We start from the raw sequence: 57,671 nt of genomic DNA, 5'->3' as shown, positions 1-57,671 counted from the left end.
AAAACTACCGGTTTTTTGTTTAAAAATGTAACCCTCTTCAGGCATTGATGTTCACTTTAACTGCTAACTGCTAACTGCTAACTGCTAACTGCCAACTGCTAACTGCCAAAGCCTACCGCTCCACTTCCTTCAAATTTTCTATCTTCTTATTTCGCAGGAAGCCATTGATGTCTTCAAAGTGCTCTTTTACCCGCTTATTACCAAATTCAAATACTTTGGTCACTAAGCCATCCAAGAAATCCCTATCGTGAGAAACAATAATGAGTGTACCATCAAATGCTTTCAAAGCATCTTTGATAATGTCTTTGGTCTTCATGTCTAAGTGGTTGGTAGGCTCATCGAGAATTAAAAGGTTGACTGGCTCGAGTAATAATTTAATCATCGCCAGCCTAGTCTTTTCTCCACCGGAAAGTACTTTCACTTTCTTGTTGATATCATCTCCCTTGAACATAAATGCTCCGAGGATATCTTTCACCTTAGTACGAATTTCACCTACTGCGATATGATCTATGGTTTCAAAAATGGTTAGGCTCTCATCCAAAAGGGAAGCTTGATTCTGCGCAAAATAGCCGATCATTGCATTATGACCCAATTCACATTTACCTTCGAATTCGATCTCATTCATGATCGCTTTGATCATCGTTGATTTTCCTTCTCCGTTTTTCCCGACAAAAGAAACTTTCTGTCCTCTTTCGATTGTCATAGCGGCGTTTTTAAAAACCACATGATCACCATAGCTTTTACTCATATCATCCACGATCACTGGATAATTTCCAGATCTTGGAGAAGGAGGAAAACGGAGTTTCAAAGCGGAAGTATCCACCTCGTCCACCTCAATGATTTCCATCTTTTCGAGCATTTTCACTCGGGATTGAACCTGAAGTGTCTTAGAATAGGTGCCTTTGAAGCGATCGATAAAACCCTGAATATCCGCAATGACCGCCTGCTGCTCCTCGTATTGCTTTTGCTGCTGCTCCCGACGCTCTCTTCGGAGTTCCAAGTAATGACTGTATTTGGCTTTGTAATCATACATTCGGCCCATAGTCAACTCAATGGTCCGAGTTGTGATATTGTCTACGAAGGCTCTATCGTGGGAGATGACCACCACGGCTTTTGCCTTGTTGAGTAAAAAATCCTCCAGCCACTGAATCGACTCGATATCGAGGTGGTTCGTTGGCTCATCGAGAAGGATCAAATCAGGCTTCTGTAAAAGGATCTTTGCCAACTCAATTCGCATTCTCCAACCTCCTGAGAATTCCGAGGTAGAACGAGTCAAGTCAGCTCTTTCAAAGCCCAAACCAAGCAATACTTTCTCTACTTCAGCTTCATAGTTCACTTCCTCGATGGCGTAGAACTTCTCGCTCAATTCGGAAACCTGCTCGATCAGTTTGTAATAGCCATCTGATTCGTAATCCGTCCGCACGGTCAATTCCTCATTGATTCGCTCGATCTCCGTCTTCATGTAGAGGTAGCTGGCGAAAGCTTTGGAAGTCTCCTCCATCACTGTGCAATCATCTGATGTCAGTAAATGCTGCGGTAGGTAAGCTACTACAAAACCTTTTGGAGCAGAAACTGAACCTGAGCTTGGCTTGGTCTGTCCTGCAATAATCTTCAAAAGGGTTGACTTGCCAGCACCATTTTTACCCATTAAGGCAATTTTATCGGTTTCATTAATGGCAAAGGAAATATTACTAAAGAGTGTGGAACCGCTGTGAATGACGGCGACATTATCTACTGAAATCATTGGCTTGGAATTGAAGGTGCAAAGGTAATGGATTGAAGATTGAAATAACCTGTTCGCCGGGGCGAATTGTAAGATTTGAAAATTGTAAAACCGAAAAACCAATTCCTGGAATGTGGGTAGACTAGTTTGAAGTTATGTTTCTTGAATTTAGACTGTTTCAGTAAAAAAGATTCGGTAAATGAAAACTCCAAAAACCAACAATCAGCATTTTGACCTTAAAGTATGGCGAAATTGTAAAGTCATCAGAAATTCTGATCCAATGAGCTGATTACAATAAAAAAACCGCCCCGAACTAAATCGAAGCGGTTTCCTAACATCCGACATCAAACATCGGACATCAAACAAATATTAAACATTCACGCCCAAGACTTTCGCCATGGTAGCTCCGATCTCTGCCGGAGAATCAACTACGTGAATTCCATTTTCTCTCATGATTCTCATTTTGGCAGCAGCAGTATCGTCAGCTCCACCGATGATAGCACCAGCATGACCCATTCTACGTCCTGCAGGAGCAGTTTGGCCAGCGATGAATCCAACTACTGGCTTTTTGTTGCCAGTTTCTCTGATCCACTTTGCAGCATCTGCTTCATAGTTACCTCCGATTTCTCCAATCATTACGATTGCGTCAGTCTCAGGATCGTCCATTAGCAATTGTACTGCTTGCTTGGTAGAAGTACCGATGATAGGATCTCCTCCGATACCAATGGCAGTGGATACACCAAGACCAGCTTTTGCCACTTGATCAGCTGCTTCATAGGTCAATGTTCCAGACTTAGACACGATTCCGATTCTACCTGATTTGAATACGAAGCCTGGCATGATGCCTACTTTTGCTTCACCTGGAGTGATTACGCCAGGACAGTTAGGGCCGATAAGAGTTGCTCCTCTTTCCTGAATATAAGGCTTTGCCTTCATCATATCTGCTACAGGAATTCCTTCAGTAATAGCGATGATTACCTTGATTCCAGCGTCAGCGGCTTCCATAATTGCATCGGCAGCAAATGCCGGTGGAACAAAAATGATAGAAGTGTCTGCACCAGTTTTTTGAACGGCTTCTTCTACAGAGTTGAAAACAGGTTTTTCCAAATGGGTAGACCCACCTTTACCAGGAGTCACGCCTCCGACTACGTTTGTGCCGTATTCGATCATTTGCTGTGCGTGAAAAGAGCCCTCTGACCCGGTGAATCCTTGTACGATTACCTTGGAATTTTTATTTACTAGTACACTCATGATGCGATTTCTAAAGTTTGCACAAAAATAGGAGAATCATCCCGGCTTCAAAAGAAAAGTCTAACTATCTCTGTTTAAATTAACTTGAAAAATCTTTTTTATCTTGCTTCGATGGTTTATCAAATCCGCTACATCAGCATCTTTATTCTGATACTTCTTGCAAGTAATTCCACTGCTTTTTCACAGGATTTTAATTTCAACACAAATCCCAAAGGAGTTAATCTACCGGTACAAAATGTGCTTCAGGTAGCACAGGATACCTTGGGAAGGATGTGGTTTTCTACAGTAAGGGGTATTTATTATTCCGATGGGATACAGACTCATTCTTTGGAAGAATCTGTTGCTTCGGAATTTGATTTTAGAATTTCCCTGCACATCGATGAAGATGGTATTATCTGGCTTTTTAATCAGAATGGCCTTCCAAAACTATTTAAAGGAGGTTATGGGAAATGGGAAGAGGAGAAATTGCCCATAGATTTTGGGACTAAGCAAAGTAATCGTATCCTATTTTTTTCGAATGGAAAAGGAAAGGAGAAACAGTTTTTTCTGGATAACGAAATCACCTTGGTAACCTGGAATTCTGGCTTAAAAGATTTCAAGCAACTTTCTCGGCCAGATTTCAAAGAATCAGGCCGTTTAATTTCAGTGACCAAAATTGAAGGCAAGGAATATTTTTTCTTTGAGCAGCTAACTGCCATATTAACAGGAGATCAACTTGAGCCTTTTCTTTTTCAAGGAATTGATCTACCCGGAGTTCCGGTTGTAGTCAAGCCTTCTCCGTTTTCTGATGAGTTTTATTTCTTAGGGAAAAACTTTTTAGCCAAGGGTTCTGAATTTAATAAACCTGCCAGTTTAGTGGATTCAAATATTTCTGAAACAGATTTCATTAGTGAAACACACTACGGACTTTTCTTTAATGCAGAAAATGTGTTTTACTTTTTCAATTCCCAACTTAGGAAAATTGCCAGTTACAATCGTTTCCCATTGATTTTAGAGCTAAATGATCTCTTGAATGCGTTCTACATTCACGATGCAATTACTGACAGAGAGGGGATTCTTTGGATCGCGACTTCCCGAGGTGTTGTCAATTTGAATAGTTTAAAATTTCAGAATTATGGGCGATTTCGACTAGAACTGATGTCTGAGGAGATCTCAGCTATTTTAGAGCTTGGCCGTGGGGATTTTCTTTTTGGATTCAACAATGGGATACAGAAATTTTCTGGAATGAAGATGACCACTGTCTATAGAGATTCATTCGCTTTGGGGAAACCGCAGGAGAGAGTTATTAATTTCAGTCAGGATCCTGAATCAGGTGAAGTTTGGTTTTCAGCAAATCAAGGGGGAGTAGGGAAGTATTTTCCCAAAACTGATAAAACGATTCATTTTGCCCCTCCTTCAGGTGTTTCGATTTCTTCAGTAATAGTAATTGGTGATAGTGTCTTAATGGCTGGTCCCAAGTCAGTGTACATTGCTCCAAAATCAGCTCAAGGAGCCCAGTTATATAAACGAAATCTTATTGGGGAAATTCAAGAACTAATTGATCAGCCAATTTATTTTTTTCGAAAAGCTTCCAAATTAAAAGATGGAAGAATAGTGGTCATGGCAGGTAAAAAATACATTGATCAACCTCCGCTGCAGCAGAATGATAGGTTTGTAATCGTCCAAGGGTTTGATGTTTTGGAGACAGATGAGGGTCTGCTAATTGCTTCCGATGAAGGCCTTAAAATCTTTAAAGACGATCAAGTACTTCCCTACACGTCCAAAGGCGAACAAATAGATAATCCTGTTTATTGTTTGATGAAGGACTCGAAAGGGCAAATATGGATAGGTACCGATCAGGGGATTGTGAGGATAAATCCAGAAGGGATTTTGAGATATGATGAAAGTAATGGGTTGATAGGGAATGAAATCAATCGAGGAGCATTGCTTGAAAGCAAATCTGGAAAAATCATCATTGGCACTTTAAAGGGCTTTTCTGTTTTCTTTCCCGAGGAGAAGTTTGAAGCCAATGGAGGGCCAAAGATCTATCTTAATTCCTATAAAGTAGGTTTAAATGTTGATCAGAATTCTGAAGACCTGAGTGTCCCGTTTTCCGAAAATACTTTTGAGGTAGAATACCTTGTTACAGGATTTAATGAAGAAAAGGAACTCTGGATTCACTACCGTTTAAATGGACCGGAAGAGGATGAGTGGGTAATTGTCAAAGATCCAAAAGCGAATCAGCTTTTTTTCACAAACCTTCCTCCAGGGGACTATCAACTTGAAATTAAAGCATCGTATGAAGGTGAGAGTTTTTCTGAGACGGTTTCTTCAAAACCATTTCAAATTGCTAAGCCGATTTACCTGCAAATTTGGTTTTTATTCTTAGTTATCTCATTCTTGATAGGTTTGGGAATACTGATAAACATCTTATTTCAGCAACTTCGGAAATTGGGATTGCTGAAAGTTGCTTTTGACAATAAAGAAAAAGAAAAAATCGCATCGGAGCAGCAATTCAAAAATGTTTGGGATAGCTCCAAAGATTGCCTGATTTTAACCTTGGATTCTGAAGAGATCGTTGCTGTAAACCCATCATTCGCAAAATTGATTGGTGAAAAAGCAACTGCCTTACCGGGTAAATTTTTGCATGAGCTTTTTAGTGAGCCGAGTTTTTGTCAAAATAAAATGCAGATGTTCGGACCCGAAAACATCTCCAAATTAGAGCAGGGAATTTCCTTGGAAGGTGTATTTCCTTGGAAAAGTAATTCTGTGGAGATGATGCTCTATACAAAATTGATTCAAAGAGATTACCGAGGCCAAAACTTGATTATGTGTATTTTCAGGGATATCTCTTTGGAAAAAGCAATTGAAAATAGTCTTCGGGATGCGAAAGAAAAAGCAGAAGAGGCGAATCGTTTTAAATCCAGCTTACTGTCTAATATCAGTCATGAAATACGAACTCCACTAAATGGGATTTTGGGAGGTACGGAACATATCATGATGAATCATGAGGAAGATAAAGTTTTGATTTCTCAATTGGATATCATTTTGCAAAGTGGTGAACGCTTGCTAAGTACAATCAACTCCATATTGGATATGGCGAAAATTGAGGCCAATAAAATGGATGTGCATTTCGAACCAATTGAAATCAATAATTTTATTACTACAGTCGTAAAACCCTTAAAAAACCTCGCAAATCGAAAAGGAATCGTACTTCGCGAAACTTACCTTAGCCCCTCTATTCTGGGAAATACCGATAAGAGATTTTTAGAAATGATCTTAAACAATATCATCAGTAATGCCATTAAATACACTGAAGAAGGTGAAATTCACCTACAGGTAGATCGGGAGGATGAAAAACTTTTGTTGAAAATAGAGGATACAGGAGTAGGGATGTCAGAGGAGTTTATGACAAAAATTTTTCAACCATTCGAGCAAGAAAGTACTGGAAACGATCGCCTTTTTGATGGTACTGGCATAGGTCTAAGTATCACCAAGAATCTAATCGATTTGCTGGGAGGTACCATTGATGTCCAAAGCATGAAGAACACTGGAACTATGATCACCATCAAAATCCCTATCTAAGCATATATTTTTTGTATTTTCAGCGCATATTTATAAGATAAAAGAAAAGAACCTGAATGTTTAGCCTCAAAATACTCATCGTAGAAGATGACGCAGTGTCTGCACTTCTACTTCAAAAAGCCCTGGAAAAGAATAAACACGAAATTTTGGGGATTGCTGATTCTGGTGAAAAAGCGTTGGAGCTTCTGACTCAAAATCATGCGGATATCGTAATGATGGATATCAATTTGGCTGGGGAACTTGATGGGATCAAAACCACCGAGATTATCAATGAAAAATATGATATCCCAGTAGTCTACCTCAGTGCTAGCTCAGATGCAGAGACTTTGAATAAAGTAGTGGGTACCAACCCAAGTGCTTATGTAATCAAGCCATTCAATATTAGAGAACTGAATATGGTGATTGAGTTGGCGATTTTTAAGGATAGAAAAGAAAAAGAATTGCAAAAGCTCAATAATGAGCTGGAGGAAAAAGTTAAGCAACGGACTGTAGAACTCTATGATGCGAATAAGGAATTGACAAAAGCACTAGAGAAAGAAAGAGAAATTAATGAGTTAAAATCTCGAATCGTTTTGAACGTATCGCATGGATTTAAAACTCCATTAACATCTATTCTTAGCTCAGCTCAGTTGCTTCAAATTTACGGAGAGAAGGATCACCCTTTTAAGATTAAAATTGCAAAGCATGCAGGCAAAATTGAAAACTCGGTAAGAGCATTGAATAATTTATTGACAAGTGTTCTGTTTTTTGGGAAAGCAGATGCCGATCAGATGAAATTTCGTCCGAAAAAGATGTTCATGGGTGCATTTCTCAAAGAGCTTATGGATACCCTGAATGCAGGCAAAGAAAACGATGTAGAAATTAAAATGGAGACGGGGAATATTCCAAAAACCCTAACTACCGACTCAGAGTTGCTTTACCAAATTTTTGAAAATTTGCTTTCCAATGCAATCAAGTATTCTTCAGATGGTCAGAAGGTTGATTTTAATATTTCATTCGAGAATGGCCAATTGATCAGTACAATCCGGGATCAAGGTATTGGGATACCTAAAAGCGAACAAGATCAGCTATTCGACCGTTTTTTTCGAGCAAAGAATGTAGGTATTATCGAAGGCTCAGGTCTCGGACTTTCCATTGTGAAAAAATGTATCGAAGTCCTTAAAGGAACAATAGAATTTGAAAGCATAGAAGGAAAAGGAACAACATTTAAGGTCACAATTCCAGTAAGTAAATAAAATGCTGCTTTCCTGTCAAAATTTAAGTGTCACTCATGCTGGCCAAAAGAATTTAATCTTTCTTGATTTTAAATTAGAAAAAGGAGAATCTCTTTTGGTATTAGGCAATTCAGGAAGCGGCAAGACCACCTTGCTGAACCTAATTTCAGGATTACTCAAGCCACATACTGGCAGTGTCATCTTGGATGGTGTGGATTTGAATTCACTTTCATCACAAGAAATGGATCGGCTTCGTGGGTCAGAAATAGGAATTGTTTTTCAAAAGCCTCACCTCATTGCGGCATTATCTGTGAAAGAAAATCTTCAGATTGCAAAATCATTTTCCCGCAAGGAAGGTCAAAACATCGATTCATTGCTTGCTGTATTAGGACTAGAGTCAAAGGCTAATTCATCCATAAATACCCTTAGTGAAGGAGAAGCACAACGCGTATCGATCGCAAGAGCCTTGGTGAATTCACCAAAGTTGATCTTGGCAGATGAGCCTACTTCAAGTTTGGATGATGAAAATACCAGTAAAGTGATCCAGCTACTGAAAAGTCAAGCACAAAATATCGGGGCCGGTTTGATTATAGTTACTCATGATCAGCGGGTTAAAGCCCATATTTCCAATTTTATTGAAGTGAAAAGCGCATGAATCTGATCAAGCTAAGTTGGAAATATTTGACGTTCAGACCTCTTTCTACAGGTTTGAATGTTTTGTTGCTAGCTCTTGGACTAGCAATCATGACTGTTTTAATTTTGATTCAGGATCAGTTTGAAAAGAAAGTAACGACGGATGCGAAGGGAATTGATCTGGTAGTAGGGGCTAAAGGAAGTCCACTCCAGTTAGTCTTATCAAGTGTCTATCATGTGGATTTTCCCACAGGAAATATCCCAATGGAGGAGGCTCAAAAACTAGCAAAAAACCGACTGGTGAAAGGCGTCATTCCTTTGGCACTTGGAGATAATTTCAAAGGGTTCAGGATTGTGGGAACCAATTACGATTACTTGAATATCTATGAATCCACCCCAAAATCCGGTTCGCTTTGGGAGTACCCATTCGATGTGGTTTTGGGTTCTGAGGTAGCTTTGCAAACTGGACTTGCCGTCGGAGACTCTTTTGCAGGAAGCCATGGGATAAGTGTAGGTAGCCATGACCATGATCAGCACGATTATAAAGTTGTGGGGATTTTGGAGCAAAAGGGAAATGTTTTAGACAGGTTGGTGCTTACAAGTATCGAGTCAGTTTGGTTGACTCATGAGGAATCAGAAACTGAGACTGATTCACTTAGCAGTGCTTTGCCATCTGAATCTATAAATCATGAAAAATTTCATCAAAAAGTAGCGCAGACAGGCTTCCCAATTTCGGATCAGCCACGGGAAATCACCTCGCTTTTGATCCAATATCGAAATCCTATGGCGGCGATTCAACTGCCAAGAATGATCAATTCAAGAACGACGATGCAAGCTGCTTCGCCCTCATTTGAAATGGCTCGCTTATTTGAGTTGCTTGGAGTAGGAGTGAGTTTATTGCAAGGGCTGGCTATTGTTCTTTTAGGGATTTCAGGGATAGGGATTTTCATCGCACTCTATAATTCCTTGAAAGAAAGAAAATATGACCTAGCTATCCTCAGAGCGATTGGTGCTTCTAGGTTTCAGTTGTTGTTTTTAGTCTTTTTGGAGGGAATCATGCTTACCTTGATTGGCGCACTCATTGGAATTTTACTGGGGCATTTATTCCTGCAAATACTTGTTAGTCAAAATGATAGTGGGGTTGTCGCTGCTTTCGAATCTTGGGTTTTCCTAAAAGAAGAACTTTGGCTAGTGCTCTACGCGTTAAGTGTTGGATTACTTGCATCAATGATTCCTGCATTTTCAGCATACAAAACAGATATTTCAAAGCAACTTACCCGAGGGTAATGAGCAATAATAACAAAAATGTTTCTATGAAAAATTTCAAATTAGTTCTTTTGGTAATTGGGTTCATCATAATAAGTCAGAGCGGAGTACTTGCTCAGACTCAGAATGTGTGGAAAAGCCTTTCCGAAGTTTCTTATAAAATCAGTGAAGATCAGTTTGGCGAGCTATATGTTCCTGTCTTCTCTGCTAACATTACCAAGTTAGAAGGTAAAGTAGTAGAAGCCGATGGTTACATCATTCCTTTTGAAGGTATGTTTAAACCTGAGCATATCATTCTTTCTAGTTTACCGCTTGCGGAGTGCTTCTTTTGTGGCTCTGGAGGTCCGGAAACTGTCATGGAAGTCATGCTTTCCAGTCCGATCAAATACACTTCGAACCGAGTCAAGGTTCGTGGCAAGCTTACCCTGAACAGTAAAGATCCTGAAAAGCTGATGTACATTCTTAAAGATGCCACTTTGGTGAATTGAGAATAAATCATCAAGGATTTTAAATCACAAAAGCCGAAGATATTCTTCGGCTTTTGTGTTAATTCCAGAGTATTTCTCTGTTATTGTTTTTTTAGTAGCAAAGCTCTTTTTCTAAAGCTTTGAATTTTTCCAGAATCTCCAATGATCGTTTTCCAACTTTGCCTGTTCCGATTTTATGATTATCTACTTGAGTCACCGGAAGAAGAACTTTTGTAGTACTGGTAATAAATACTTCGTCAGCTTCTAACATTTCTTCAAAATAAACTGGGCGAACAGCTACATCCCCTACAATATCCATTACATGCTTCCGAGTGATACCTCTTAGCACATGTTTTTCCGGCGTACTAACAAGGCCATCTTTAATGATAAAAATGTTACTTCTTGAACTTTCACTGATTTCTCCATCCATATGGTAAATCACATCCTCAGCACCTGCATCTTTCCATTGTTTGCTGTGCCAGACAGGATAGGCATAATTGGTGGTTTTTATCTCAGCGATCGAGCGTACATATTCAAGAGAAAGTAATTTAATACCTGTTTCATATTTCTCCTGAGCAGGGAAAATCAAGGATTCGGCAAATATGAAAAGTGTTCCTTTAGCCGGCGAAAAATGATTTTCTGAAACCCCACCGCTCAGTACCAACCGAAGTCCACCTTCCTTGAGGTCATTTTTCTCTATGAGATTTTTGATGATTTGTCTTAATTCCTCTCTAGAATACTCCAAAGGAATAAATGTTTTTTCGGCTGAGGCAATAAATCGATCGAGGTAGTGCTCTAAAAAAAGAGGGACATAATTCACTGTTCTTAAGAAATCAAAAATCCCATAACCCCGGATTATAGCCAGATCCATCGGATGGATGGTTGCACTCTCTGTTGGGATGATTTTGCCATTGGCAAAGCAAAATGGTTTCATAGTAATTTGAATAAGTTGACTAAAATTACTGCCTGACTTTGGATTAATTGCAAGGAGTTTTTGCAAATCTTTCAGGGAATAAAAAGTAAATTTGCGCTGTAATCACGTAAAATCTAGCATGACTCTGAACATCAGACGGGGGTATTCTGCTAATGCGAGATTCTCCCGATCCCGATACATATCGGTACGGGACAGGATATATGACCATTAAAAATGAAATTATAAACAGATGAAATCGAGCATGACGATAACGTCACACAGTGGGATGATTATTGGAAATGCGAGATTCCATGTGGCCAAATAGAAAAATTATAAACACATGAAATATTTTAGAATCCTTCCTGCATTCCTTCTATTGTTGTTTTTTACCTCATGCGAACCTAGCCAGGTCGAGCAGAACAAAGAAAAAAGAGCAGAAGTGATAGCTGTCCATGATGAAGTAATGCCAAAAATGGGAGCACTCAAAAACATGGAAAAAGAAGTTCAGGCAAAAATAGAAGAGCTTGAAATGTCTGAGAATCCGGATTCAACTGAGCTTGAAAATCTGAAAGCTTTGGCCTTTGATCTAAATGCGGCATACGAAGGGATGTTTGTATGGATGCGCCAGTATTCGATTGAAGACGATGGGAAATCCCCAGAAGAAATCAAAGTTTACCTAGAAGAGCAGATGGTTAAAGTCAACGAGGTAAATGCTGATATCAAAGCTGCCTTGGAAAAAGCGGAAAAGGTTTTGAAGAATTAATTCAAACCTTCCGGGGCTTTTTTTAAGTAAGTTTCCACCTCAGATGAAAGAATAACACCCTCGTTCATCCCCCATATATTATAGAGATAAGTGCTGATTTGAGAGATTTCCAAAGGAGTTAGATTCGGATTAGCAGGCATTGCTTGGTTGTATGCTTGACCATTTACGATGATTTCTCCTTTTTGCCCATTTCGCATGATCCACGCTGTTCTAGAGATACTTTCTCGGAAATAGTCTGCATTCTTGAGTGGAGGGATTAATTTTCCAAGCCCTTCGCCAGTACTTTGATGACAGTTGGCACAATAATTTTCATACAGTCTTTTCCCTTCAATTGCATATTTCATCACTTCTGGATCTGATATTCCCGCAAGTGTGTTTTCATCATTGGTAGCCTTTGGGGAGCAGGAACTGATGATAAGGAAAATCAAAATTAAGATTCTCATTTTCCGAGAAGTTTTGGAATATCATTGATCAATCGATCAACCTGATCCGATTTGGTTCCGTCGTATACCCCACGAATATGACCTTCCTGATCTACTAAAATAAACGCGCCAGAGTGGAGAAATCCTCCTGGCTCTGCCTGATCTGCCATTGCAGTAGTCAGGTAGCTGGTTTGTCCGATTTCAAAAATCTTTTCTTGATCTCCCGTCAGAAAATTCCAAGTGGAAGCATCTTCGATTCCAAGTTTTTGAGAATAATCCTGTAAGACCTCTTGTGTATCGAAAGTCGGATCAATGGAGTGACTCAGAATCAAGAAATCAGGATTGGAGTCGAACTTTTCATAAACCCGAAGCATCTCTTTTTTCATGATCGGACAAATGGTAGGGCAGGTAGTAAAGAAAAAATCCGCTACATACACTTTTCCTTCCACGGTTTTACTGGAGATAGTGTCACCTAATTGATTTATAAATTGGAATTCAGCGATTTTGTGATATACTGTATCCTGCCCTTCCATATGCCAGTTGCCCAATTTTGGAAGGGGTTTTTCAGCCTCTGAGGTATTGGAAGGGGAGCATTGCCAGCTAGCGATAGCAAGGATTAGAATCAAGAAACTTGATACAGCGTATTTCATGGGTGATTAAGATTTTGTTCTATACTTTTTATAAAGGCGGATAGCGATCATTAGGGTAATGCCTAATCCTAACAGTCCTAGGATTCCCCAGACCATACTCATCGTATTTTTCAAAACGATGAGAAAGACAATGGCAAATAGTAGCAGAGTCGAGGCCTCGTTCCAAAGTCTCAACTGCGTAGAAGTCCATCGAGTTCTCCCAGATTGCAATTCTTTGAAGAGTTTGTGACAAAATAGATGGTAGACGTATAGTAAAAGAACGAAACCAAGCTTTGCCTGCATAAAGCCAAGCTCCAAATAGCCCCATCGATAGCTCAGGACAAGCGTTCCAAAGATCAGGGTGAGAATGGCAGAGGGCCAAGTGATGATATACCAGAGGCGATATGCCATCAGGTCAAGTTGAGGTTTGAGGATATCCCGCTCGTTTGCAGGTCGCTCCATCGCTTCGGTCTGATAAATAAATAATCGAACGATATAAAATAGCCCTGCAAACCAGGTGACTACAAAAATGATATGAAGTGCTTTGATGTACTCGAAACCCATTCTCGGAATTTTCGGCTAAATTAAGGCCTAAACTTTACAACCCCACTTAAATTTTGAAAAGCACTAAGTTCATTTATTATATTCTTGCAGCAGTTGTGGTAGCATTGGTCATTATGATTGCTAAAGAATCATTTTTTCAACCCGGTATGGAGCGATTTGAAGGGAAATACAAAACCCTTGGGACTTACCGAAATGAAAATAATACCGGTCCTGTGATCCGAATTTACGCAGTGAAAGCGATTGATTCGGATTTTACTTGGATGGAAGAGTATGGGAACTCACTTCCACATACCAAGTATGGACGTACAATGGTTTTTTTCTTTAAGGATGAAATCGATGAGGAAATAAAACTTTCTCCAAAAGAACCTCACTTTTTGGAGAGTTTGAGACCTTATTTAATCGGCAGCTACGAAAAGACCCCAATGGGAGAAGTTAGATTTAAATCAGAAAATGAGTAAGCGCTTATCACTGGAAGAATATCGAAATGGGATTTTAGAAGGCAATCGTGCGGTCTTGAGTCGTGCGATCACGTTAGTAGAAAGTTCTTTGGAATCTGATGCCGAGCTAGCTTCTCAGTTGGTTCAGGAGATTCTGCCATCAACGGGGAACTCCAAACGTATCGGAATCACTGGTGTGCCAGGGGTTGGGAAAAGCACCTTTATTGAATCCTTCGGAAAATTATTGTTGGAGAAAGGGCACAAAGTCGCCGTGTTAGCGGTCGACCCTTCCAGTCAAAAAACCAAAGGGAGCATTCTTGGAGATAAAACTCGGATGGAAAATTTGGCGGCAGATAAGCGGGCATTTATCCGGCCAAGTCCTACGGGAACAACACTTGGAGGAGTCAGCGCCAAAACCCGGGAAGCCATGCTTCTATGCGAGGCAGCTGGGTTTGATGTGATCTTGATTGAGACGGTTGGGGTTGGCCAATCTGAAACCGCTGTCAAAGGGATGGTGGACTTCTTCTTATTGTTGATGCTGGCAGGCGCTGGAGATGAGCTTCAGGGAATTAAAAAGGGGATTATGGAAATGGCTGATGGACTTTTTATCAATAAGGCAGAAGGCGAAAACTTACTTCTTGCCAAAAAAGCAAAGGCCAACTATTCCAATGCATTGCATCTTTTTCCTCTTGGAGAGAATGGCTGGTCCCCAAAGGTATTGCTGGGTTCTTCGATTGTCGGGACTGGTCTCGAGGAAGTTTGGGAAATGATTTCTGAGTTTGAAGGAATCACGGTGGAGAGAGGCTTTTGGCAGGGAAATCGTGAAAATCAGCGTTTGAACTGGCTCAATGAATATGTTCAGGATTTACTAGGCAAAGCTTTTATAGCTGACACCAGAGTGAAAAATTTAATGGAAGCTTCCAAAGCCCGAATCAAATCAGGCGAATTAAATCCGATTATTTTGGCTAAAAAATTAACACAGCTATTTCTAAAATCTTAAAAATAATAAGTATGAGGTTTTTCCTGACCATTTTTTCAATCCTATTTATCTCTTGCTCCCCAGAAAAGTCAGAAATGAACACTGATTTGAAATCAGTTATCAAAAACTTTTCGAAAGAAATTTGCATAGACGAATCATGTGCTACAGTAAATTTCACCTGGCCTGAGTTTGAAAAAAGTGAAATAGGAGACAGGCTCAATCAGGCTATTCAAGAGCAATTGCAAGCTTATTTTTATTTGGATTCTGTAGGGAGGACCACATTGGAAGAACAAGCTGATAGCTATTTAGAAAGCTTTCGGGAAACCAAAACAGATTTCCCAGATATGCCCGGAGGCTGGGCAATAGAAGTCGAGGCAGCGATTAGCTTTGACTCGCTTAATACCCTAACGGTATTCTTTACGGAGTACAATTATAGCGGAGGCGCTCATCCAAATTCCAGCAATTACTTTATGAATTTTGATCGGAGTACGGGCGAATTTTTATCGATAGATCGTCTTATTCTGAATCAAGATAAAATGAAAGAAATCGCTGAAATGGCATTCCGAGAGTTTCATGAAGTGGATCCTGAGAAAAGTTTGGAAGCGGATGGAAGATTTTTTCTGCCTGAAACTGGTTTTTTCCTTCCCAATGCCATGGGTTTTAAGGATGGGAAATTTCACCTGATTTACATTCCTTATGAGATCGGTTCTTATGCCATGGGATATACCGAGTTGGAGTTTTCCTTGGAAGAATTACAAGGGGTTGTAAGGATGTGAATAAAAAAGGCCCATTGAAATCACTATTCAATTGGCCTTTTTTCTCATTAATTTAATCCTTAAACATAAATCCGGAGGGGCCTCTTCCCACTGAAATTGAAAGAACTTCGGAAAGGGAATCATTGTAGATTTTCAGAGTTCCATTTCCTTGAAAACCGTTTGAAAAAGCGAGGATTAGATTCGAATTTCTTTTATCATAACCCAATCCATAAATCCCTGTTTCGGTAATGTAATCTTGCACAAGAGTACTTTCGAAAAGAGAAAACTTGGTGACCGAATCATTGTAATCTGGCCATCCAGAGCTACTGCTCACGTAAATCAGATCGTCATTTCCGAACGCAATTCTTCCAGTAGCATTAGCCAAAGGTAATCCGGTTTGAATTTTTCTGGTAAAATTATCGAGGTGAAAAGATTGGAAAAATATTTCATTATCCCCGATCGAGTAAAGCCATAGATCTCCTCGCATCTCGAAGAATTGAATCGGTCTTCCTGGGACTTCCAAGGTTTTGAAGATGGTTTCCTTTTCTGCATCTATAATTTCAACTTTTCCTTCTTCCGATCCAGCTACAAATACATATTTCCCGAAAGCAAAAAGGTCCTCCGGCTTATTGGAAACTTTGATTTTCTTTTTGACGGCGCCTCCATTTAGGCCATCGACAACAGCAATAAATGATTCTGGAGTATTGAAATCAGCATCGTAAGGGCCATAATCACTAATGAATAATTTGCTTCCTACTACTGCCAAGGATCTTGGCTGATCCAGTCCGCCGGATACTGTCCCCAGACTTTTAAAATCGGCTGCATTTACGATTTCCACTTTCCCAGTATTTGCTACCAGATAAAGCCGATCATCTACACTTACCATATCCTCCAGTAATCCTGCAAAAGGGCGATTATTTGCAGCCTCAAAAATGTCAGCTTTAAGTTCACCCGTACTAGGGTTCAAATGATATACCTCACCATCATTACTTCCAAAAGCACCTTCATTCATGATCAGTATACCTGTTTCATATTCCCCTAGCGGTCGATCTGGATCGCTTTCGGTACAGGAAATTGAAAGAAAAATCAGGGCAAAAGCCCAAACGAGTTGGTTTAGTTTAAATTTCATAATTGTATTGATAGTGTGAATTGATAAGATCTTCCCGGCATAGGTCGGAGGTAAAGCACTTGGTAATCCTTGTTGAATAAATTGTTGACTTGGAAGCGGAGTGGGATTTTTATTTTTCCTAAACTGAGGTTTCCGTAAGAAACTCCAAGATTAAAAAACTGATAGGAAGGCATCGTTCGTTGGCCATCACTGGTTACTCGTCTCTCGCCTATGAAATAAGTCCCGATAAATGTGGAAAAACCATTGTAACCTGCATTGATTCTTCCATTTGCTTGATGTTCTGGGGTATAGGGGAGTTGTTTTCCGATGGCAGGATCAGTCTCACCTATGCCCTTTGTGGAAATTGCCCTACTCCAGGTATAGGCCCAGTTTGCTGTGATGTTCCAGTTCCCCAATTCCGTACTTGCCTGGCCTTGGTATTCGATTCCTTGATTTTGCACTTCCCGGATATTTTCCGGTGTCCAAAAATTCCCTTTGGGAATCCAAATGATCCAATTATCTACGGTCATTCGGTAATAGGTGAGGCTATTTTCCCAGCTGATTCCTCCGGTTTTCTGCCAAATCAGACCTATTTCGCCACTTTGACTTTTCTCTGGGATCAAATCGGGATTTCCACCCGGTTCCCAAAATCGATCATTCAGCGTTGGTACTTTGATTCCCTTCGCTATGGAAGCTTTAAGAGAAAGTTGATTATTGGAGTTTTTCCAAAAATCCCAATCTGCACCTAAGCTTGGAATAAATGGCTCAAATTGATCCAAGTAGGCCAATTGTCTCAGGTTAAGAGAGATTTTGAGATTTTCATCAGGTTGAAAGCGAAGCGATTGATAGGATTCGACTCGTTGATCGGTGGCTTGATATGTACTGAGTTCTCCTTGGATGAAATTCAGTCGTAGACCAGTTTTCAAGTTCCACTTTGGTGTGAAGGCACTATCCCAGTCACCAGAAAGAAAATATTGGACAGTATTATTCTCACTTTGATTGAAAAGTTGATTATCCTGAACTAGACCACTTTTTAGATTCAAAATCGACTTTTTCCCAAAGTGGAAATAGTCAACCGCCATCCTGAAACTTTGATCACTTTGGATATCATTTGTATTTGAACCCATCACGGGCTGTATCTCCCGATCTGCTTGATTGTACCAAAAACTTGCCTTTAACTGCGTGGTTTTGCTAAGATTCCAAGCCAAATCTTGGACGATTCCCATTTGCTTTACCGCTGAGTTTTGTGCTCGAACAATAGGTGTTTCGGCTTGACCGAGGTCTTTGAAATGAAAATCATTTGTGGCGGATTCCCTGTAAAAACGGGTTTCTGAGCTTAATTTTTCCGAAGAGAATGAGGATTTTAGATAACTGTTGGTTTGTCCAAAACTTCCGAATTGTTGAGAAAAAGAGCCCTGAAAACCCTCCGAAAATGAAAGTTTGGTTCCCAAATGGATCGAACCTCCGATGGCTTCATTTCCAAATAAGGCTCCTCCATTTCCGAAATGAATAGCAACCTGATCCACTGCTGCCACCGGCAAAATGGAGAGGTCTGATTGTCCTAGCGAAGGACTATTAACCGGAATCCCATTCCAAAAAACTGAAGTATGCCCTGCTGAAGTCCCACGAAATGAAGGGGAAGCTAACATTCCAGCTCCATATTGGCGGATGAAAACCGGCGAAGTTTCCTGTAATAAATCCCCGAGAGATCTGCCCTGATAAGTATTTAGCTCAGCTTTCGAATAGGATTTGATCTTTTGACCTTGAGTGAATCGGTCTAATGTAGGAGCATAGACTTCCACAGGAGTCAAAAGCACAGTGTCTTGACTCTGTGGCTGAAAGCCGAAAAACATACCTATCCAAAGCAACAAACTCATCCCTGATCGAATTAAAATTAAATTCGATTCGGGCTTGAAGAGAAATAGGAAGACATGAAACTTAGCCTAACGAGTATACCCGCTGACTTTTGATACAGATCTCCTTCGCTTTTCCTCCGAAAGCACAGAATCATAGAATCAGGCAGGTCTCCTGGCTCACCCCAATTTGCCGCCTTCTCATTCCGAACTCGTTTCGGAGCAATGGCTTTTCGTGACAAATCTTTGTGGATCACTCCACAGGGTTTACAGTTGCGGGGACAGCTTCGGCGTTTACCGAATTCCCTTTTAATCCCAAGCGCTCAGAATATGAGATTGGGAACCTATTTCCGATGCAAACATAGCTTCATTTCCAAGATGAAAAAAGATCATTCCCATACTTTTTTGGAAAGGAGAAGTTCTAATCCGTAATTTACCGACTAATAAATTTCCCCTTTCTCTTGAAAAATCACCTTGATCGATTCCTGATTTTCAGCATGATTCTATCCATTTTTGGATGCAATCAGGAGAAATCGACAGTCACAGTTACTTCTGAAAAATATGAGTTGTCCTATGCAAAAGGTTTTTCGATTTCTAGGGGAGATGGGTTTTGGGAGATCGAAGTAACCCAGCCTTGGACAGGGGCGGAGGAGACTTTTCACTATGTGGTGGTAGAAGAAAATGGAAAAAGGCCTGAAGGGAATTTTGATGGGGTGATTCAGCTACCGATTGCAAATGTGATATTGACATCGACTACACATATTCCGCATTTGGATCTTCTTGGACAAAGTGAAAAGCTGATTGGTTTTCCTCAACCTGATTTGATTTCATCGAAAATCACAAGGAAGCTGATCAAAGAGGGCAAAGTTCAGGATCTTGGTTCCGGTCCTTCAGCAAATCCGGAAATGATCATCGATCTCGATCCGGATTGGATCATGATTTCAACACTTGGCGATGATTTGAGGTATTTGGAACTTCTTAAGATGGCTGGAATTCCGGCAATTATCAATGGGGAATATGTAGAGCAGCATCCTTTGGGAAGAGCCGAATGGATAAAATTTACTGGGGTTCTTTTGGGGAAATACGAAGAATCAAAAGTTGTTTTTGAGCAAGTGGAGTCAGATTATCTTCAGGCCATGGCATTGGCAGATCAAATCCCGGTGATTGGAAAACCAACGGTTTTGAGCGGGGTGATGTATCAGGATATTTGGTATGCACCCGGAAGCGATAGTTGGGGTGCTCAAATTCTCAAAAATGCCTGGGGAAACTATGTTTTCGAAGACCAAGCGGGTACTGGAAGTTTGCAGTTGAATTATGAGTTTGTTCTGGAAAAGGCAATGGAATCTGATTTTTGGATTGGTTCTGCGGATTTTTTTTCCCTTGAAAAAATGGGGCAAATCGAGCCAAGGTATAAAGCCATCAAAGCTTTTAAGGATGGAAAAGTGTTTACTTATACTCAGAAAAAAGGTGAAACAGGTGGATTGGAATATTTTGAATTAGGGTATATGCGTCCCGATTTGATCTTAAAAGATCTTATGAAAATTCTCCATCCAAACTTACTTCCTGACTATGAGTTGTATTTTTACAAACAACTCAATGAAAAATAGTCGAACCACTATTCTCTTTTTTGCAGCAATCCTGGCTTTGATCTTCAGTTTTCTATTGAATATCAGTTTGGGTTCAGTTTCCATTTATCCAGATGAGATTCTGGAAGGTTTACTTATTGGAGACTGGATCAAAACTTCCCATGCGCAAATCATTTTAAACTATCGTTTGCCAAAGGCATTGGTGGCAATGTTAGCTGGAATTGGTTTGAGTTTAAGTGGGCTTCAGATGCAGACTTTTTTCAGAAATCCACTTGCAGGGCCTTTTGTTTTAGGAATTAGTTCTGGTGCTGGTTTGGGTGTGGCTTTACTGATGTTGGCCGGATCTGCCTTTGGTATCGCAGCACTCGGGAGCGGATTGAGTGCTTGGGCAATTGTGGGTGCAGGGACTATAGGAGCAGGTTTGGTGATGATTTTAGTGAGTTTGGTTGCGTGGAGAGTACAAGATAGCATGACTCTTTTGATCGTTGGTTTGATGTTTGGATCAGCAGTTTCTGCTGTGGTTTCGGTTCTTTCATACTTTTCTGGAGCGGATGCGCTGAAGTTGTTTACGGTCTGGTCTATGGGGAGCCTCGGAGGATTGGCCTGGCCTCAGGTTTTGGTCTTAAGTTCTGTAGTGCTGATCGGGATTTTCCCGATTATATTTTCTGTCAAATCTTTCAATGCGATGCTTCTCGGAGAGCGTTATGCAAAAAGCATGGGAGTAAATCCCGTTTACTTACGTTGGATGATGATTCTAAGTACGGGCTTGCTTGCTGGAAGTATTACTTCTTTTTGCGGGCCGATTGCATTCATTGGTATTGCCGTCCCTCATCTTTCCCGAATTATTTGGAAGACAGCAGATCACCGAATTTTATTTCCTGGCACTGCATTGCTTGGAGCAATACTGCTGCTGTTGTGCGATGTAATAGGTCAGCTTCCCGGTTCTGCGCAGACCCTCCCTATCAATGCGGTGACTTCTTTAGTTGGCGCTCCAATAGTGATCGGCTTGGTCTTGAAGAGAAATTTTAGCAAGGAATTCTAGTCATGAAGAAAGCAACAATCATAGCGAAAAACCTGACTTTGGGCTATTCCAATCGGAAGCCGAAGAAAGCGGTGCTTGAAAATTTGAGCTTTCAACTTTTTGAGAATGAATTAACCTGTCTTTTAGGGCCAAATGGTGTTGGTAAATCTACTTTGATCAAAGCAATCCTGGGCCAGCTAAAATCATGGGAAGGTGAATTGATTTTGAATGGTAGGGATGTTCAAAGTTTTTCTAACTCCGAACTTTCTAAAGCTTTGTCTGTGGTGCTTTCAGAACCTGTACTTCCGGGAAATATGACCGTTGGGCAGTTGGTGGCATTAGGGCGAATTCCCCATACTGGTTGGACTGGAAGATTGGATGCTCATGATCGGGATTTGGTCGAGAATGCACTTTATCTCACCAAAATTGAATATCTCAAAGATGAGCGATTGTCCGAAATCAGCGATGGACAGCGTCAGAAAGCAATGATCGCACGTGCTTTGGCCCAAGACGGAAGGGTAATGGTTCTCGATGAACCGACGGCCCATTTGGATTTGGTAAATCGCTATCAAATCATGCATCTTCTTCGAGATATCGCAAAGAAACAACGCAAATCGATTCTAGTGGTAACCCACGATTTGGAAATTGCGCTGGAGACTGCTGATCGACTTTTGCTTTTAGGGACCGATCTTCCTTTGATTTCTGGACTCCCGGAAGATTTGGTAGTGACCGGTCAGCTAGACCGTATCTTGCCTGGGGATGAGTTTCTGTTCAATATCGAAAAAGGAAAAATTGAACAGAAAAAAACTATGTCAAAATTGATTTTTGAAGGTAATCCTACCGTTTCCTTTTGGGTTAAAAAAGCCATCGAAAAAGCAGGAATCAGAGAATTGGAGCATCCTGTTTTTATTTCGGAGGGTGATTTTACCTTGTTTTATTTAGATCAAGAATTTCATCGAATAGGGGAGTTGGTTGATTTTATTTTTGATCAGAAAAGTTCTTAGTCTAAGCTTGTTGTGCAATTCCTGCAAGTGGTTTTTGACATGCAATTTCGGGTAGAATTATAATTCAGATAAAGAAAATTTATATATTTGTCATACTAATTATTGGTATGACACAAGAACAATTTGCACGCTATTCATTTCTTCTCGATCGCACTGCGCGAAAAGTGAAGCAATACGCGCAACAGCAGTTCAAGTCAGGTGACTTTGATGTGACAGTGGACCAATGGTTAGTCTTAAAAAATCTTTCAGAAAATGGTCATTTGAGTCAAACTGAATTAGCCAATTTGGTTTTCAAGGATCATCCTACGCTCACTCGAATCTTGGATTTGCTTTGCAAAAAAGGATATGTGGAGCGAGTTCCCCATCCCATGGATCGGCGAAGTTTTCAATTACATCTTACTGAAACAGGTCTGGCAAAAGTCAGTGCACTTCGTCCTCAAATTCTGGAAATTCGAGAAAAGGCATGGGAGAATCTTTCAGATAGTGATTTTCAAGAATTCAAGCGGATTCTAGACACGATCTACCAAAATCTTGGCGGTCAGGAATTGGAATAATTAAGTTAGTGCACGAATAATATTTATACGAACAATATTGAGTTTTCAGGGGTTTTCCCATAAAGTTTAAAGCGAATGATTCACACAGATCTTTGTATTATCGGAGCCGGCCCAGTTGGCCTATTTGCAGTTTTTGAAGCAGGATTGCTCAAAATGCGTTGTCATTTGATCGATGCCCTGCCACAAATTGGTGGACAGCTTTCAGAGATTTATCCTCAAAAGCCTATTTATGATATCCCTGGCTATCCTGAAGTGAAAGCTCAGGATCTTGTGGATAATTTGATGGAGCAGGCCAAGCCTTTTAAGCCGACGTTTACATTGGGTGAGCGAGTGGATCACTTGGATAAGCAAGCTGACGGTTCATTTATCGTCACTACCAGCGACAAAACACATGTGCATGCTCAGGTGATTATCATCGCCGGTGGTTTGGGTTGTTTTGAACCAAGAAAACCAGCCTTGGAGAACCTTGAAAATTTTGAAGGTAAGGGAATTACTTACATGGTAAAAGATCCTGAGACCTTCCGAGATAAGAAAGTGGTTATCGCAGGTGGAGGAGATTCTGCCTTGGATTGGGCCATTTATCTTTCAAAAGTATCCGAGCGAGTGACTTTGGTACATCGAAATGAAACTTTCCGTGGAGCTCCAGATTCTGCAGCAAAAGTATTTGATCTTGCAAATCAAGGGAAAATTGATTTGATCCTTTCTGCAAACTTGAAAGGAGTCAACGGAAATGGAAAACTGAACTCGGTAACACTGGAAGGTAAAACCAAAGAAGAAATCAAGTTAGAAGCTGATTACCTGATTCCACTTTTCGGTTTAAGTCCAAAATTGGGTCCTATAGCAGATTGGGGTTTGAGTATCGATAAGAATGCGATTGAAGTGGATACGCGTGATTATTCTACCGGAGTGGAGAGAATCTATGCTATAGGTGATATCAATACCTATCCAGGAAAACTGAAATTGATCTTATGTGGATTCCATGAAGCAGCGATTATGATGCATTCGGCGTTCAAATACGTCTACCCAGATCAAAAATTAAGCTTCAAATACACTACGGTAAATGGTGTAAATGCATTTTAATTCTATTTTTGCAGCATGATAAATTTCACCGTAGAAGATCAGGAAGGTAATCGTCAGGAGCATGAAGCACCGGAGGATATGGGCCTAAGTTTGATGGAAATCCTCAAAGCTTACGAATATCCGATATTGGCCACCTGCGGTGGTATGGCACTTTGTGCTACTTGTCATGTGGAGATTTTGGAGGGAAAGGACGGGCTTGGTGATGCAACCGATGTAGAATTGGATCAATTGGAAAACCTGCCCGAATTTTATCCGACTTCTCGTTTGGCTTGCCAAATCCGAATTGGAGAGAATCTGGAGGGAGCTGTAATCAAACTCAGAGGAGAAGACCAGTAATTATTTACTTTATAAAATAAATCGAAAGCCACTCTGAAAAGGGTGGCTTTTGTTATTCTCCCCTGTTTCAAAAATATTTTAGCCAAGAAAATGTAGATTAGGGAAAGAAATTTTAAACTTATGATGATTCGATTGACCATTTTCACCTTCTTTTTATTTTTCTCGATCACTTCCCATGCCCAGACTTCTGCTCATACCAAGGAAGATTCACAAGCAATTATTAACCTGATTAATACCTACACCAAATCCAGAGATACAAAGGATACTGTCTTGCTGAAGCAAATACTCACCAAGGATATTGACCAATTGGTATCATCGGGAGTTTGGCGATCTGGAATTAATGAAGCGATAAAGGGAATGATGGAAAGCTCAGCGAGTAATCCAGGCGAACGAACACTTCATGTGGAAAGAATCAGGTTTTTGGCAGAAACAGTAGCTCTGGTTGATGCTCGCTATGAAATAAAAAACCCGGATGGATCCGTTAGGAAAATGTGGAGCAGCTTCATGGTAGTAGAAAGCGATAAAAAGTGGCGAATCTCTGCCATTCGGAATATGCTTCCCAGTTCTGGGAATTAATTAACTTTACCCATGCGAAAATCACTCTTTCTAATCTTCATTTCACTTCTTTTTTTTCAATGTAAAGAAGCAGTAAAGCCCCCAACCTTGATTCTCTATAACGCAAAAGTTTGGACAGGAGAATCTGAAAATTCTTTCGTTGAAGCAATTGCTGTCCGAGATAGTTTGATTGTAGCTTCAGGCAATTCGGAAGAAATTCTAGCCTTGGCTGGGTCCGAGACGCAGTTATTGGATTTGGATGGGAAACTGGTCACAGCAGGGTTCAATGACGCACATATTCACTTTTTGGGAGGTTCGATGGGTTTGACTCAGGTAGAACTTTCAGGTGCAGAATCCTTTGAAGCAGCAATCAATAGCACTTTAAAATTCATAGCGGAAAATCCAGATAAAGAGTGGATTACTGGAAGAGGCTGGCAATATACCTTCTTTGAATCCGGACTTCCGGATCACCAATCCATGAAAGCGCTGGATATTGACCGACCGGTTTTTATCAAAGCCTATGATGGGCATTCGGCCTATGCGAATCCGAAAGCGCTGGAAATTGCAGGGCTGGATGAGCAAACTGAATTCACTGGATTTGGAGAAATTGTTAAGGATAAAAATGGGAAATTGACTGGCGCATTAAAGGAAAGTGCCATGGGCTTGGTTGGAAAATTTGTACCTGAGGATACTTTCGAGGATCAATTGAACGGACTCCGCAAAGGTCTGGCTTATGCAGCTTCACTTGGAATCACGTCTGCCCAAAATGCTTCTGGTTTGGAAAATGACCTCCGTCTTTTCCAGAAATTGTATGAAAATGGCGAGCTGACACTTCGCTATGCCGCTGCATTTTCAGTTTCTGAGCAAGCTACCGCGAGTGACCTTGATCGATTTATATTCTTGAAGGATAGTGTAGGTACAGCTAACCCTTGGCTAAGAGCCGATGCTATCAAGTTTATGATCGATGGTGTCATCGAAGGACATACAGGAGCCATGTTAGCGCCTTATGCAGATCTTCCGGCAACTGATCCATTGGCTTTAGGTCAGTTGAATTTCACCATCGAGGGTTATCAGAAATTGGTAAAAACTCTTGATTCGAATGGCTTTCGCTTGTATACGCATGCTATCGGAGATCGAGGAGTTCGGGAAGTGTTGAATGCCTATGAGAAAGCGATGTTGGAGAATAATTCCAAGGGAAAACGGCATCGGGTGGAGCATATCGAAACCATCAATCCTGATGATATTCCTCGGTTTGCAAAAGCTGGGATTTTGCCAAGTATGGAACCGATCCATGCCGAACCGGGAACTACGACTGTTTGGTCAAAAGCCGTGGGAGAGGAGCGCCTTCCTTATTCCTTTGCTTGGAGATCACTTTTGGATGCTGATGCCCAGCTTGTTTTTAGCAGTGATTGGCCGGCATGTATCAGCTTGAATCCAATTCGTGGAATTCACGATGCGGTAAACCGCAGAAATCCTTCAGGCTATCCTGAAGGAGGCTGGATCCCTCAGGAGAGAATCAGCATTTTTGAGGCGATGAAAGCCTACACTTATATGGGAGCTTTTTCTTCCTTTGAAGAAGATCGGAAAGGACTTTTGAAAGCTGGATATCTTGCTGATTTGATTATTCTTTCTGACGATGTATTCACCATTGATCCTATGAAAATTCATCAGGTGAAGGTGGAAACTACGATTGTGGATGGGAAAATTATTTATTCGAAAGAATAGAATTTTTCACACAAAGTTGAACCCGATTTCTGCTTAGTCGTACTATTCTTGAAATCAAATTGTCATGAAAAACGCTACGCTTTTTCTTTCCTTCTTTTTAGTAGTAGGTTGTAATCTTTCCGGAAGTGATGGAGCAGGTGATTTTTCACCTATTGCCTTGGATCAATTGTGGACAGATATTAACCAACTCGCAACCTCTCAGAATTGTACGGATGCAAATGATTGGACTTTTACTCCTGTAGGAAGTAAGCCTTGTGGCGGTCCTATGACTTACATTGCTTATTCCAAAAAAATCGATGAGACGAAATTTTTGGAATTGGTACAAAGCTATACTGAGCTACAAGCCGATTATAATAAGCGAACCGGAGCAGGTTCGGATTGCGCTATAGTTCAGCGGCCGAGTGGAGTTATTTGTGAAAATAGTAAGGCTGTTTTGGTTTACTGATTTTAACTAGTAATTCGCCTATTCTTCCATCAACTTCTCCAAAATTTTTATTGCAGCTTCTGATAAGACAGTGCCAGGGCCAAATATGGCTGCAACTCCAGAATCATAGAGGAATTGATAATCTTTCGCAGGAATCACTCCACCCGCGACTACCATAATATCAGGACGTCCTAGTTCTTTCAAAGCTTTGACCAACTGAGGGACTAGAGTTTTATGTCCCGCTGCAAGCGAAGAAGCCCCGACTATATGCACATCGTTTTCTATAGCTTGTTCGGCGACTTCTTGCGGTGTCTGAAAAAGTGGGCCGATGTCTACATCAAATCCTAAATCTGCAAATCCTGTTGCGATGACTTTGGCACCTCGATCATGCCCATCTTGCCCCATTTTTGCAACCATGATTCGTGGTCTTCTACCTTCTAGGTTTGCGAATTTTTCGGATAATTCTGTAGCCTTTTTGAATGAATCTTGATTTTCCATTGCAGATGCATAGACTCCTGAGATAGATTGGGTTTTGGCTTGATGTCTTCCAAATACTTCCTCCAGTGCAAGAGAGATTTCACCTAAAGTAGCTCTTTTTCTTGCTGCTGCGATCGCTAGTTCTAATAAATTACCTTTTCCTGATTTGGCACTTTCTGTAAGCGCAGCGAGACTTTGGGTAACGGCATTTTCATCTCTTTCCAATCTAAGCTGATTCAGTCTGGCGATTTGAATTTCTTTTACAGCTTCATTATCTACGTCACGAACTTCAATTTCTGATTTTTCATCCACTTGGAATCGATTCACTCCGACGATAATATCCTTTCCACTATCTATTCTTGCTTGTTTTTTTGCAGCAGCTTCTTCAATTCTCAGCTTTGGCAAACCGGCCTCTATTGCTTTGGCCATTCCTCCCAATTCTTCTACTTCTTCAATAAGTGTCCAAGCTCGGTTTACTAATTGATCTGTCAGATATTCGACATAGTGCGATCCGCCCCAAGGATCCACGGTAGCTGTCACGCCAGTTTCTTCCTGTAAAATCAATTGGGTATTTCGAGCTATTCTAGCCGAAAAATCAGTTGGCAAAGCAATGGCTTCGTCCAGGGAATTTGTATGAAGGGATTGGGTATGTCCCATTACTGCACCTAAAGCCTCAATCGCAGTTCGGGCTACATTGTTAAATGGATCCTGTTCGGTCAAAGACCAGCCAGAGGTTTGGCAATGGGTGCGAAGTGCTAGAGATTTATCGGATTTCGGATTGAATTGCTTTACGATCTTAGCCCAGAGCAGTCTAGCTGCACGCATTTTGGCTATCTCCATAAAATAATTCATACCGATTCCCCAAAAGAAGGAAAGCCTTGGAGCAAAGTCATCTATATCCAATCCAGCCTTGATTCCAGTTCTCAAATACTCTAATCCGTCGGCAAGTGTATAGGCCAATTCAATGTCTGCCGTCGCTCCAGCTTCCTGCATATGATAGCCAGAAATGGAGATAGAATTGAATTTTGGCATTTTCTGAGCAGTAAATTCAAAGATATCCGCAATGATTCGCATGGAAGGTTGGGGAGGATAGATATAGGTGTTTCGTACCATAAACTCCTTCAGAATATCATTTTGGATAGTTCCGCTCAGTTTTTCTGGTGGGACACCCTGTTCCTCTGCAGCTACAATGTAAAATGCCAAAACAGGAATCACTGCACCATTCATTGTCATCGAGACCGACATTTGATCGAGTGGAATCTGATCAAACAGGATTTTCATGTCTTCTACCGAATCAATTGCAACTCCAGCTTTACCTACGTCTCCGGCTACTCTTGGATGATCCGAATCATAGCCTCTGTGGGTGGCTAAATCAAATGCAACCGAAAGCCCTTTTTGGCCCCCAGCAAGGTTTTTTCTATAAAAAGCATTGGATTCTTCCGCGGTTGAAAATCCTGCATATTGTCGGATGGTCCATGGCCGCATCACGTACATGGTGGAATAAGGGCCTCGTAGGTATGGTGGAATTCCTGCTACAAAATTTAGATGACTGAGCTTATAAATTGCTTTTTCATCCACAACTGGCGGCACGATGATCTGCTCGGCAGTATCCCAATTTTCTTTGTAATCTACTTCTGGAGCCGAACTCGCTATAGTTTTCCAATTTTTAAAGTCTGGTCTCATGAGTTGGCTGATTTTTGGATTTCAAGTAAATAACTTGCTCTTGAAGGCAGTAATTCAAAGTCTTTTTCCTCGATTTTTTCAAAAGAGAAATTTTCAACAGTGCCTGTTTTCCCTTGATACTTATTTACTCCCACCAGATTTTTATCGCCATGAAGCACGCTTTCCTGAATGGAGGTTCTTGTGGATTTGATTTGGGAATGAATGGACCGGGATTTGAAATTTTCAATCCAACCTCCGTTTTCCTCCAAATCAGCTAACTGGGTCAGAACTTTTTCATGTATTTGCTTTTCCAAGTCCTCCAGAAAATAAGCTCCCGCGGATGGGTCCATGATTTTGTCAAGATGACTTTCCTCCTTCAAAATAAATGACAGGTTTCTTGCAATGCGTTTTTCCAGGATTGAGGCAGTTTTTTCAGATACAGGCCTTACCCAAATTGAGTTTGCTCCTCCGATTATTCCAGCCATTGTTTCGTAGGTTTGTCTGATCAGATTCGAGTTTTTATCAATTCGGCTTTTTGTCCAAAGGCTAGTCGATACGATTAAGTGAAATGAATCCGCAGAATTAGATGCTCCAAGATTTATCGCCAATTCGGAAATAAGAATTCGGAGTACTTTGAGTTTTGCTATTTCAGGAAAATGCAATTCACCGGCAGAAGCTAAAAAAGCAAATTGCTGAAGTGCCTGGCTTATGGAAACACCTTGACTCACAAAGGCATCCATTATATCGACAATTTCCCCCAGACCGAAGGTCAATTCTTGAATCCCCGTTCCACCTGCATTTGCATAGCGTGCGAAGTCAATGGTAATGGGGAAGAAATTTTTGAAGGTCTTGAAATAATTCAAAAGCTTAATACCAGTCGAAATCTCTTGATCCCAATGCTCTTTCCCCATAAATAGAGAGGAGGAAGGTGACCATAAAATACCTCCATTGAGCATGTCAGTTCGTAAACTGATCGATCCGATCCAATTTTCGATTTGACTAAACATCGCTGCCGGGTCATCAATTGGATTGAAGTAGATTTGAATATATTCTGTCAGAACTCCTCTTAAAATTTGATTGAGGTTTTCTGTACCTGTAAGGTGCAGGACTAATCCTTCAGCACCATTTTCAAGAACCTCAAGGATTTCTTTATTGGCAGTTTTTTCATCCTCCGGAAAAATGGAAACAATGTTAGAGGAGATTCTGGGGTTTTGCCCTGGATAAGGGGATGGCAGATTAAACAAAATAGGGTGGGAAAATGCGCTTCCTTCCTCTTTTGTATAACAAGGAGAGATTTTTATACTCTCCCAAATTTCAGAAGTTAGTGTAGAATCAAAATCTTTTCCTTTTAGATCCTTTCGAATCTGTTCAATCCAATCATTATTTGAAGAATCCGGAAATGGATAAAAATCTCTTTCGATCATATTTGGGTTTTGCTTAAGGCTTGTTTGGCACTTACTTTCAAAAATAGTGAAATCCAAGAGAAATGATTAAAGCCTCTGGCTTGGATTAGTGTTCCAAGATTTTAATAGTGTCTAAAAAGGATAGAAATTAAAATTAAGGAGCTTATTATTCTAGTGTGATTTCGGCGAGAAAAAAAATGTTATGCAAGTTTATTTTCAGAGACCAAGTTTTTTTTGGGCTTTAGTATGGATTTACAGAATTATGACATTTTTATAAAGAATTTGATTTTTTATTTACCTTAATTTTCTTCAATTTTGACACCCTTGGACCCGCCTTCGGGTCAATGTTTTTCAGAAATCTTCTCTAATGAGTTCAGAAGCTACCGCAGTTTGGAATGAGTGTTTACGTGTTATCGAGCAGCACGTCAATGAGCAGAGCTTTTCAACTTGGTTTAAGCCTATCAATCCTGTTAAATTGGAAGGTACAAACCTTACCATACAGGTACCAAGTCAGTTTTTTTTCGAGTGGTTGGAGGATAATTATGTTCAAGTATTGAAACTTGCTATCAAAACGACACTTGGCCAGGGAGGTAAATTAGAGTATGCTGTGGTAGTGGATAAAGGGAATTCATCGAATCAGCCTTACGTAGTCTCCTATCCCCAGGGTAATTCGGGTTCTAAAAAACCTACTGTGGAGGAGAATCATAAGACTCCTTTTGAGGTGCAATCGCTCAATGCAGAGGCACTCACAAACAGTAATTTAAATCCTACTTATACTTTTACTACCTATATAGAGGGAGATTGTAATCGACTGGCCAGGTCTGCAGGTTTTGCTGTGGCAACCAAGCCGGGCATTACTTCTTTCAACCCACTTATGGTATATGGAGGGGTTGGTTTAGGGAAAACCCACCTTGTGCAGGCGATCGGCAATGAGATTAAAAATGGCCCAGAGGATAAATTTGTACTCTATGTCTCCTCCGAAAAATTCGTGAATCAATTCATGGATTCGATTAAGGATGGCAATGTGAAGAGCTTCACCAATTTCTACATGCAAGTCGATGTATTGATCATTGATGACATTCAGTTTTTGGCAGGAAAAGATCGAACTCAAGAGATGTTTTTCCATATTTTCAACCATTTGCATCAAAGCAAAAAGCAAATCATCATGACCTCAGATTGTCCTCCTAGGGATCTGAAAGGTCTGGAGGAACGATTGCTTTCCAGATTCAAGTGGGGATTGACAGCTGATCTTCAGATGCCGGATTTTGAAACCAGAGTTGCGATTATTCGAAGGAAAATGCAATCAGAAGGAATTATTATCCCGGATGATGTAGTGGAATATCTGGCTTATACGGTAGATACCAACGTCAGAGAATTGGAAGGCATCTTAATTTCTTTGATTGCTCATGCGTCTTTGAATCGTGTCGAAATCAGTTTGGAATTGGGTAAGACCGTGATGAAAAATATCATCAAGGATATTGAAACTGAAGTAGGAATAGATTTTATCCAAAAGTCAGTTGCCGAATATTATGGCATTGCAATCGAAGATCTAAAAGCAAAAACAAGAAAGAAAGAAATCGTAGTAGCTCGTCAGGTTTCTATGTATTTCTGCAAAGAATTCACAAATCATTCGCTTAAGTCGATCGGGTATCATTTTGGTGGAAGAGATCACTCTACGGTGATTCATGCTATCACGACTGTCAACGACATCATGGAGACGGATTCCTCATTTCGAAACGCAGTAAACGAACTGAAGAAGAAATTCAAGATGAGATCTTATTAAATCCAGCAGTAAACTAACTGATTGATTACTAGGCTTCCATTTTTTTCTCCATCGTGTTTTCAAAACGATCCAAAAGTCTCAGATACTTTTTCTGAATATTATCCAAAAACTTCCCTTGCGTATCAATTGCATAAATCGGATTGTATTGAATTCTGTCAATTATCATGTCCAGCCAAGATTTGCCATCATCGATTAGATCTGCATGAAACGCTTCAACTGTCAAATCCCTTGAGCCGGTAAATGGTCCTTTTCCTTCTTTTTTAAAATAAGCGGTTAGAACTTTTAGAGCCAATTCATGAGTGACTTCAAAGTTGATGATTAACTCTCGTGATTGAGCCTCCGTTAAATTTCCGTTTTTGGCACGTTGGATAAATGTCCTTAAGTCATCCAGTGCAGTAGAAAATTCACTGAGACAGTCTTGGCAGCTTTTCGGGAGAGATTTCATAATAATGATCTTTTCAAAAAGGTACTAAAATTCTTTAAAAAGGCATCATTATCTCACATTATAGCTTTGCATAAATGGCTGTCCATTGGGAGCAACTCCTTCTAAAAGTAATTTCCCACTGAATTCCTCCAAATATTTCCCGACTATTTTTGGATCTTTTGCAGGTTCGCGATTGACCTGGGTGATTACAAACCCATCCCGTAGTCCAAGATCTCTCAAATACCCCCGAGTCATAGCTGTGATTTTTATCCCAAAATCAACTCCCAACCGATCTCTTTCGATTGCATTCACAGCCTCCAAGCGTGCTCCAAGGACTGCCGAACTGAAATACTCTCGCTTGAGAATACCTTCGCCACCTTCCAAATTCTGAAGGGTAAGTTGTGTGGTCTTGGTAGAACCATTTCGATTAAAGGATACTGGTAGTTTTTGACCAGGGTAATAATAGGATAGGGCTTCCTCGAAACTTCCCATTCCGGTTATTGCTTGATCTCCCAATTTTGTGATGACATCATTTTTCTGTATTCCTGCTTGGTTGGCAGCTCCATCTTTAAGCACGTGCAATACAATTACTCCATCCAAGGTGTTTAGCTTCATTTCTTCAGCAAGCTCTGGTGTGATTTCTACTGCCTCGATTCCTGGTATTGCCTTTTGAACCTCTCCATATTGGATCAAGTCATTAGCTACTTTCATCGCTATATCTACTGGAACTGCAAATCCATATCCTGTGTAAGAGCCTGTTCTTGAAAGAATAGCAGTATTAATTCCTACCAATTCCCCACTGATATTCACCAAAGCTCCTCCAGAATTACCTGGGTTAATGGGAGCATCTGTTTGAATAAAGCTTTCCAATGGGAAATCACCACCCAGAATATTGATTTGTCGTTCTTTGGCTGAGACTATACCGGCAGTCACAGTAGAGGTTAAGTTAAATGGGTTTCCAACTGCCAAGACCCATTCTCCGATTTTCAAGTCTCGGCTACTTCCTTTTTTGATAGCTGGAAGTTTTACCCCCTCTACTTTCAAAACAGCTATGTCCGTGTTTTTATCCGTACCTACTAATCGAGCCTTATAGGTTCTTTTTTTATGAATCACCTCAATTGTTTCTGCTCGGTCTATTACGTGATTATTTGTTACGATGTAGCCATCCTCTGAGATGATCACTCCTGACCCGGTGCTTACTTGTTGTGAGGGTCCATTTCCAAAGAAATAATCAAACATGCTGTATCTTCTGGGGTCTGTTCCTGAAAAATTTTTAATAAATACGACAGACTCTGTGCTGTTTTCTGAAGCCTCTACAAATGAGATAGGAGGGTCGCTTTGAAAAGTGGACTCATTACCACGAGCAAATTGATTGGTAAAAGTCATCTCCTGAGAATCCTGATTTTCTGGCATGATCCCAGTTTTCGGATCATTTAAAAAGAAATTAGTCCAAATAGCTGCGCCTAAAAGGCCCGTAGTGAAAGAGATTCCGATTGTCTTGATTGAATTATTCATAAGCTTTTCTTTTGACGGGAAGAACTCGTCGTTGATCGAGTGATTCACATTTTTTAAGAAGTATTCCTTCTGAACTTATCCTCTTTTTGACAAAAATCAGCCCATTTCGGAAAAACTGCCGAATTGTATGTAAAAAGTCTAGGCATCTTGTAATTTTGTCAGCCTGATAATAAAACCTTCTGCAAATTGAGAAGGTTTTTATTTGATCAAAATCCAAACGAATGACAGAACCCAAGCGCGTAGCCATTTTAGGTAGTACCGGAAGTATAGGTACTCAGACTCTAGAGGTGATCCGCCAACATGCTTCCGACTTTCAAGTTGAAGTGCTTACAGCTCAAAATAATGCTGACTTATTGATTGAACAAGCCTTGGAGTTTGCTCCAAACGCTGTGGTAATCGGCAATGAGGAGCACTATCTGAAAGTGAAAGAGGCCTTAATTCCAAAAGATATCAAAGTCTTTGCCGGACAAAAGGCAATTGCTCAAGTAGTTGAAATGGAGACCATTGATGTAGTGCTTACTGCATTGGTGGGCTATTCCGGCTTGATTCCGACAGTCCATGCCATTAAATCCGGTAAACAAATTGCACTTGCCAACAAGGAGACCATGGTGGTGGCTGGAGAAATTATCACTGCTTTAGCGAAAGAAAATGCTGTGAATATTTATCCTGTGGATTCGGAGCATTCGGCAATATTCCAATGCTTAGTGGGTGAATTTCATAATCCAATAGAAAAAATAATCCTCACAGCTTCTGGTGGACCTTTTCGGAGCAAAGATCGGGAGTTTCTGAAATCAGTCACTAAAGCTCAAGCGCTCAAACATCCCAATTGGGAGATGGGTGCTAAGATTACCATTGACTCTGCATCTCTGATGAATAAGGGATTGGAAGTGATTGAGGCTAAATGGCTTTTTGGGTTGAAAACCGAACAAATTGATGTGATTGTACACCCGCAGAGTATTGTTCATTCCTTGGTTCAATTTGAAGATGGATCACTGAAAGCACAACTTGGTCTACCGGATATGCGTTTGCCAATTCAGTTTGCTTTAAGTTTCCCAGATCGATTGAAAAGTGATTTTGAGCGATTTGATTTCTTAAATTATCCTAATCTCACCTTTGAGCAACCCGATAAAAAGACTTTTCAAAACCTCCAATTGGCATTTGATGCATTAGCAAAAGGTGGAAACGCTCCTTGTATTTTGAACGCTTCGAATGAAATTGTCGTTGCTGCTTTTCTGAGGGAAGAAGTCGGCTTTCTGGAAATGTCTGATTTGATAGGGGAAACAATAGCAAAAGCTGAGTTTATTGCTCATCCAACTTTGGACGATTACATTGCCACCGATTTGAGAGCTAGAGAAATTACACAAGAACTAATTAAGAAGAATAAATAATGGATACTTTAATAATGGTGGGCCAATTGCTGCTGGGATTATCCATCCTGGTTGGATTGCATGAGTTGGGCCACTTGCTTACCGCCAAAATGTTTGGCATGCGGGTAGAGAAATTCTCGATCGGATTTCCTCCAAAAATTGCGGGATTTCAATGGGGAGAAACAGAATATTCCATAGGTGCGATTCCTTTGGGAGGATTTGTAAAGATTTCGGGGATGATTGATGAATCCATGGATTCAAATCAAATGTCTGCTGAGCCTCAGCCTTGGGAATTTAGATCAAAGCCAGCTTGGCAGCGATTGATAGTTATGCTAGGTGGTATCATTGTCAATGTGATAACCGGTATCATAATTTTTGTGTATCTGGTTTACAATAATGGGGAGACTTATTTTTCAAGAGATCAAGTCGTTCAAAATGGTATTGTATCATATGATATCGGACAATCTATAGGTCTTAAAACAGGAGATAGAATACTGGATATTAGCGGCGAGCCCTACACTTCAATTAATGATCTGAGTAGTGGTTCAGCTTTGTTGAGCGAAAATGGTTTTTATACCATCGAGCGAGATGGTCAGCAAATGAAAATCGATATCCCTCGTGGATTTATCAATTCATTTGACAGCAAAGAAGCGCTAAGTAATTTCGTGGAAATTCGATACCCTTTTGCATTATCAGTTATTGACAAAGGCGGCGCAGCAGATCAAGCTGGGATCACCGTAGAGGACAAGATTTTGGCTGTCAATGGTAATCCAGTCAATTACTTTGACGAGTTGCAATCTGAGCTTTCAAAAGTTAAAAGTCAAGAAGCTGAAATTACCTTGCTGTCTAATGGTGACACCACTTTCACACAAGTAGCGGTGACAGAGCGAGGGACGATTGATATTGCAGTTAGGCCTTTGATTGAGCCTGTTCGCAGGGAATATGGTTTTGCACAAGCTGTCTCTAAAGGAACGGAAAGAGCTTTCAGTGTGGTGATTGTAAATGCTAAAGCACTTGGAAAGATGTTTACGGGAGAAGTTTCGACTCGAAATGTTTCTGGACCAATCGGGATGGCAAAGATCTATGGTGATACTTGGGATTGGACAAAATTCTGGAGCATTACAGGGTTGATTTCTATGATTCTTGCATTTATGAACTTACTTCCAATTCCTGCGCTGGATGGAGGACATGTTATTTTCTTATTGTATGAGATGATTTCAGGTAGGGCTCCTTCGGATAAATTTTTGGAGAATGCTCAGAAAGTCGGGATGGTAGTCTTGCTCGCTTTGATGGTCTTTGCGATAGGAAATGATATTCTAAAAATATTTACTGGTTGATAATCAAAGCCAGATTCTTTTCAAGAAAAAACCGTGCTGAAAGGCTCGGTTTTTTTATTGTTTAGGCGTATTTATCGATTGTAAAACTATTTTCTACTCTTTTGTGCATTAGTTCAATTTTTTTTGATAGTTATGCAGGAAATTTCATTATGTATGATTAGAAAAACTGCAGTTGGGGTAGTAAGTTTTTTACTTTTGATCCTCTCACTTTCCGCTAATGCTCAAAGTGGATTTATTCCAGAAACTATCTGGAGTAATATCAATCCTAGTACTGGAGAATCTGGGGATTTTATTATAACTAAATCCGGAGTAAAGGTATTTGGCAAGGTCATCAGTAAATACGATGAAGCTACTTATCGGACTGTGGTTTTTGCAAATGACGGAGTAGAGACTACCTATAGTCCTAATGATTTACAGGCATTTGGGTTGACTAATTCCAGGTTCTTTTTGACCAAAACTCTTCCGGGTGAATCTGACCCGAAGTTTGTCCAAATACTGCTATCAGGAGAATTGCAGCTTAATTTTTATGATAATCGATATTTTCTTGACAATGGAGACGAAATTCTTGAATTGAGGGCGTTTTACACACAAGGGCAAATCGATGGAAATAAGCTCAAGCGCTATGTGAAGGCTTATATTAGCACACTGAAGATCCAGATGACAGGTGACTGCGGTACCCAACTCAATGACTTGATTGAAAATACAAAAATGGAGGAGTTGGATTTTATCCGCTTATTCAGCAAGTATCATGAGTGTAGTGGATTGCCATATAAAGTCCATGTCAGCAATGTTAAATTCTTAAAAGTTTCACCGGTTGTGATGGCTGGATTGGGCTCAGCCTCAATTTATAACAGATCTGTTGAAACAGGGCAGATCAATGACTTGGACGGTAAATTAACTCAGCGACTTCAAGTCGGAATTCGTTTGCATGATTTCAGAAAGTTGCCAAGGCTTTCAATTGATTTCAGAGTTGGGGTGGAGCTTTTGAATTCTAATTTTGTAAGCAGCTTTGAGAGACCGGGAGTAGTGAGGATTTCTGCTTCAGAAGAATTTTCCGAAACGAATGTGTTCATCCCTTTAAGTTTCAATTACAGTGTGTTTAGGCGACAAAATTTAGATGTCTATGCCGGCTTTATAACTTCTGTTTGGTTTAGCACTATAAAATCAAAAGGGGCAATGATTGAAGAACAGTTTTTAAATAGTGAACGCACGAATTTATACGAAGACTCATTTTTGGTTGGAGTGGATCGACTCTTTGTGCCTGGATTGAAATTAGGAGCAAAATTTCCTGTTGGGAAAATGGTGATTTTCTCTGAGTTGCAGGGGGATTTACAATTGGATTACTATACGACCAATATCTTGGCGAAGCGATCAAGTTTCAGTCGCTCAGGCGTTTCTTTTCAAATTGGAATAGAATTTTAGAATCTATGAAAGCATTTGTATTCCTCATCATTAGTTCATTTTTGTTTTGCTCTTGCAAGGAAGAGGATTTGATACCAATTTCTGGCATGAGTGTATCTGTTCCGACTGTAGGGTTAGTGGATGAAAATGGCGCGGAATTCAGTGCGGAAGTTAGAAGTTTGGGGATAGATCCTGTTTTGGAATATGGGTTTGTCTATGGGGTTTCTGATCGGCCTGATTTAGATTCAGACCCCAAAGTGTCTTTGGTAGGTGTGCCACCTCAGTCATTTACCCTTAAGGCTGATAAGGATCTACTCAATGGTAGAACGTATTATGTGGCTTCTTTTCTTCGGACCTCAAATACGACTTACTATTCTGAAGCAATCGACTTCGTAAGTAAAGGGTCTAAAAACTTCATCCTTCAAAATGTAGTTTCAAATGAAAAGGTGTACTTCGGTGATTCAATTACTATTGAGGCAGCAAATCTTAAAGCGTCCACGGAGTTTTTGTTAAAGGTGAAATTTGAAGATGTAGAAGTGCCGATTTTTGATTATTCGACCAATGGTTTCAAATTCATTATCCCACGGGAATTTACCTATCGACAATCAGCTTTTGAATCAGGTTCTTTTAAGCTTCAAGTTCAGATTGGGGATCTTGTTTATGATCTTACCCTTCCTTTGAAATTTCAGGAGCCTGTATTTGGACCTGTCAAATTGGTTGAATACGAACCCGAGTGGACTTTCACAGGGGATTTCCTTTATTCTTCACGATGCATTCTCTACTATGTAGATGGAGGTTTAGAAAAGCAGTTAGTGGCAGAAGTGGTCGATGATCATACCATCAAGTTTGAGCCAAATGCTTTTTTCTTAAATAAAAACCCGCTATTCAGGATTGAACTGAGAAGTCAATTTTACGATGTCAGACAAATTGAAATTTCAGATACAGATCTAGTACCAGGGCAAGACTTCACAGGTCGAACTCCTGAAAGAGGGCGCATTGTAAAAGTAAAAAATCTAAACCCATTTCTTTCTAATGTACCCAAACTGCTAAGTAGCAACCCAGCGATTAGGATAAATATGACCGAAGAACTGGGCAATGAAATACGGTTTTCATATTTTCCACAAGACGTGTTTCGAGATAGGCAATTTGATATTTATGCAAATAATTTTGGGCAAAAATCAGCTAATTCCGCTCCTGTATTGTATGATCTTCCAATGCTTCCTATTTCCGGATTACCTCAAGAGCTAAGTTCCATCAATGAAGTGTACGGGATTACAACTTTGGGGAAAGGCTACTTTTTTTCTGACAACTCCTTCTATCAATTCGATCCTGAAGGTAATGGCTTGATAAACTTATTGTCCATTGGAGGATCAAGTGAAGAGGAGGGATTCCTTGCCACTTTTTCCAATAAGCTTTATGTATCGACTTTTGAAGCTTTTCCGCAATCAAATTCTAATTCTTTTTATGAATTTGATCCTATTTCAAACCAATTCAAATCCCTCAGTCCTGTTCCTTTTAATGGTGAAGTCCTAGGGCAATTTATTTCCAATGGTAATTTGTATTTAGATTTGAGGTTGATGATTTCGGGTGCATATCAAGTGAGGAGATTGGTTTACAATTTCACAAATGACATTTGGAGCGAAATTCCCATCGATTCTTTGCCACCATTCTTTTCCAAGTATTCGGCTTTTCGGGATGGAGACGAATTATATGCGATAGGAGAAGGGAAAATAGGTGCTGCGCAGTATGATTTTGGAATTTTCCAATGGGATAGTATCAGCAAGGAGTGGGAGTTGTCGCAGCGAATTGCCTCTGCAGCTAAATTGCCGAGAGGAGCAAATGTGGTAGTTCGCGGAGATTTAGCCTATTTTCAACTTGAATCCCAAATTATCCAACTGGACCTTCGGAGTGGAAGTCTGACAAATGAAAATTCCTTTGCCTCTTTGGGAGGTAAAAGCTTGATTGAAATCAATGGGAAGATATACATAGTCGGCTCACCAGACCTGCCCTTTATTTTTGAGTTTGACCCTGAATATATGTGATGGTTTGGAAGTCTATAAAAATAAAACCTGCCAATCTGACGAATTCCCCTTTTGGCATAGCCCTTGACATTTTAGGAAGAACCTTCGTTTTTGGAAGGTTCTTCTTTTATTTTAGCAATAAACCGACAGCGTATCTGTCAATCTGTCTATATGAGCCAATTCGAAAATACTGTATTTCAAAATCTAATGGTAGGGGAATTTTCAGGTGAAGGGGATTTGATCCAACTGATCACCGAAGAAGAAGGTGAAGAGCCTGGAAAGGAAGCCTTCGAAGAGGAAATCCCGATTCTATCTGTTAGAAATACTGTTCTTTTCCCTGGAGTAGTGATTCCAATTACCGTGGGAAGACAGCGATCAATCCGCTTGGTAAAGAAAGCACAAAAGGGAAATAAGCTGATTGGAGTCTGTGCTCAGATCAATGCAAATAATGATGATCCTTCATGGGAAGATATTTACCAAGTTGGGACAATCGCCAAGATCATCAAAATGATCGTCCTACCTGATGGGAATACCACGATAATTATTCAGGGAAAAAAACGATTTAGGATTAAGGAGCAGGTTACTGATGATCCTTATTTCATTGCCAAAGTGGATTATTTGGAGGAGAACTTTCCAAAGAGCTCCAAAAAAATCCAAGCATTGGAGGAGTCCTTAAAAGACTCTGCCACTCGAATTCTTCATTTGAATCCAGAGATTCCTCGCGAGGCACAAGTGGCTTTGGATAATATTGACAATACGGCATTCCTTACCCATTTCCTTTCATCCAACATCAATGCTCCTGTTGAATCGAAGCAGCGTTTGTTAGAAATCAACGATGGAGTGGAGCGAGCTACCCTTTTGCTTGAATTTATGATGAAAGACATCCAGATGCTGGAGTTGAAGTCAGAGATTCAAAAGAAAGTGCATACCGATATTGATCAGCAGCAGCGTGATTATTTTCTACGTCAACAGATGAAGGTACTTCAAACTGAACTTGGCGAAGAAGGGCCTGAGAAAGAGGTGGAAGACCTTCGGGCAAGAGGTGATCTGAAGCTTTGGAATCAAGAGGTTCATAATCACTTCGAAAAAGAACTTAACAAAATACTCCGGATCAATCCTGCTGCGGCAGAATATCCAATCGCACTCAACTATGCTGAGACGATGGTTGAGTTGCCTTGGAATGAATATACACAGGACAATTTTGACCTGAAGCATGCCAAAAAGATTTTGGATAGTGATCACTTTGGCTTGGAGAAAGTCAAAGAGCGAATTATCGAATATCTAGCGGTATTGAAATTAAAGAATGATCTAAAAGGCCCCATTCTTTGCCTCTATGGCCCTCCAGGTGTTGGGAAAACTTCCCTTGGGAAATCCATAGCCAGAGCATTGGGCAGAAAATACATTCGAATGTCGCTTGGTGGACTTCATGATGAAGCTGAGATCAGAGGTCATCGAAAGACCTATGTTGGAGCGATGCCTGGAAAAATCATCCAGAATATGAAGAAGGTGAAAATCTCCAATCCAGTATTTGTATTGGACGAGATTGATAAGCTATCCTCAGATTTTAGAGGGGATCCAAGTTCAGCTTTTCTGGAGGTGCTTGATCCCGAGCAGAACTTCGCATTCTTGGACAATTACCTGGAAGTGGAATATGATCTCAGTAAGGTGTTATTTATCGCTACAGCCAATTCGTTGGATACAATCCAACCTGCACTTCGAGATCGTATGGAGATCATTGAAGTAACAGGTTATACCCAAGAAGAAAAAGTTGAAATTGCTAAAAAGCATCTTGTTCCAAAACAACGAAAGGAGCATGGCTTGAAGGCTACTCAGATTACTTTTGAGAAAAAAGCCTTGGTGAAATTGATAGAAGACTATACTAGAGAATCTGGTGTAAGAAGCCTTGAAAGAGTCATAGGTAAAGTAGTTCGAAATGTGGCTAAATCCATTGCGATGGAGGAGGAATATGATCCTAAAATCACCCCTGAAGCAATTCGGAGAATTCTTGGATCGGAGATTTTCGACAAGGAAATCTACCAAGACAATAGTGTGGCCGGTGTGGTCACAGGATTGGCTTGGACAAGTGTCGGTGGAGAGATTTTATTCATAGAATCAAGTTTGAGCAGAGGAAAAGGGAAACTTACACTTTCTGGTCAACTTGGAGATGTGATGAAGGAATCTGCAATGACTGCGCTATCTTATTTGAAATCAAAGGCTGAAACCTTGGGGATAGATCACCGTGTCTTTGATCAGTATGATCTACACATCCACGTGCCCGCAGGAGCAGTTCCAAAGGACGGTCCTTCAGCAGGTATCACCATGCTTACCGCAATGGCTTCAGTTTATACGCAACGAAAAGTGAAAGCCAGAGTAGCAATGACTGGCGAAATATCATTGATTGGCAAAGTGATGCCAGTTGGTGGGATTAAAGAGAAAATCCTTGCTGCCAAGCGTGCTGGAATCAAAGAGATTATTCTTTGTAAAAAAAATAAGCGGGATATTGAGGAGATAGATGAACAATACATCAAAGGAATCGATTTTCATTTTGTGGATCGAGTAGAAGAGGTGTTGGATATCGCACTTTTGAAATCAAAAGTAGACCGTCCCCTCCATTTTAGTTTTTCTCCAGAACCCAGTGCTAAAAACGATTAAACTTTCGAATCAGGAAGTATAAGCTTTATTCTACTCTGGCAGGATATTCCAGAGTTAAACCAAAAAAAAACATGAGTCAAATTCCATCACTAACTCCAAGACAAATTGTCGCTGAGCTAGATAAATATATTATCGGTCAAAACGATGCAAAGCGGAATGTTGCAATTGCGCTTCGAAATAGGATTCGCCGCCTGATGGTGAAATCAGAAATTCAAAAAGATATCGTTCCCAACAATATCCTGATGATTGGATCAACCGGGGTTGGTAAGACTGAGATAGCCAGAAGATTAGCTAAAGTTGCAAATGCACCTTTCACCAAAGTAGAGGCCTCAAAGTTTACGGAAGTAGGCTATGTTGGACGTGATGTGGAGAGTATGGTTAGAGATCTGGTGGAGCAATCTGTGGCCTTGGTTCGAGAGTCTAAAAACGAGGAAGTCAAAGTCAAAGCTTCGGAAGCCGTGGAAGAGATCATCTTGGACATTCTGATTCCTCCTGTCAAAAGCGCTGGATTTACAAGAAATGCAACGGTGGATCTTAATGAATCTGGGGAACCGTCAAATGATCATGAATTGAATGAGCGAACCCGGGAGAGATTCCGAGAAAAACTCAGAGACGGCGAACTAGATGATCGGAAAATCGAAATCAATGTAAAAGCAGGATCTCCTGTTGGTGTAGGAATGATTGGAAATGGAATGATGGACGATGCTAGCATGGCAGGTCTTCAGGATATGATTTCCAACATGATGCCTAAAAAAGTAAAAAAACGTAAGCTGTCAATCTCTGAGGCTAGAAAAGTATTACTTGAGGAAGAGATGTCTAAGTTGATCGACTTTGATGAAGTAAAAGAGGAGGCGATTAAGCTTGCTGAGAATAACGGTATCATATTCATCGATGAAATTGATAAAATTGCTTCCAAATCAGGTAAAGGCGGAGGTGGACCAGATGTCAGCCGAGAAGGTGTACAGCGTGATTTACTTCCAATTGTGGAGGGTTCAGCTGTGAATACCAAATATGGGGTAGTCAATACAGATCACGTATTGTTTATCGCTGCAGGAGCTTTTCATGTGGCTAAACCTTCCGATTTGATCCCCGAGCTTCAAGGCAGGTTCCCAATTCGAGTGGAGTTGCAAAGCTTGACTCAAGAAGATTTCTCCCGTATCCTGAGAGAGCCAAAAAATGCTTTGACAAAGCAATATCAGGCACTTTTTGAAGCGGAAGAAGTATACTTGGAATTCAATGATGAGTCAATTGAGGAAATTGCACGACTTGCATTTTTGATCAATCAAGAAGTGGAAAATATTGGGGCTAGAAGATTACATACCGTGATGAGTCACTTGTTAAATGACTTTCTGTTTGATGTGCCTGATACTATCGAGGCCAACTCCAAGATAATGGTAACGCGAGAAATGGTCCAAGATCGATTAAGTACCTTGGTCAAAAATCGGGATCTTTCTCAATACATACTTTAATTTAAAGCACCATTTTTGGTGCTTTTTTCATTATGGCTAAATCACTACTAATTCTTACCGGTCATAGTCAAGGACTTGGACGAGCTATTCTGGATACTTATTTACAAAAGAGGAATTTTGAAATCCTTGCTATTTCTAGGACTTGTTTGGGTTTGGACTTTCCTCAATTGAAAGAGATAAGCCTTGACTTAAGCGAGCTCGATAAATTAGAAAAGGTCTTAGAAACACTATTTCCGAAAGGAGATTTTGAGGAAATTCACTTGATAAATAATGCAGGATGGATCGGAGAAATTAAGCCAGTAGGAAAACTCAACCCCTCCAATCTTAAAAAATTGATGAGCATCAACCTATTGGCACCGATCTGTTTGACAAATGCATTTGTAGCGGCTTATCAAAATCAGAATTCTAAGCGTATTGTGTGTAACATAAGTTCAGGAGCAGCTCAAAAGCCCGTTTCAGGTTGGTCGGAGTATTGTAGTAGCAAGGCTGCTTTAGCTATGTTTTCGATGGTTTGCGAAAAGGAAAATGAGCATACCGGAATTCGTTTCTTCAGTTTGGCACCGGGAATAGTGGATACAGGGATGCAGGATCAGATCAGATCCGTAGATGAAAAGGATTTTCCGGATTTGGAACGATTCAAAAGTTATAAATCTCAGGGAGCACTTTCTTCAGCCCAGGCCGTTTCTCAGAAAATAAGTTATTTGTTGAGTAATCCGGAGAAGTTTGAAGGCGTTCTTCAAGATGTAAGAGATTTTGAGTTGACTTAGTTTTCTTTTTTTGGGTAGTCAAAAAACCAAACTTCAGCCTTTTCCGGGGAGATTTCAGACCATTCTCGAATGGCCAACTTGAATCCAAATTGACCAGCCGTAGGTAAATTTTCGATTGAGCCTCCCAAGTATTCAATTAAATCATTGAAGCCAGGGTTATGCCCCACCACAATCAAAGTCCCAATGGATTGATCGGAGATTGTTTTTATCTGATTCAGAATTTCTTTCGGGGAGGCATGATAGAGATTTGATTCGAACTGAATAATCGATTGACTTAACCCCAGATTTTTAGCTGTGATTTCAGCAGTTTGTTTAGCTCTCTTAGCGGTAGAAGAAAGAATAAGATCCGGTAGGATATTTTTATCCTTAAGTCGTTTGGCCATCCTTGGAGCGTCCCGTAATCCCCGCTCGGAAAGTGGTCGATCATGGTCTCTTAGATTTGGATTGTCCCATGAAGATTTTGCATGTCGCACAAAGATAATTTTTCTCATCACCTTAAATTAGAGACGATTATTTTGTTTTTTTTATTTGAATCTTTAATTTTAGCGTAATTATTTATTATTACTAACAAATTATTATGTTTACCGGAACAGTAAAATTTTACAATGAAGCCAAAGGATTCGGATTTATCGTAGACGATGACACGCAAAGCGAAGTTTTCGTACACGCTACCGGATTGGTGGACCAGGTTGCCCAGAACGACAAAGTTACATACGACGTCAAGGATGGCAAAAAAGGACCAAATGCCGTCAACGTCAGAAGAGCCTAATAAAGCATTTTTGAAGTTCTTGTTAATTGATCCTCCGAGATTTAGGTCTCGGAGGATTTTTTATTTTCATCGTTTTCTTTTGGGGGAATAGAACTGATCTCAGACGGTTTGGAGATCTTTTCCTGCCAAGAAGAAGGTAAAGATTTCAAATAAAGATCACGCTTCGGAAAAGGAATTTCGATTTTATTTTCCGCAAAAGTTTTAAAGATTCCACTCATCACTTCAGCACGAATATCAATCCAAAAGTCGAAGCTTTCTACCCAAAATAATAATCGAAAATCAACTGAACTGTCTCCAAAGTTTTGAAGCAGGACTTTCGGTGCTGGTACTTTCATGATCCTTTCATTCTCTAATTCTTTTTCAATCAGAGCTTTGACTTTCTCTATGTCCGAATCATACGCAACTCCTATGAAGAGCTCAACTCTTCTTTTCTTATCTGATAATGTCCAGTTGATTAAACTTTGAGAAAGTAAATCACCGTTGGGTAAAATAATTTCTGATCCATCATATGCCTGAATCTTACTAGCACGAATCCCTACTTCTTTTACAGTTCCGCTTAGCGTTCCCACCTGAATCTCATCTCCTATTTGAATCGGTCGTTCAAAGGCAAGAATAATCCCTGATACTAAGTTGTTTATTATAGTCTGCAAGCCGAAACCAATACCTACTGATAGTGCTCCAAGCACGATAGTAATCTTATCAAGAGGTATTTTTGCAGCAGTCATGGCTAAAAAAAAGCCTAGCGTAATCACTCCCAAACGAATAAGAAGAATAGAACTTCCAAGTCTTTTGGTTCGAGAATGCGCAATTTTTTGATCCTGAATAGAGGCAAAATAGGCGATGTTATTTGCCAGAAAGGAGGAAATAATCAGGATAAGAAAGAAAAGGAGTATCGTTCCAAACTCAAAAGAAGCATTACCTAGTGTTCTTTCCTTTGAAAGAAAGGCAATTACGGAATCATAAACGGGGTCGAAAAATCCTAAGTAATAGATAATACTGTAGGCCCAGATACTAACTGCCAGAATATTGAGGATACTTTGGATTCTTTTTTGAATCTCCTGAAAATCAAAAAATGTAGAGATTACATCAGTCTCTTTTTTTCTCGATTCGATCCATAGATAGATCGCTTTTAGAAAGACCTGGGTGAACAGGAACAGTGCAAGACCTCTATAAAACCCTGTTATTCCAGGGATAACATAAGATTTTGCAATACTAAATCTTCCCAGTGCATTTGCGCCAAAAGAAAAAATTGAAAAGGCTAAAATAAAAATAGATAGAAATTGTAATATCCAGGATCCATTAAATGTTTTTCCTTTCGTCTCTCGATACATTAATATCCCTAATAGTATTCCTCCTATTGCTATTGTATATATTATGGGGCGTTCAGCATATGTCAATTGCCAATGAAGACCTATTGTGGGTCCAACCAAATAAAGAGGGATAAAAAGCAGCCATATAATGAAAACTCGTTTTCCGAAATGATATAGGAGAACAGGTCCGGAGAACAAAACCATTATCAGGGAAAGAATTGAACTGAAGATTATAGGGGGGTTGCTGAAAACTAGAAAAAATATGGGCAGCACAATGATTACGCTTGAAGAGAATAGGTTTTTTTTGAGGTAAGCTACCCGCTCAAGAATCAAATCTGCAAACTCCTTTCGCTTGGCAATGGTATTTAGGATTCGATGGAGTTTGAAATATAAAAGAGTGATAGCAAGAACTAAGGTGCCTATTAATACTTGTTTTTCTTCTAAATATCGTTTCAAAACAAAAGTATTGACCTTGATGGAACTTAAAAATTCAGTCTTTACAGGGACTTGATTTTCATAGTTTTTAGTTTCCCAAATGTAATTAACTTCTTTCTGCCATGATCGCTGCCTAATGGCCAAAGCACTTTGCTTGAAAAATTGAGATAGATCTAGAATTGATAAGGTAATTTCAGAAATTTTTGCTTGGAAGGTTGTTAGAATAATTTCTTGTTGCAAAAGAGTACTGTCTAATTCATTTATTGTGCTCTTGATTTGATTTACCTCTTTTGTGATTAATGGAAACCTCGTAGTATCCCTCAAGGTCATATTTATAGTAGAGTCACCTTGGATTTCTTCAAGTGATCGACCAACTTCAAGTAGCTCATTCATCCGTCGGCTGATCAGTACTTCATAGACTTCCTTTTCCGCTTCAAGAGATTTGATAAAGTTTTCTACCCCTTTCAAGTAACGCTGATTTATTAAATCAGTGTCCCTTGAGGTGAGCTCTTTAAGCGTCTCAGTTGATTGTTTTAAAACAGGTAAACGAGCACTGATTTCTGTAGTATCCGGAAATTCGGATAGAATGAGTTTTAGTTTCCCAAGTTGTACAGCATAATTTTTTGAGAGATTGACTACTTGGCTTAAATAGGAGCTAAGACGGTTATTTTTTTTGCTTTCGTCACCTGCTAGGAAAAGACTGTCGACAATTGTAGAAGGCTCATTTATGGTGGAGTCTGTTACTGTGGTGGATTGACCATAGCCAAAAAATGAAAATTTCAAGAAAAGAATTGACAGTAATAGTAAGGCTCTGGTTGGCATGTTTTTGGGTTTTTCTAATTACCAAATTGCAAGTAAAAGTGAATATTGACAAATGGTTTTTTTATTCTGAGGATTTCCCAATTTAATGAAAGGAAAAGTAATTCAAAAAATCGTGATTTAACTGTCAGATAGGCAGTATATGTGGTGTTTTTCAGGAAAAACAGGTCATAATGGCTTAAAAATTAGCTTGGAACGAATTTTTCTAAAATGATTTCAAAATTGATTTATTCACTAAAACCAACAATTATCATGAAAATCGTAAAGACAAACCAACTTGATCCAATGTATCCATCAAACTTCAGTAGTGTGTTGGATAAGTTCTTCAATGATTCCTTTGGGGCTATAGAAAAGCCTTTTAATCCGGCAGTGGATATTGCCGAAGATGAAAAGAATTTTGAAATCCATGTAGCAGTTCCTGGAGTTCAGAAGAAAGATTTTAGCGTAGAATTTATTGATGGCAAGCTCAATATTTCCGGTGAACGAAAGCTCGAAGAAAAGAAGGAAGGTAAAAATTTCCATAGTATCGAGAGTCAATATGGTTCTTTTAAAAGATCCTTCTTTCTGCCTGAAGACGTGAAAGCAGATGCTATTGAAGCGACCTATGAGGATGGACTTCTTAAAGTACTTATTCCTAAAAAAGAAAAAACTGAAGTAAAAAAGGCTATCGAAGTGAAATAATGTGAGGAGTGGGAAAACCCCACTCCTTATATTTTGTTTAGTTTTAAAAGAGTCTGAAAAAGCGGTTAATTCTTGTTAATTTGGAGATTATGATGCTGAAATAAGCTCGGTTTTTGGAATGTTAATTCCTGTAGTTCGTTTATCAATTATAACAAAAAGAATAAAAAGATATGACCAAAAGACAATTCTTCATAGGAATGTTTCTAGCCTCCTTGATAGGTGGGATGGTGGCATTGGCGGGTGTGAGCTTTTTTATTCAGCCCCAGCCTCAGTCAAATTTCGATGAAAAACAACAAACAAGTTTTGTGAACTTGTTGTCAGACAAAAATTTTACGATTCCCGATGGAATCAATTTCGTGACTTCAGCGGAGATTGTCACCCCTGCAGTAGTCCATGTAAATACCACCATTTCTTATTCTGGAAGGCAGCAGCGTGATCCTCTTCAGGAATTCTTCCAGTTTCCTCAACGAGATGGAGGAAATCAGGAGCGTCCAATGCCTATGAGTTCTGGTTCAGGAGTTATTATTTCGGCTGATGGTTACATTGTTACTAATAATCACGTAGTGGATGGGGCTACCAAAGTGGATATTTCCCTTGAAAACAATAAGCGCTATGTAGCAAAAATTATTGGTACTGATCCCACTACAGATTTAGCGCTCCTGAAAATAGAGGCTACTGGTTTGCCTTTTGTGAAATTTGGCGATTCAGACAAAACTAGAATTGGAGAGTGGGTATTAGCTGTGGGTAACCCTTTTAATCTAAACTCAACTGTTACTGCAGGAATTATTTCTGCCAAAGCACGGAACATCGGAATCCTCACAGAAGTAGAAAATAATCTTCAGGTGGAGTCCTTTTTGCAGACCGATGCGGTAGTCAATCCCGGGAATTCAGGAGGAGCATTAGTCAACCTAGCAGGAGAATTGATCGGTATTAATACAGCAATTGCCACCAAAACAGGCTCTTACAGCGGATATTCCTTTGCTGTACCAAGTACTCTTGTCAAGAAAGTAATGGATGATTTGATGATGTATGGTACTGTGCAGCGAGGTTTATTAGGAGTAAATATCCGGGATATCAGCCCTGAATTGGGAGAGTTCCTAGGTAAAGAGTTCCCAGTGGAGCAAGGTGTATATATCGGAGGAGTAAATGATAATAGTGGAGGAAAAGAAGCAGGATTGAAAGAAGGTGATATCATTATCGGTGTTGATGGAAGAGTAACCAATTCTGTTGCAAATCTTCAGGAAATGGTTGCTAGGAAACGGCCTGGAGATAAAGTCGAAGTAGAATATATCCGGGAAGGTAAAACCTATAAAACAACTGCGACTCTGAAAAATTTTGCTGGAGACACAGAAATCGTGAAAAAAGTGATTCCAAAGACTTTTGAATTTGAAGGAGTAGTTTTCGAGGATATCAAAGCTTCACTAAAAGAGGCCCTGAGAATCCAAGGCGGGGCAGTGATCAGCACAGTTTCCGGAGGAAAATGGAGAAGTGCAGGTGCTAGACCTGGATTTATCATCACCTCGATTATTTCTAGTGATGGAAGAGTGAGGGTGCAAGGTGCGGAAGAACTTATTGAGATTTTAGACGGACTCAACGGAGAAGAAATTGTAGTGCTTGGAATGTTCCAAGATGGAACGGAGTACTACTTTGAAGTAGAAGTTGATTAATCACCCCAAAGTCTAAATGACAGCAGGCTAGAATTTTCTAGCCTGCTTTTTTTATGGCTATTCAAAAGCTTTCTGTAATTTGAATGACAACAAACCCAATCCCTATGAAAAAAATATTTTTAACAGGTTTTGCAATCTTGATGTCAATCGGATTGCATGCTCAAGTATTGATCCCAGCGTCCAGCGCACCAGTAAAAGGGATGTCCCAAGATCGAATTAATCGCATCGATCAAATGCTCGAGGAAAGCGTCCAAGCCAATCATATTCCCGGTTTAGTTGCCATGATCGTCAAAGATGGAAAAGTCGTTTACCATTCTGCCAAAGGCTTAGCAGACCTGCCTTCTCAACGAAAAATGGAGAAGGATCAGATCTTTAGGATTGCTTCACAAACCAAAGCAATAACTTCTACCGCGGTGATGATGCTATGGGAGGAAGGAAAATTCCAATTGAATGATCCGATTTCGAAGTGGATTCCTGAATTCAAAAATCCTCAGGTCATGACAGGATTTCGATTCGGAGACAGTACCTATTCCACTCGTGCTGCCTCAAGAGAAATCACGATTAAAGACTTGATCACCCATACTTCAGGTATCGGCTATGGGATGATTGATGGGGATGAGCGAATGAAAATGATCTACCAAAAGGCAGGAATCATTGATCTATATACTACGGAGCCGATTACCATTGGAGAAAATATCAAGAAGCTGGCAAAACTTCCACTTCATCATGATCCAGGATCCAAGTATACCTATTCTGAGGGATTGGATGTCTTGGGTTATTTTATAGAGATTGTATCGGGCATGCCTTTCGATGAGTTTTTAAGAACTCGGATTTTTCAGCCTTTGACGATGACGAATACTGGATTTTACTTGAATGAAGCCCAAGGTGAGAAATTGGTCACGGTGCATCAATTTGCAAATGGACAATGGCGCCCAATGCCAGTGACTTTTTATGACCCGGATTATCCCAAGAAGGGAGCGAAAGCATTTTTCTCAGGGGGAGCAGGTCTGAGTTCCACTGCCGAGGATTATGCTAAATTCCTTCAGATGTATCTGAATGGAGGGATTTATAATGGGAAAAGAATCTTAAGCCCTACGACCATTGAACTCATCATGTCCAATCAAGTGGGGGATTTGATTGGAGGAGGAACGGGAAGCTATGGGCTAGCATTTGGAATCGTGAATGAAGTTGGTTTTCTAAAAGGGGGAAATGGAAGCGTCGGTACATTTGATTGGGGAGGGTATTTCAATACCCAGTATTTTGCAGATCCAGTGACCAAAACAATTGGAATCCTGATGAAGCAAACTCAAAGTGGAAACGGAGATCAGACCGGTTGGAAATTCCGACAAATGGTTTTTGCTGCCGTGGAATAAGCTTCTTTTTTAAGCACAGCGATCGCTGAGGCGTGACAGAGCAAGCATAAGGATTAAAGGTCCAAGTCTTAAGACTTGGACCTTTAATTTTCCTTCCAAAAGGAATGCTGGATTATAGCAGCTATTTAAAGCTTATCGATCGCCAGTTTGTATTTAGGATCTTCGATCACATTGACATCGACCAATTTGTCTGCATTGGCAATCAACTTGAGGCAGTCCGGACTGAGATGTTTCAGATGTACAGTCTTGCCCACTTTCAAATAGCGTTCAGTAATCCGATTGAGCGCTTCGATCGCTGACATATCCACGATTCTACTTTCCGCAAAATCAATAATTACTTCATTTGGATCGTTTTGGATGTCAAATTTTTCTGCGAAAGCTGCCACAGAACCGAAGAAAAGCGGGCCATACATTTCATAATGTTTGATTCCATTTGCATCAATTGATTTGCGAGCTCGAATTCGCTTGGCATTGTCCCAAGCAAAGAATAGTGCAGCTAGGATCACTCCGACTAAAACTGCCAATGCCAAATTGTGAAGGACTGCGGTAATTAAGGTCACCAAAACCATCAGGAATACATCTGATTTGGGCATCTTGGTGAAGGTTCGTAAGCTCGCCCATTCGAAGGTTCCGATCGAAACCATAATCATCAAACCAGTCAGAGCCGCCATGGGTACTTGCTCTATTAGACTGCTTCCAAACATGATAAATACCAAAAGCATCACGGAAGCTACAATCCCGGAAAGTCTAGCTCGAGCTCCGGAGGAGATGTTGATCAGGGACTGACCAATCATCGCGCAGCCACCCATTCCTGAGAAAACTCCAGAAAGCATATTAGCTATGCCTTGTGCTACGGCTTCTTTATTGCCTCGACCTCTGGTTTCGGTAATTTCGTCTATAATATTTAAGGTTAATAAGCTTTCGATCAAACCCACTCCCGCCACAATTGCTGCATAAGGAAAGATAATCTGAAGGGTTTCAAAAGTTAAAGGAACTGCTGGAAGGTGAAAAGGAGGGAAGCCACCTTGGATACTGGCAATGTCTCCGACGGTTTTTGTGTCTAAATTTAAAAGTGATACTACTCCAAAAACCACCAAAATAGCAGTCAAGGAAGATGGGACTACTTTGGTGAGTTTCGGTAAACCCCAAATTATCAGCATGGTCAAAAGTACCAAGCCCACCAATAGGTAAAGTGAACCTCCAGTCAGCCAAGCGCCAGTACTATCTTTAAACTGATCTAGCTGAGACATGAAAATGATAATCGCCAGTCCATTTACAAATCCAAAAATCACTGGATGAGGCACCAAACGCATGAATTTTCCAAGTTTCAAAGCTCCCGCCGATACTTGAAGAATTCCTGCCAATACTACTGCGGCAAAAACGTATTCTACGCCATGGGTAGCTGCCAGCGAAACGATCACCACTGCCACCGCACCGGTGGCGCCGGAGATCATACCTGGTCGTCCGCCCAAAATAGAAGTTACCAACCCCATCATAAAAGCGGCATAAAGACCAGTAAGCGGAGAAAGTCCTGCGATAAATGCAAAGGCAACTGCCTCAGGAATCAAAGCCATCGCCACGGTGAGCCCTGAAAGCACTTCGGTTTTATAATCGACTCGCTGACTAAAGTCAAAGAGGTTGAGGTAATTCTTCATTGGAATAATAGGTTTTCAGCTTTGAGGAATTTCCTAAATTCCTTTTCTGAGATTAATTAAGTGGGCAAAGGTAAGGAAATTGAGTTAAACCGAATTTTATTTGGCGATGGATTGCCATTGATTTAAGATTTAAAAAAAAACCAAAAAATATTTTTGGAAAAGCGCTTAAATTAATAATTCAGTTTGTATTTTTTGCCATGGAAGATTCTATACATGCCAGTCGGCTTTTTGGAGAGATTGTGTCATTTAATCCTGAAAAACACTTTGGTTTTATCGAGGACCAGAGTGGTACTAAACATTTTTTTTATCAATCAGAGCAGAATTTTATAGTCGATTTAGAAGAAGGATTAATCCTTAAGAGATATTATGCCACGGTTGGAGACACTGTATCCTTTACTTTAAGACCCAATTTTAGGGAAGATGATCCTCCGGTTGCAGCTGGTTTGGTGCGAATGGCAAACTTTCATCGTCTGGATATGATTCGGATGAGTACTCAGCGGGAATTTCTTGTGGGAACTCTGATGAGTTTCGGAAAAAACTTCTGTATTCGACATCGAGAAACCCAAGCTATGGTCAATGTAAACATAAGTGTGTCTTCTAGAAAGCCCGAGGAATGGCTCGCTGAAAAAGTTGGATATTGGGTTCGATTTGTATTAACCAAAAGTGAGGATGAGGAAAAAGTCTGTGCATATGTACTTGATATACCGCAGCGAGAAAGTGTCAAAAAAATCCTCTGTAAAATCGAGTTGGGAGAACAGGTTCAAGGAAAAGTAGTGCACCGCTCTAATGCTGGCATTACTTTGTTCTTAAAGGAGTATTACTTTAATGGCAACTTGTCGATCAAATCCTCCCAATCCCCAGAAGAGATAGACTATTTTGATAGTATCAAAATGGGGCAGTTTGTCTCAGCATACCCGACTGAATTCCTTTATGAAAAAGGTCTCGTGAAAATGAATTTTTTTCGACCTAGAGATGAGTCACAAGACTTGATTCTTGAAAAATCTGAAGGCGATGTCAACAATTCAACATCGCCCTCAGAAGTTTAAATGAATAAAAAAAGTTATAGGTTTCGTGCAATTTTAGAGACAACCTAGGACTCTTTTCCAATTTGAAATAGTTTAATTAGCCAAGAAAAACCTGAATTCTTATTTCCTAAAAAGAACTCCCACCCCACCTTCTTGTGCAGCTTTATTGAACCCAGGGATTTCCTCGTTCAAGAGTTTCTCTCCTTCAGCCTTAAGCGTTTTCCACTCTTCCCAGAGTTCGGCGTATCGATCTTTTGAGCCTTTATTTACTTTAGGGATCGAACTTTCGGTTTGATTGATCATGTAAAGGTAGTTCGCAGTGAACTTATTCGGGAAGTTTTCCACGTCATCATAGGCTGTGGATTTCCGCTGGATCATCTTTTCATCCCAAACTTGAAGGCTCTTCTGCAAGTTATTTCCAGCTTCAGTCAATGCTTTGAGTTCTTCTTTCCCTTTAGTTCGAGACAATAACCCTTTCAGTTGGGTTTGATAGTCCATTGCCTCATTCACCATATTATGCATTTCAGTCAATTCAGCTTCCCTGGCCTTCATAAATACATCATACTCTTCATAATCAGACATTGTGATTTCATACAATGGATTTGCTTTGATGGTGACTGAAGTTTCAGAAGTTTGACTTTCTGTCTTCAGTGTCAATTTATAAGTTCCTGGGATAACTTGATGCCCACTATAGCTCGCTTCAAGATAAGCAGTTGGAATTCCTGGCATAGTGGCATGACGCATATTCCAGACGAAGCGGTTGATTCCTTTTTTCACAGAAAGTGTGGGCTCAGGAGAAGGGCCGCCATCATAAACTTTGAAAGAAGCGTCTTTTTCAGAGCTTATTGTTCGAATCAAGTTTCCAGCAGAATCATGGATTTCCAAGCTTATTTTGGTCGAATCGGTAGTGTTTTCAGGTAAATGATAATAAAGCACCACACCGTTTGCTGGATTAACTCCTTCAAAAGGATCAGTACCGTCAAAATCAGAATTACTTCGACTCAGCTGACTGTACCAATTTCCTAAGTAGGTATTCTCAGGAGTATAGATTTTGGCTGCGGTTACAGATTTTTGCATTTCCCGAACCAAACTCAAATCATCCAAAATCCAGAATGATCTTCCGGAAGTAGCGACTACCAAATCCTCATGTGCGATTTTCAAATCCAGAATAGGAGTAACGGGTAAATTAAGCTGAAATGCTTCCCAGTTTTGACCGCCATTTCGAGAAATGTAAATGCCTTTCTCAGTACCTGCGTAAAGCAGATTTTTATCCTTGGTGTCCTCCCGAACTACCCGTGTGAATGCTCCATAAGGAATTCCAGAACTGATATTGGTCCAGGTTTTTCCATAGTCTGTAGTTTTGTATAGGGCTGGAGTATAATCGTTGAATTTGTAGCGAGTCGTTGCTATGTATGCTGTCGCAGGATCAGAAGGGGAAACTTCAATCGCATTGATCAAAGATTCCTGGAGCCCTTTCGGGGTCACATTTGTCCAGTTTTCTCCGCCGTCCTTGGTCAAGTAAACCAATCCATCATCACTTCCTGTATAGAATACCCCTTTTTCTAGTGGCGATTCAATGATGTAAGAAAGCGTTCCGTAATTCTCTGCACCTACTGCTTCATTGGTGTAGGGTACGCCTCCTTTTCCTTGTTTTTCTTTTTCGTTTCGAGTCAGGTCTGGAGAAATTACTTCCCAGGTGGTGCCATTGTCTCCTGTCCGTTGCACGTATTGTGAGCCATGATAAAATGTCCCCGGCTCATGTTGTGACCAAATGATCGGGGCATTCCAATTGTAGCGATAGCGCATGTCGGATGCATCTCGGCCCAAGTACTGGATCGGTGCAATCATCACATTCGTAGAACCTCCTGACTCCATATCGAGTAAGTCGATAGTCCCGAGATAGCTTCCGCCCATGACATAGCGTGGATCATCTGGGTTGAAAGCCAAAAATGCGGATTCACCGCCAGCGGAGTAATTCCAATGCTCCTGCGAAATACCACCTCTTCCCAATGCCATGCTACTGATGACGACTGAGGTATTGTCTTGCTGACCTCCGTAAATCCGGTAAGGGAATTGATTATCGGTATTGATTCGATAGAACTGAGCCGTAGGCATGTTGGATTGAGTAGACCAGGTTTTGCCACCGTTAAAAGTGATGCTTCCACCACCATCATCAGCTAGGATGATGTTTTTTGAATTCTTGGGATTAATCCAAAGGTCATGGTAATCGCCATGGGCGCCACTGATTTGTTCAAAGCTTTTTCCCCCATCAATGGATTGAAGCATGGGTGCACTTTGTACCCAAACGGTATGCTCATCATTTGGATCGGCGAAAACTTCAATGTAATACCAAGCACGTTGGGTAAGGCGATTGTCTTTATTGACAAGTATCCAGCTTTCTCCGGCATCATCTGAGACAAATAAGCCTCCAAGATCTTTTTCGGAATCACTTTCAATCAAGGCATAAACCTTGTTTGAATTTGCTCTGGAAACTGATATAGCCATTTTCCCTTTTTCCTCGGGAAGCCCTTCGTGGATTTTCTTCCAAGTTTTTCCTGAATCTGTGGTTTTGTAAAGTCCTGATCCCGGTCCACCTGAGATAACTTGCCAAGGCTTGCGCTGATGTTCCCAAAGTGCAGCATAAAGCACTTCCGGCGTATTCATGTCCATGGACAATTCCACCGCGCCGGATTTCTCATCGAGGTAAAGCACTTTTTCCCATGTTTCCCCGCCGTTTATAGACTTGTAAACTCCTCTTTCTGGATTTGGAGCATGAAGTGCGCCTTGTGCCGCGACATAGACGATGTCAGGATTGGTTGGGTGAATTTGGATT

General features: G+C 40.3%; 47 protein-coding genes and 1 riboswitch (1 of these 48 cut by a window edge). Of the genes, 31 read left to right on the top strand and 16 right to left on the bottom strand.

Features of this window, described 5'->3' with window-relative positions; all coding sequences use genetic code 11:
• Positions 1 to 112 precede the first annotated feature (112 nt).
• Positions 113 to 1,744: an ABC-F family ATP-binding cassette domain-containing protein gene (locus BVC88_RS06100; protein WP_075349755.1), complete on the bottom strand. Its 1,632-nt coding sequence runs from the start codon at positions 1,742 to 1,744 to the stop codon at positions 113 to 115.
• Positions 1,745 to 2,092: 348 nt separating this feature from the next.
• Positions 2,093 to 2,974, bottom strand: coding sequence for a succinate--CoA ligase subunit alpha (sucD, locus tag BVC88_RS06090; RefSeq protein WP_075349753.1), 882 nt, complete (start codon positions 2,972 to 2,974; stop codon positions 2,093 to 2,095).
• Between the two features lie 84 nt (positions 2,975 to 3,058).
• On the opposite strand from sucD, the gene BVC88_RS06085 reads away from it, so the two are divergent.
• Genes BVC88_RS06085 through BVC88_RS06065 form a run of 5 tightly spaced genes read left to right on the top strand, consistent with a single transcriptional unit; the run spans position 3,059 to position 10,139 of the window.
• Entirely contained in the window at positions 3,059 to 6,538 is a 3,480-nt protein-coding gene (locus BVC88_RS06085; protein ID WP_139316530.1) for a sensor histidine kinase, read from the top strand.
• A gap of 56 nt (positions 6,539 to 6,594) precedes the next feature.
• The gene (locus tag BVC88_RS06080) at positions 6,595 to 7,773 is read left to right on the top strand and encodes a hybrid sensor histidine kinase/response regulator (protein ID WP_075349751.1); all 1,179 of its coding nucleotides are present in this window, start codon (positions 6,595 to 6,597) and stop codon (positions 7,771 to 7,773) included.
• 1 nt (position 7,774) lies between these two features.
• Positions 7,775 to 8,407, top strand: coding sequence for an ABC transporter ATP-binding protein (locus tag BVC88_RS06075; protein WP_075349750.1), 633 nt, complete (start codon positions 7,775 to 7,777; stop codon positions 8,405 to 8,407).
• Positions 8,404 to 9,672: an ABC transporter permease gene (locus BVC88_RS06070; RefSeq protein ID WP_075349749.1), complete on the top strand. Its 1,269-nt coding sequence runs from the start codon at positions 8,404 to 8,406 to the stop codon at positions 9,670 to 9,672. The genes BVC88_RS06075 and BVC88_RS06070 overlap by 4 nt, the downstream gene beginning before the upstream one ends.
• 26 nt (positions 9,673 to 9,698) lie before the next feature.
• Complete coding sequence (locus tag BVC88_RS06065) at positions 9,699 to 10,139, top strand: hypothetical protein (protein WP_075349907.1); 441 nt, start codon at positions 9,699 to 9,701, stop codon at positions 10,137 to 10,139.
• A gap of 91 nt (positions 10,140 to 10,230) precedes the next feature.
• Here the strand turns inward: BVC88_RS06065 and BVC88_RS06060 are convergent, their stop codons facing one another.
• On the bottom strand, positions 10,231 to 11,052 hold the full coding sequence (locus BVC88_RS06060; protein ID WP_075349748.1) for an aminotransferase class IV: 822 nt from the start codon (positions 11,050 to 11,052) through the stop codon (positions 10,231 to 10,233).
• A 319-nt stretch (positions 11,053 to 11,371) separates the two neighbouring features.
• Between BVC88_RS06060 and BVC88_RS06055 the strand changes: the two genes are divergently transcribed.
• Positions 11,372 to 11,794: a hypothetical protein gene (locus BVC88_RS06055; protein WP_075349747.1), complete on the top strand. Its 423-nt coding sequence runs from the start codon at positions 11,372 to 11,374 to the stop codon at positions 11,792 to 11,794.
• On the opposite strand, the gene BVC88_RS06050 is transcribed toward BVC88_RS06055, so the two are convergent.
• The 3 genes from BVC88_RS06050 to BVC88_RS06040 are packed head-to-tail and all read right to left on the bottom strand — an operon-like array spanning position 11,791 to position 13,409.
• Positions 11,791 to 12,237 carry a c-type cytochrome gene (locus BVC88_RS06050; RefSeq protein ID WP_075349746.1) on the bottom strand — a complete coding sequence of 149 codons (447 nt, stop codon included), beginning with the start codon at positions 12,235 to 12,237 and terminating at the stop codon, positions 11,791 to 11,793. The two genes, BVC88_RS06055 and BVC88_RS06050, sit on opposite strands and share 4 nt — an antisense overlap.
• Positions 12,234 to 12,866 carry an SCO family protein gene (locus BVC88_RS06045; protein WP_075349745.1) on the bottom strand — a complete coding sequence of 211 codons (633 nt, stop codon included), beginning with the start codon at positions 12,864 to 12,866 and terminating at the stop codon, positions 12,234 to 12,236. Before BVC88_RS06045 ends, BVC88_RS06050 begins: the two co-directional genes overlap by 4 nt.
• Before the next feature lie 6 nt (positions 12,867 to 12,872).
• On the bottom strand, positions 12,873 to 13,409 hold the full coding sequence (locus BVC88_RS06040) for a CopD family protein (RefSeq protein WP_075349744.1): 537 nt from the start codon (positions 13,407 to 13,409) through the stop codon (positions 12,873 to 12,875).
• Positions 13,410 to 13,462: 53 nt separating this feature from the next.
• Between BVC88_RS06040 and BVC88_RS06035 the strand changes: the two genes are divergently transcribed.
• From BVC88_RS06035 to BVC88_RS06025, 3 genes are read left to right on the top strand one after another with little or no spacing between them, the layout of a single operon-like run.
• The gene (locus tag BVC88_RS06035; RefSeq protein WP_083639025.1) at positions 13,463 to 13,867 is read left to right on the top strand and encodes a hypothetical protein; all 405 of its coding nucleotides are present in this window, start codon (positions 13,463 to 13,465) and stop codon (positions 13,865 to 13,867) included.
• On the top strand, positions 13,860 to 14,846 hold the full coding sequence (meaB, locus tag BVC88_RS06030; RefSeq protein WP_075349743.1) for a methylmalonyl Co-A mutase-associated GTPase MeaB: 987 nt from the start codon (positions 13,860 to 13,862) through the stop codon (positions 14,844 to 14,846). Before BVC88_RS06035 ends, meaB begins: the two co-directional genes overlap by 8 nt.
• A gap of 11 nt (positions 14,847 to 14,857) precedes the next feature.
• Positions 14,858 to 15,601 carry a PdaC/SigV domain-containing protein gene (locus BVC88_RS06025; protein ID WP_075349742.1) on the top strand — a complete coding sequence of 248 codons (744 nt, stop codon included), beginning with the start codon at positions 14,858 to 14,860 and terminating at the stop codon, positions 15,599 to 15,601.
• A gap of 52 nt (positions 15,602 to 15,653) precedes the next feature.
• Here BVC88_RS06025 and BVC88_RS06020 read toward each other — a convergent pair whose 3' ends face one another.
• Complete coding sequence (locus tag BVC88_RS06020; RefSeq protein ID WP_075349741.1) at positions 15,654 to 16,709, bottom strand: YncE family protein; 1,056 nt, start codon at positions 16,707 to 16,709, stop codon at positions 15,654 to 15,656.
• Positions 16,706 to 18,565, bottom strand: coding sequence for a TonB-dependent receptor (locus tag BVC88_RS06015; protein WP_075349740.1), 1,860 nt, complete (start codon positions 18,563 to 18,565; stop codon positions 16,706 to 16,708). The genes BVC88_RS06020 and BVC88_RS06015 overlap by 4 nt, the downstream gene beginning before the upstream one ends.
• Positions 18,566 to 18,689: 124 nt before the next feature.
• Positions 18,690 to 18,904: riboswitch (cobalamin riboswitch) on the bottom strand.
• 98 nt (positions 18,905 to 19,002) lie between these two features.
• On the opposite strand from BVC88_RS06015, the gene BVC88_RS06010 reads away from it, so the two are divergent.
• From BVC88_RS06010 to BVC88_RS05970, 9 genes are all read left to right on the top strand, one after another.
• The gene (locus BVC88_RS06010) at positions 19,003 to 20,148 is read left to right on the top strand and encodes an ABC transporter substrate-binding protein (RefSeq protein ID WP_245803601.1); all 1,146 of its coding nucleotides are present in this window, start codon (positions 19,003 to 19,005) and stop codon (positions 20,146 to 20,148) included.
• The gene (locus tag BVC88_RS06005; RefSeq protein ID WP_075349738.1) at positions 20,138 to 21,169 is read left to right on the top strand and encodes a FecCD family ABC transporter permease; all 1,032 of its coding nucleotides are present in this window, start codon (positions 20,138 to 20,140) and stop codon (positions 21,167 to 21,169) included. The genes BVC88_RS06010 and BVC88_RS06005 overlap by 11 nt, the downstream gene beginning before the upstream one ends.
• 2 nt (positions 21,170 to 21,171) lie before the next feature.
• Positions 21,172 to 22,152 (top strand): ABC transporter ATP-binding protein, encoded by a 981-nt coding sequence (locus BVC88_RS06000; RefSeq protein WP_075349737.1) that lies wholly within the window; start codon positions 21,172 to 21,174, stop codon positions 22,150 to 22,152.
• A 107-nt stretch (positions 22,153 to 22,259) separates the two neighbouring features.
• Positions 22,260 to 22,706 carry a MarR family winged helix-turn-helix transcriptional regulator gene (locus BVC88_RS05995; protein WP_075349736.1) on the top strand — a complete coding sequence of 149 codons (447 nt, stop codon included), beginning with the start codon at positions 22,260 to 22,262 and terminating at the stop codon, positions 22,704 to 22,706.
• 75 nt (positions 22,707 to 22,781) lie between these two features.
• Entirely contained in the window at positions 22,782 to 23,786 is a 1,005-nt protein-coding gene (locus BVC88_RS05990; RefSeq protein WP_075349735.1) for an NAD(P)/FAD-dependent oxidoreductase, read from the top strand.
• A gap of 15 nt (positions 23,787 to 23,801) precedes the next feature.
• Positions 23,802 to 24,122, top strand: a complete 321-nt coding sequence (locus BVC88_RS05985; RefSeq protein WP_075349734.1) for a 2Fe-2S iron-sulfur cluster-binding protein — start codon at positions 23,802 to 23,804, stop codon at positions 24,120 to 24,122.
• Positions 24,123 to 24,242: 120 nt separating this feature from the next.
• Positions 24,243 to 24,698, top strand: a complete 456-nt coding sequence (locus BVC88_RS05980) for a YybH family protein (RefSeq protein WP_075349733.1) — start codon at positions 24,243 to 24,245, stop codon at positions 24,696 to 24,698.
• A gap of 87 nt (positions 24,699 to 24,785) precedes the next feature.
• Complete coding sequence (locus tag BVC88_RS05975) at positions 24,786 to 26,402, top strand: amidohydrolase (RefSeq protein WP_175574383.1); 1,617 nt, start codon at positions 24,786 to 24,788, stop codon at positions 26,400 to 26,402.
• Positions 26,403 to 26,466: 64 nt separating this feature from the next.
• Positions 26,467 to 26,847 (top strand): hypothetical protein, encoded by a 381-nt coding sequence (locus tag BVC88_RS05970; RefSeq protein ID WP_075349731.1) that lies wholly within the window; start codon positions 26,467 to 26,469, stop codon positions 26,845 to 26,847.
• A gap of 18 nt (positions 26,848 to 26,865) precedes the next feature.
• Here the strand turns inward: BVC88_RS05970 and scpA are convergent, their stop codons facing one another.
• Both scpA and BVC88_RS05960 read right to left on the bottom strand, forming a co-directional pair.
• On the bottom strand, positions 26,866 to 28,986 hold the full coding sequence (gene scpA, locus BVC88_RS05965) for a methylmalonyl-CoA mutase (RefSeq protein WP_075349730.1): 2,121 nt from the start codon (positions 28,984 to 28,986) through the stop codon (positions 26,866 to 26,868).
• Positions 28,983 to 30,389: a methylmalonyl-CoA mutase family protein gene (locus BVC88_RS05960; protein WP_139316529.1), complete on the bottom strand. Its 1,407-nt coding sequence runs from the start codon at positions 30,387 to 30,389 to the stop codon at positions 28,983 to 28,985. Before BVC88_RS05960 ends, scpA begins: the two co-directional genes overlap by 4 nt.
• Before the next feature lie 346 nt (positions 30,390 to 30,735).
• On the opposite strand from BVC88_RS05960, the gene dnaA reads away from it, so the two are divergent.
• A complete protein-coding gene (gene dnaA / locus BVC88_RS05955) occupies positions 30,736 to 32,151 on the top strand; it encodes a chromosomal replication initiator protein DnaA (protein ID WP_075349728.1) in 1,416 nt (471 codons plus the stop codon).
• Positions 32,152 to 32,179: 28 nt separating this feature from the next.
• Here the strand turns inward: dnaA and BVC88_RS05950 are convergent, their stop codons facing one another.
• Together BVC88_RS05950 and BVC88_RS05945 are read right to left on the bottom strand one after the other, a co-directional pair.
• The gene (locus BVC88_RS05950) at positions 32,180 to 32,596 is read right to left on the bottom strand and encodes a nucleotidyltransferase substrate binding protein (protein WP_075349727.1); all 417 of its coding nucleotides are present in this window, start codon (positions 32,594 to 32,596) and stop codon (positions 32,180 to 32,182) included.
• Between the two features lie 48 nt (positions 32,597 to 32,644).
• The gene (locus tag BVC88_RS05945) at positions 32,645 to 34,090 is read right to left on the bottom strand and encodes a S1C family serine protease (protein WP_075349726.1); all 1,446 of its coding nucleotides are present in this window, start codon (positions 34,088 to 34,090) and stop codon (positions 32,645 to 32,647) included.
• Between the two features lie 221 nt (positions 34,091 to 34,311).
• On the opposite strand from BVC88_RS05945, the gene BVC88_RS05940 reads away from it, so the two are divergent.
• The 7 genes from BVC88_RS05940 (at position 34,312) to BVC88_RS05910 (ending at position 45,104) form a co-directional block, all read left to right on the top strand.
• Entirely contained in the window at positions 34,312 to 35,478 is a 1,167-nt protein-coding gene (locus BVC88_RS05940; RefSeq protein ID WP_075349725.1) for a 1-deoxy-D-xylulose-5-phosphate reductoisomerase, read from the top strand.
• Positions 35,478 to 36,794, top strand: a complete 1,317-nt coding sequence (gene rseP, locus BVC88_RS05935) for an RIP metalloprotease RseP (protein WP_075349724.1) — start codon at positions 35,478 to 35,480, stop codon at positions 36,792 to 36,794. The genes BVC88_RS05940 and rseP overlap by 1 nt, the downstream gene beginning before the upstream one ends.
• 153 nt (positions 36,795 to 36,947) lie before the next feature.
• Complete coding sequence (locus BVC88_RS05930) at positions 36,948 to 38,216, top strand: hypothetical protein (RefSeq protein ID WP_075349723.1); 1,269 nt, start codon at positions 36,948 to 36,950, stop codon at positions 38,214 to 38,216.
• Positions 38,217 to 38,221: 5 nt separating this feature from the next.
• Positions 38,222 to 40,237 carry a Kelch repeat-containing protein gene (locus tag BVC88_RS05925; protein WP_075349722.1) on the top strand — a complete coding sequence of 672 codons (2,016 nt, stop codon included), beginning with the start codon at positions 38,222 to 38,224 and terminating at the stop codon, positions 40,235 to 40,237.
• A 150-nt stretch (positions 40,238 to 40,387) separates the two neighbouring features.
• Positions 40,388 to 42,868 carry an endopeptidase La gene (gene lon / locus BVC88_RS05920; protein ID WP_075349905.1) on the top strand — a complete coding sequence of 827 codons (2,481 nt, stop codon included), beginning with the start codon at positions 40,388 to 40,390 and terminating at the stop codon, positions 42,866 to 42,868.
• 71 nt (positions 42,869 to 42,939) lie between these two features.
• Entirely contained in the window at positions 42,940 to 44,337 is a 1,398-nt protein-coding gene (hslU, locus tag BVC88_RS05915) for an ATP-dependent protease ATPase subunit HslU (protein ID WP_075349721.1), read from the top strand.
• A 32-nt stretch (positions 44,338 to 44,369) separates the two neighbouring features.
• Positions 44,370 to 45,104: an SDR family NAD(P)-dependent oxidoreductase gene (locus BVC88_RS05910; protein ID WP_075349720.1), complete on the top strand. Its 735-nt coding sequence runs from the start codon at positions 44,370 to 44,372 to the stop codon at positions 45,102 to 45,104.
• On the opposite strand, the gene BVC88_RS05905 is transcribed toward BVC88_RS05910, so the two are convergent.
• Positions 45,101 to 45,595 (bottom strand): SixA phosphatase family protein, encoded by a 495-nt coding sequence (locus BVC88_RS05905; RefSeq protein WP_075349719.1) that lies wholly within the window; start codon positions 45,593 to 45,595, stop codon positions 45,101 to 45,103. The two genes, BVC88_RS05910 and BVC88_RS05905, sit on opposite strands and share 4 nt — an antisense overlap.
• Before the next feature lie 86 nt (positions 45,596 to 45,681).
• Here BVC88_RS05905 and BVC88_RS05900 point away from each other — a divergent pair, with 86 nt between their 5' ends.
• Positions 45,682 to 45,873, top strand: a complete 192-nt coding sequence (locus tag BVC88_RS05900) for a cold-shock protein (protein WP_075349718.1) — start codon at positions 45,682 to 45,684, stop codon at positions 45,871 to 45,873.
• A 41-nt stretch (positions 45,874 to 45,914) separates the two neighbouring features.
• Here BVC88_RS05900 and BVC88_RS05895 read toward each other — a convergent pair whose 3' ends face one another.
• Complete coding sequence (locus BVC88_RS05895) at positions 45,915 to 48,440, bottom strand: mechanosensitive ion channel domain-containing protein (protein ID WP_075349717.1); 2,526 nt, start codon at positions 48,438 to 48,440, stop codon at positions 45,915 to 45,917.
• Between the two features lie 249 nt (positions 48,441 to 48,689).
• On the opposite strand from BVC88_RS05895, the gene BVC88_RS05890 reads away from it, so the two are divergent.
• The 3 genes from BVC88_RS05890 (at position 48,690) to BVC88_RS05880 (ending at position 52,158) form a co-directional block, all read left to right on the top strand.
• Positions 48,690 to 49,118, top strand: a complete 429-nt coding sequence (locus tag BVC88_RS05890; protein WP_075349904.1) for an Hsp20/alpha crystallin family protein — start codon at positions 48,690 to 48,692, stop codon at positions 49,116 to 49,118.
• 170 nt (positions 49,119 to 49,288) lie between these two features.
• On the top strand, positions 49,289 to 50,785 hold the full coding sequence (locus BVC88_RS05885) for a trypsin-like peptidase domain-containing protein (protein ID WP_075349716.1): 1,497 nt from the start codon (positions 49,289 to 49,291) through the stop codon (positions 50,783 to 50,785).
• Between the two features lie 140 nt (positions 50,786 to 50,925).
• On the top strand, positions 50,926 to 52,158 hold the full coding sequence (locus BVC88_RS05880; RefSeq protein ID WP_245803608.1) for a serine hydrolase domain-containing protein: 1,233 nt from the start codon (positions 50,926 to 50,928) through the stop codon (positions 52,156 to 52,158).
• A 125-nt stretch (positions 52,159 to 52,283) separates the two neighbouring features.
• Here the strand turns inward: BVC88_RS05880 and BVC88_RS05875 are convergent, their stop codons facing one another.
• Complete coding sequence (locus tag BVC88_RS05875) at positions 52,284 to 53,813, bottom strand: SulP family inorganic anion transporter (RefSeq protein ID WP_075349715.1); 1,530 nt, start codon at positions 53,811 to 53,813, stop codon at positions 52,284 to 52,286.
• A gap of 197 nt (positions 53,814 to 54,010) precedes the next feature.
• Between BVC88_RS05875 and BVC88_RS05870 the strand changes: the two genes are divergently transcribed.
• The gene (locus BVC88_RS05870; RefSeq protein WP_075349714.1) at positions 54,011 to 54,859 is read left to right on the top strand and encodes a hypothetical protein; all 849 of its coding nucleotides are present in this window, start codon (positions 54,011 to 54,013) and stop codon (positions 54,857 to 54,859) included.
• A 99-nt stretch (positions 54,860 to 54,958) separates the two neighbouring features.
• Here the strand turns inward: BVC88_RS05870 and BVC88_RS05865 are convergent, their stop codons facing one another.
• Positions 54,959 to 57,671, bottom strand: partial view of a WD40/YVTN/BNR-like repeat-containing protein gene (locus tag BVC88_RS05865; protein ID WP_075349713.1) — the 3' portion only. Its footprint extends 425 nt past the window's final position; the window shows 2,713 of its 3,138 coding nt (coding positions 426-3,138); the start codon falls outside the window, past its right edge; it ends in the stop codon at positions 54,959 to 54,961.

The organism is Algoriphagus marinus (assembly GCF_001936475.1).
Classification (GTDB): Bacteria; Bacteroidota; Bacteroidia; order Cytophagales; family Cyclobacteriaceae; genus Algoriphagus; species Algoriphagus marinus.
This window is presented reverse-complemented; position numbering and strand designations above follow the sequence as displayed.

Coding starts and splice junctions, on each gene's coding strand:
- BVC88_RS05980 (WP_075349733.1), top strand. CDS start 24,243: ATGATGATTCGATTGACCATTTTCACCTTCTTTTTATTTTTCTCGATC.
- scpA (WP_075349730.1), bottom strand. CDS start 28,986: ATGAGACCAGACTTTAAAAATTGGAAAACTATAGCGAGTTCGGCTCCA.
- BVC88_RS05940 (WP_075349725.1), top strand. CDS start 34,312: ATGACAGAACCCAAGCGCGTAGCCATTTTAGGTAGTACCGGAAGTATA.
- BVC88_RS05875 (WP_075349715.1), bottom strand. CDS start 53,813: ATGAAGAATTACCTCAACCTCTTTGACTTTAGTCAGCGAGTCGATTAT.
- meaB (WP_075349743.1), top strand. CDS start 13,860: ATGAGTAAGCGCTTATCACTGGAAGAATATCGAAATGGGATTTTAGAA.
- BVC88_RS06055 (WP_075349747.1), top strand. CDS start 11,372: ATGAAATATTTTAGAATCCTTCCTGCATTCCTTCTATTGTTGTTTTTT.
- BVC88_RS05990 (WP_075349735.1), top strand. CDS start 22,782: ATGATTCACACAGATCTTTGTATTATCGGAGCCGGCCCAGTTGGCCTA.
- BVC88_RS06015 (WP_075349740.1), bottom strand. CDS start 18,565: ATGAGTTTGTTGCTTTGGATAGGTATGTTTTTCGGCTTTCAGCCACAG.
- BVC88_RS06100 (WP_075349755.1), bottom strand. CDS start 1,744: ATGATTTCAGTAGATAATGTCGCCGTCATTCACAGCGGTTCCACACTC.
- BVC88_RS05930 (WP_075349723.1), top strand. CDS start 36,948: ATGATTAGAAAAACTGCAGTTGGGGTAGTAAGTTTTTTACTTTTGATC.
- BVC88_RS05985 (WP_075349734.1), top strand. CDS start 23,802: ATGATAAATTTCACCGTAGAAGATCAGGAAGGTAATCGTCAGGAGCAT.
- BVC88_RS06065 (WP_075349907.1), top strand. CDS start 9,699: ATGAAAAATTTCAAATTAGTTCTTTTGGTAATTGGGTTCATCATAATA.
- BVC88_RS05995 (WP_075349736.1), top strand. CDS start 22,260: ATGACACAAGAACAATTTGCACGCTATTCATTTCTTCTCGATCGCACT.
- sucD (WP_075349753.1), bottom strand. CDS start 2,974: ATGAGTGTACTAGTAAATAAAAATTCCAAGGTAATCGTACAAGGATTC.
- BVC88_RS05870 (WP_075349714.1), top strand. CDS start 54,011: ATGGAAGATTCTATACATGCCAGTCGGCTTTTTGGAGAGATTGTGTCA.
- BVC88_RS06080 (WP_075349751.1), top strand. CDS start 6,595: ATGTTTAGCCTCAAAATACTCATCGTAGAAGATGACGCAGTGTCTGCA.
- BVC88_RS06060 (WP_075349748.1), bottom strand. CDS start 11,052: ATGAAACCATTTTGCTTTGCCAATGGCAAAATCATCCCAACAGAGAGT.
- BVC88_RS06070 (WP_075349749.1), top strand. CDS start 8,404: ATGAATCTGATCAAGCTAAGTTGGAAATATTTGACGTTCAGACCTCTT.
- BVC88_RS05900 (WP_075349718.1), top strand. CDS start 45,682: ATGTTTACCGGAACAGTAAAATTTTACAATGAAGCCAAAGGATTCGGA.
- BVC88_RS05880 (WP_245803608.1), top strand. CDS start 50,926: ATGTCAATCGGATTGCATGCTCAAGTATTGATCCCAGCGTCCAGCGCA.
- BVC88_RS05910 (WP_075349720.1), top strand. CDS start 44,370: ATGGCTAAATCACTACTAATTCTTACCGGTCATAGTCAAGGACTTGGA.
- hslU (WP_075349721.1), top strand. CDS start 42,940: ATGAGTCAAATTCCATCACTAACTCCAAGACAAATTGTCGCTGAGCTA.
- BVC88_RS06000 (WP_075349737.1), top strand. CDS start 21,172: ATGAAGAAAGCAACAATCATAGCGAAAAACCTGACTTTGGGCTATTCC.
- BVC88_RS05925 (WP_075349722.1), top strand. CDS start 38,222: ATGAAAGCATTTGTATTCCTCATCATTAGTTCATTTTTGTTTTGCTCT.
- BVC88_RS06045 (WP_075349745.1), bottom strand. CDS start 12,866: ATGAAATACGCTGTATCAAGTTTCTTGATTCTAATCCTTGCTATCGCT.
- rseP (WP_075349724.1), top strand. CDS start 35,478: ATGGATACTTTAATAATGGTGGGCCAATTGCTGCTGGGATTATCCATC.
- BVC88_RS06040 (WP_075349744.1), bottom strand. CDS start 13,409: ATGGGTTTCGAGTACATCAAAGCACTTCATATCATTTTTGTAGTCACC.
- BVC88_RS06025 (WP_075349742.1), top strand. CDS start 14,858: ATGAGGTTTTTCCTGACCATTTTTTCAATCCTATTTATCTCTTGCTCC.
- BVC88_RS05945 (WP_075349726.1), bottom strand. CDS start 34,090: ATGAATAATTCAATCAAGACAATCGGAATCTCTTTCACTACGGGCCTT.
- BVC88_RS06005 (WP_075349738.1), top strand. CDS start 20,138: ATGAAAAATAGTCGAACCACTATTCTCTTTTTTGCAGCAATCCTGGCT.
- BVC88_RS05890 (WP_075349904.1), top strand. CDS start 48,690: ATGAAAATCGTAAAGACAAACCAACTTGATCCAATGTATCCATCAAAC.
- BVC88_RS06050 (WP_075349746.1), bottom strand. CDS start 12,237: ATGAGAATCTTAATTTTGATTTTCCTTATCATCAGTTCCTGCTCCCCA.
- BVC88_RS05905 (WP_075349719.1), bottom strand. CDS start 45,595: ATGAGAAAAATTATCTTTGTGCGACATGCAAAATCTTCATGGGACAAT.
- BVC88_RS06020 (WP_075349741.1), bottom strand. CDS start 16,709: ATGAAATTTAAACTAAACCAACTCGTTTGGGCTTTTGCCCTGATTTTT.
- BVC88_RS06075 (WP_075349750.1), top strand. CDS start 7,775: ATGCTGCTTTCCTGTCAAAATTTAAGTGTCACTCATGCTGGCCAAAAG.
- BVC88_RS05895 (WP_075349717.1), bottom strand. CDS start 48,440: ATGCCAACCAGAGCCTTACTATTACTGTCAATTCTTTTCTTGAAATTT.
- BVC88_RS05960 (WP_139316529.1), bottom strand. CDS start 30,389: ATGATCGAAAGAGATTTTTATCCATTTCCGGATTCTTCAAATAATGAT.
- lon (WP_075349905.1), top strand. CDS start 40,388: ATGAGCCAATTCGAAAATACTGTATTTCAAAATCTAATGGTAGGGGAA.
- BVC88_RS05885 (WP_075349716.1), top strand. CDS start 49,289: ATGACCAAAAGACAATTCTTCATAGGAATGTTTCTAGCCTCCTTGATA.
- dnaA (WP_075349728.1), top strand. CDS start 30,736: ATGAGTTCAGAAGCTACCGCAGTTTGGAATGAGTGTTTACGTGTTATC.
- BVC88_RS05970 (WP_075349731.1), top strand. CDS start 26,467: ATGAAAAACGCTACGCTTTTTCTTTCCTTCTTTTTAGTAGTAGGTTGT.
- BVC88_RS05950 (WP_075349727.1), bottom strand. CDS start 32,596: ATGAAATCTCTCCCGAAAAGCTGCCAAGACTGTCTCAGTGAATTTTCT.